Here is a 44,431-nt window from a genome sequence, read left to right as displayed (position 1 = left end):
ATTCACATGAGATGGTACTTTAAATGGTTTTTAATAAAAAGGGAGAACTACTTACTTATTTAAATGAGATTGAATTTCTTTTACTGAAATTCAATATATCCCTTTAAAGCTTGCTATAAAAGCATTCTTGCAAGGTGGTTCCCGCATTAGTTCCCACTTTTAGATAAAATAATAAAACACCTACATACTTTTCATGATTTCGTCTATCACGTTTACTGCTGTTTTTCGTTTTTCTTCTATTGAATGTACATATGTTTTTTGTACAGTGTCAATAGTATCTCCGAGCAAACTTGCGACAGTTGCAATATCTACACCTTCTGCAATAAGCAAACTCGCATAAGTGTGTCTAAACATATGTGGAGAGATTTTCTCAACTCCTAGACGTATACTCATTTTCCGGAAGTACAAATCAATCGAACTGTATGATAACGTGTCGCCTTTGAAATTCCGGAATACATAGCGTTTTTGAAATTTATCTTCTGCTATGCGAATGCCTTTTTTGAGCAATTCTTCTTTTTGCCTTGATTGATACTTTTTCAGTACTTCGCAGACATGAGAAGTCAACGGTATTACTCTATAACTTCTTTTCGTCTTAGGAGAACGCTCACCATAAGCGTCACGAGTACAATTGATTGTGACTGTGCCTTCTTCCAGATCCACTTCACTCCACTTCAACCCCAACGCTTCGCCACAACGTACACCTGTAGCTGAAAGGAATTCAATCATTTCCATCATGTAGTTTGCACGGCTTGCTGTGTAAGTGAACATTTGCTTCATCGCTGCTTGCTCGATTATTTTATGATTTAAAGTATATTCAATTTTAATTCTAGAAATTTTATTTTTTTCAATGAATTCATTTTCTACAGCAAAATTTAATACTGCGCAAATTTTATCGTGATACTTCGCTAAAGTAATATCTGCAACACTATGTTTTGCAACTTCGATAAAACGTGTTGTATAAATATATTTATCTAAATCACATATTCGTACATTCCCTATAAGCGGTTCCATTTTTTTTCTGGTGAAATGGAAAAGTCGTATTGTTGTCACTTTCAAACTATTTTTTTGATGTTTAATGTACATCTCAAATAATTCGTTCATTGTCATAGTGCCATGTTCTTGCTTATTATAATTGCCTTTTAGCAGGTCAGCTTTCACATTTATTAAAGCTAATGAGGCTTCCTTTAAGGTATCGAACCCTTGTTTATATAAATCAGTTTTCTTGCCATCTGTACGAGTATATCGATAGCGATATGCAAATCGTTTTTTATTTACATTCGTATCTAGATAACTATATACATTTTTTTCTCTAGTTTTCGTTAAATTTGGTTTACCCATTCTGTCCAATCCTCTCATTCACCGGCAAGTGACAAGGCGAAGCGGGTACTTACCACCTCCTTATATTGATTTCTATGTAATAGTAGCAAAGTTGTGGATAAATTTACACAATAATGTAATAAAAATGGTTCCAACATACTTAAAATAGTAGTATAATTAACTCGTATCGAACTTATGTTCGTTTTAAAAGTTAGTTAGTAAGCCTTTTGTAAGCACCTCTTTTGCTTTATATAATAGTTTTTGTAAACTTATAGATTTACAAAAGTCGGGAGTAGTAGTGTTACACTACTCGCTGCTTACTTCTACTACCTCATAAAGCTCCTCCATGTCGCAGTGTAGTATCTTTGAAATATTTAGAGCTGTTTCAAAAGACATTACGGCGCGATTATGTACGAGCGCATTTACACGTTGACGTGACACTCCCAGTTCGATTGCTAAATCATTTTGTGTCATTCTACGTTTATTTAATAAGTCGAGAAGTAAGCATTTCCCGACTTTATACATATATTGCACCTCTTTTAGCGCATTGAATTTTTAATTTTTATTCCTTTATCAAAAGAAGTATAAAAATGTTATATTTGTCCATTATTTTCTATAAAATGTATTTTGTGTTTTAAGATAGTATTTATTAACTATTAAAACGACATTTTTCTTCTGTATATTGCCATTTTTTGGCTTGCAATGCTGAAAAATAATACATAGAATAAAATTAATAACAATTTAATAGGACTATAGAAGTGTCCTGTTTAAACGAGAAGGGGCAACAGTATGAAAAGTAAAATGAAAACAAAAGAAAATAAATCTAAAAAAATCATTGAACTAAGAAAATTCTTAGATTTACGTGCTCCACAAAAGAAAGAAAAAACTAATTAGCAAATCTGCTGAAGCGAATTGCTTTAATAGCTTCTTGTATCTCCTGATCCGTTGCTGGAATGCCGTCGACAAGTAATTCATATTTGTCACGCAATTCATCAGCGGATATTTTGTTTGCATCCATCATGAACTCCAATTCCTCTTTCGAAAATCCTGCTGAAAAAACAAGCTCTTCTAAATTCACACTAAAAATTTCTGATAATTTTATTAACGTCTCGAAGTCTGGGCCATGTTCGCCAGCTTCGTAACGTGAGATATTCGCTTGCGTAATACCTAATTCATCCGCTAATTGTGCTTGCGTCATTTTATGCGCTTTGCGTAAATCTTTTAAACGTTGCGGGAAAGTTACTTTTTTCATTTTAAACACCTCATTCCATATGCATACACTCTTATAACTCTTATATAGGTATATACCTTAATTTTATTAGCCTTACTCATAAAATATACTACATTTTCTAACTTTTTTTAATAAAAGTGTTGACTTATGAGTGAAACGTATATATTATAAGGGTATGAAATATGAGAACAACGTATAAAATTGAAAGGCGGTGATGAACTTGACAACATTAACAATCAGCAAGAAACGTCACGCATTAATCGCAGCAAGAAAAAATACGCGATTAAGTCAAGTTGAAGTAGCAGAAATTGTAGGCGTTTCTCAAGCAAACATTTCTCGTTATGAGAGTGGGGAACAGAATCCTACTATGGCAGTAGCTTTCAAAATCTCTCAGCTGTATAAAAGTGATATCGGTACACTTTTTTCATAAATATTAATATGAGTTAAACGTATTTTATTTTTTTAAAATATAATATGAGTTAAACGTATAAAATAGGAGGAATTATTATGACAAATCAAGTAACGCATACAGGTAAAGTAATTAGTTCATTAGAAGTTGCAGAAATGGTAGGACGCGAGCACAAGAATGTAATGCGCGACATTGAAAAAATCCGAACAGATTTGAACGCGCTCAAAGTTGAGCCGGTTAAATATTTTGCGGAATCTACTTACAAAGGTGGTAACGGGCAAGAACGTTCAATGTTTTTACTCACTAAACAAGGTTGCGAATTATATGGCAATCGAATGACTGGCATCGAAGGTACGGCATTTGCGGTTAAATATGTTGAGCGCTTTGAGCAAATGGAAAGAGTAATTCAGCATAATTTACCGACAGATCCGTTAGAGCTTGCGCTCACGGCCGCACTTGAAACACGCAAAGAGGTTGCTGAAATCAAAGAAGATGTTGATTTCTTAAAAGACAACATGCGTATCAACACATATCAAGAGAAACAACTACAAGATATCGTTAAGCGAAAGGTAATGAGTTCGCTAGGGGGTTACAAAAGTACAGCTTACGAAATGCTTGCTAATAAAGCTTTTAAATCGGCATGGCGTGACTTTAAAAACCACTTTGGCATTTCAACTTATAAAGAGTTGCCAGCAACAAAATTCGATGAAGGTATTCAATTGCTAGGATTTTGGGAGCCAAGCGCTTCAATGAAATTCGAAATAGCGGCATACAATACACAGCCCGCAGGTGCAACAGATAGTGGTTGGGAGGTCCGAAATTAATGAACGTTCAAATACAACTAGATGAACATCATATAAACAGCTTAGTTGCTCAGCTTGTGCATGATAAGTTGCAAGAGCTTGCGGTGCCACGCGTGCTATCACTCGACATTAAAGATATCAAGCGTATCACAGGCATTAATTCAAATATCACGCTGCAGAAAATTCTTTCAGATCCACGAATTTTACAACACCAATTTCGGCTCGGCGAAGGTGGACCGCGACATTGGAATGCGCGCGGTTTCGAAGAAGCATACGAAGAAGTAATGAATGATTTTAAAGTAATGTACTAAAAAAATAAAAAACTCACCGGCAAAGTGACAGACAGGCGTAGCGCGCTTGTCATTAGCTGCCCGACTTATTCGGACCGCTATAACAAATTCGCTACAAAGTGTTCCTTGATAACTAAATAGATGGTTTAATCCATCGCTGAGAGTCTGTGGAGACTTTGAGCGATGCATTAAGAGCATCAAAAGGAGGTGAATGTATGTATTACGTTAAACAAGGGTGCCCAGAGTGCAGTGAAATATTGATGATAGAAAATTGTGTTGAAGGGGCAAGAGAAGAAGCTGAAATGGACGGTGGAGAGGGCTGGTACACAGATGAAGTAGTGTGCGAGGGATGTGGAGCTACCATTGAAATTACTATTAATTGCGAAGTCCTTTATAACTACACAGTCGATGATGTACACACTTTATCTGTAGCAGATATTGCTGCAAACCGAGATGACGGCCGTTACGAAATAAACAATGAGATTATTGTCATTGAAAATGGCGAAGTCATCGAACGTTATATGTCGCCAGACGAAAATCAAATGGCATTACCAATATAAAAAAAAGGTGGTTTTAAAAAATGGAAAACATCAAATGTCTACAAGTCGAACGCGAAGTATCATTCGCAAATTACACACCGCTTGTGCCAGAGCGCATCGTGAATCACGTTTCAAACGATACATCAGCACATGCGATGACTCAAATCAAAACGTACATGGACTTACGCTTAGCTGCTATCAAAGAGCGTGAAGGGTGGCAAACAGAGCAAGATATGCGGCTCAACTGGAGTGAGGAACAGATACTCGAACATTACAACATGTATTACAAGCATTTTACATCAGATGTTCCAGAGCACGTGTTAAAAGATGCAATTATGGAAGAACTCGGCGACAAAGAACTTCGCACCATGCTAGATCGCTGGCCTGCAACGGATATCATCGAAATCTTTCAACTAGAAGGGTTTTTAACGGTTAACAACGGCCACTTCATCGTTTCAGTCGACATGTTTCTCGGTTGTAACGAATAAAAAAAGACCGCTTTGAGAGAGCGGTCTAAGCAACTGGCGAATGATTCGCCAATATGTAAAAAACAACTACTAAATTATACCACAGAATGAATGGGGGCAAACATGATGGATGTTAACAATGTGGAGCAAGTTCAAACAGCTGGTCCGCTTAATCTTTTTCAAAAGCTTGTAGAGGTGCGCAAAAGTATCGGTTCATTACACAAGGATGCAAAAGGCTACAACAATAATTATCAATATGTAACAGGTTCACAAATCCTTAGCAAAATTCAAGACGCAATGAATTACTATAATGTGCTGCTTTTTCCAAAATTACTCACACAAGAAGTTAAAACACGTGAGTACAAAACGCGCAATGGCAAAATGGTTGTTGAGTATACAGTTTTCGGACAAATGGAATTTACATGGATTAATGCAGATAATCCAGTGGATAAGCTTGAGGTACCATTCGCATATGCAGGTTCGCAAGATGATATGGCTAGGGCGTTAGGTTCGGCGTTAACGTATGCGGAGCGGTATTTTTTAATCAAGTCATTTAACTTACCGACAGATGGTGATGATCCGGATGGCAATCAATACAATCAACGTAATAACTATAATAATCGAAATAATTATCAACAGTCACAACCGCAGCAACAACAGTATCGTAATCAGAAGCCACCTATGGAACAACAATCAGTGCAATCGCCACAACAAAAACAACAAGTGAACGCGGATGGCGAAAAAATGATTACGGAGGAGCAAAAACAAAAACTTAAAAATGCATTAAAAATCGTTGCTGGACCGAAAGTGGAGGACCAACAAGTTGCGTATGAGTCGGCTTGCTACGCATGTAACATCCCTGAGGACACGCCGACAAATTCACTTATTTTTACACAAGCAAGTGGTGTACTGATGTACTTTGGCGGACTTGTTAAGCAGCGTCAGCAACAAGGTGGTGCTTGATATGGGCCAAAACATAGCACAGGATTTAGAAACGTCACTTAAAAATGCACAAAAAACTAAAAAAATATCGATGAAGTTATCGCTCGTTTATCTGAGCTGAACATCGAAGTAGAAAGGGTGTTGAAACATGAAAGTTTTAAAAGCGATCCACAGCACGTTTGCGACAGGGAATGTCGTAGAGGACATTAGTTTTGTAGGTTATCTAGTGACAATGCTTTCTGTAGGATTTTATGTTTTATCGCTTACAGCAACAAAAGAATTTATGCTAATGTGCGTAGCGCTACTACTGTTATTAACTGTGGCAACAGTCGTTTTTGCACTGTTACAACAAGAGGAGGAATAACATCATGGACGAAATACAAGGTGTGCAGTACGAAGGGATTTTAGAGAACGGTTACGGTTTAATCCCTAAACTTGTGACACGCGACAAAGATTTAACAATTGAAGCCAAAGCTATTTATGCTTATTTAGCATCATTTGCTGGCAATGTGCAGCAAGCATTCCCTAGTGTGAGTCTAATATGCAGTGAATTAAGCATATCTGAGAAACGTTTTACGAAACACCGTAAAATGCTAATCGATAAAGGTTACATCGAAATAAAACGTAATCGCAAAGAAGATGGAAATGGATTTTCGAATAACATTTACATTCTTAAACAGCAAATTCCGTATACGGTCAATTCGTATGCATACGAATCGTTAGGATACCAAAACGTAGGCGAACAAAACGCAAGCAAACAAAACGTAGGTACTAATAGTAACAGTTCTAATAATAACAGTATTAATAATAACAGTATTAAAAAAGAACAGAGAGAAGAGAGAGAGGAAGAGACTACTCCTTCTCCTGTTATAGATAAAGATTTTCAAACGCTACAAACTTTCTTCGATGAAAACATTGGTAAACGTAACTTCACGACTGATAAGGAACTAAGCTCCTTGATGGATGATTTTAAGGACCCGCTCTTAATTGGCGAAGCTTTAAAAATCGCTGCAGTAAAAGGCAAACCACTGTTTACTTATGCAGCTGGTGTCTTACGTAAGATGGCTGAGGAAAAAGGCGTTACAACGTATGAACAATTTAAACAACGTGCTGAGCAAGCAAAACAAGCTCCTAGCTTAGCTGACCGGGCAACAAGTAAAGCAACAGAGTTCGGTGGTCATACATTACCGTTCTAAAAAGTAAAAAACGAAAGGATGAACTTATATGAACGATTACAACACACCGCAAATTCACTTTAATGCAGAGCGTACCGGGAAGATGCAAAGCATTCAGGATGTCTTACAAAGTGATGACGGTCCACTTCGTTGGGATCGCGACAATTATTGTGATAAGCATGACAGTAACTTTGTATTCATGCCGCCTGCTTTCGATAATTCACAATGTCCAATGTGTGGCACAGAGAAACTTCGTAATGAATTCCAGGATGAAATGCAAAAGGTTTGTACAGATGGCGAACGTTTGAGAAAGCACAATATACTCGCCAAACAATCTGTCATTCAAGATAACACAATTACAAATGCTACATTCGATAATTTTATTGTCCAAACAGATGAAGAACATACAAATAAGATTAAGGCTATAAAAGCTGCTGAACGTTTCTCGAACGGCGAAGCATTTAATCTTTGGATTCAGTCGCCACAAACGGGGTGCGGGAAAAGTCATTTAGCTATGAGCATCTTAAAATATGTAAATGATTCCGGAGCGAAGGATAAAAGTACACTGTTTCTTGATTTAGGTCGTACGATGGAGCTTATCAAAGACTCTTTTAATAATAAAGAAAGTGAATACACGCAAAATCATTTTATATCACTCGCAAACAGTGTTGATGTGCTTGTAATCGATGATTTAGGAGCGGAAACAGGTGATATTTACAGCGATAAGCGTGCCAGTGAGTATACAAGTAACGTATTACGCAGTATTTTAAATGGCCGCCAAGATAAAGCGACAATCATTACTACAAACTTAACTGGCGCTCGTATGATTACAGGTTATAAGGACGGACATAAATTCATTCCGCCAATGTATGACAAAAAGATGATGTCACGCGCTATGCGTAACGTGCTACACATTGTATTTAATGAAACGCCAGATAAACGTGTTGGCAACCTACAATTCTAAAAAAGAGAGGTCAAGAAGAATATGAAACTAAAATTCTATGGCGGTACAGATGCAGACAATGCAATTGCATTCAATGTCTCAGCGGACCGCACGTATACAGTCGAGTTATTTAAAGAAGCAGGTTTTAAAGCGAACATTATTCGTATCACATCGTATAAATTCAATATTTACTATATGAACAATAGCGGTGAAAAAGTCAACGTTGGACCAGCTCACGACATGGCGCTTTGTGTTAAAAACGCTATGCGCGACTTTATACGCTACCGCACATTACATCGTACTAAAACATGGAATGGCACTGTGGCGAGTATTACAGACGTTGCACGCGCAAAATTAAACGAGTTTTTAGCTAATGGTAGCACAACGGTTATCAGTGATAAGACAATCGCCCAGGAAGAAGCAGAAATAGATAATGTACTGGCATTTACAGCGGCACTCGAAGCGGCAGAAGACATCGCAAGACAACATGCGATTAATGCAGCGCTTGATGCGCGGGATGAAGAGTTATTCATGACTTTAACAGGAGGTGCTTAACATGGTCGATTTCATTGGCTTCAATGCAGACACGCCATGCGTAGAATTACAGTTTACTCGCTTTGATGGCTCACAGTTCCGCAAAGTTTGCTACGACACATCGGAGATTGATTTCTGGATGGATCAATACAATGCACAAGAAGGTATTTTTAAAGATACTTGCAGAAGTGTGGCGCGTGTACAGCAAGAACTGCAACAAATAAAATCTGAAATTTCAGAACAATTAGCCTTAATTGCACAAGATAAAAAAGATGAAAAGGAGAAAGAATATGCGAAACGATTCAAACAAGCATGGAATTGCAGTTACACAGCATAGCTGCAAACGCCGCTATAACCGCCGTAACATTTGCCGCACAACTACTAAACAGCGCAAGGATATGGATAAACAAGTACAACGTCCTGCAGCGCGTCCGAAAGTGCCGGTTGTATTTTACAAGGTGCGTAAAGGCCGTGAAATCATAGAAGTATCTGAGCGTGATGTAGACGTAATGAGCTTACAGTTGGACGGATATCGTGTGATGGATAAGTGGCGGGAGTGGCTGTAGATGGAGCAAAATGACGAAAATATAGTCAAAGCAGAACAGTTAAGTTTGTTTTGAGCGACATTCATGGACCGAAAATGAATTGTTGAATTAAAACGGGTGGGTGGGATGGAGTAAGGAGCGGCACTATGCGTAAAAACGAATTAGTACATCACGAGCATTACGTCGCAAAAGTGCAACAAGATTTAACGCACTTTTTATTAAATGATGAATCGTTAAAAAATGGTGCAATCAAATATTTGCGATGGGATAACGAAATGAAGCTATTTGATGTATATGAGGATGCTGAGTACAAGATTTTCATCACACATACATTTTATGAGCGCTTTCGTGATATACAGCTCGCTAAAGGGATTGTATGCCAGCGATGTGGCAGAAAGTTAAAAGATACGAAGTGGACGCCGATTGGTTATGGTCGCCGTTGCTACAAAAAGTTCCTTAAAGAAGAATGGGAACGTAATCAAATGACGATTTTCGATTTTATCGATGATCCAGGAGAGGTGAAGGAATTTGAAGCGAATACTTGATGCTTGCTGTGGTAGCCGCATGTTTTGGTTTGATAAGCAAAATGAAGATGTTACTTACATGGATATTCGCGAAGAAGATACCGAATTGTGTGATGGTCGTAAATTAATCGTAGCACCAGATGTGGTTGCAGATTTTCGTGATATACCATTTTCTGATGAAAGTTTTTATATGGTCGTGTTTGATCCGCCACATTTATTACGAGCAGGAGAGAATAGTTGGCTTGCTAAGAAATATGGTCGTTTAAACGAAGCGACATGGCGTATGGATTTAACACAAGGATTTTATGAGTGCATGCGAGTGCTGAAGCCTAACGGCACATTGATATTCAAGTGGAATGAAGAACAAATTTCGTTGAATGAAGTATTGGGGTGCTGTGGCCAACAGCCGTTATTTGGAGACAAGCGTAGTAAAACGCATTGGCTCGTATTTATGAAATAGGAGGTATAAAAATGGCTAACGAAAAAACGTGTTGGAACTGCGGTCATTTCGCTTTCGCTTGTTTTATCACTGGCGAATATCAAGAGGTTGATGATGTAAATGGTGTGTGTGATAAGTGGTGTCCAGAAGGTACGAAAGGCACTGTCACTGACTTTGAAAACGAAGATGACGGTACAACGTGGGCTGAAAATGAATGGCTCAAAGATGATATGTCCAATTTATAAGGAGGTGCAATGATGGATCAAGATGAAATGTACGACTCATACATGGAACAAGAAATGGAAGAAGCGGATGCAGGAAGCGGGCGTCTAATGTTTTTAAATGCAGATCATGAACAAAACTTTGCGGCTATCATAGAGCAATACAAGTTTGATATTGCAACAGACTCAGATTTAATCGTTGCATACATCACAGCGGTACCGGATGTGTACGAAAAAGTGTCCGGGGCACTTTCAGCATATGATAGTTGGTTACTGGACGAGCAGTTTGCTACAGGGCAAAGCGATACATTTAATGCATTGCTTGGAGTGGCGCTCTCATATCGACTGGGAGTGGAGCAAAGCAACTTACGAGCGTATGAACAAATGCTTGATGGACCGTATTGGGTAGTTGTTGCACTTGGAGCGGCGGAGATTTATACGAGCGGTACATTTAATGCACTACAGAAAATGGAGGTTTTAAGATGAATAAAGAACAGCTAGAAACGATTAAAAAGGGTTATCAGTGGTGGCTAGAAGCTGAAAACCAAGCGGACAAAAATGAATTTGCTGAATGTATCACAACGGAAGATGTACCAGCGCTTATCGCAGAGGTCGAGCGATTACGTGAAGCACTTAAATTTTATGCAGATGGACAGAAATATACGCTCGCTTACGACAGTAACTTAGTAGGAACAGTGGAAATCTTCAAAGACAACGGCAAAAAAGCTCGACAAGTATTAGGCGATGACAAATGTTCATAGTCAGATTAACAACAGCTTATATTTTGATTGCAGTGATTTGGCAAAACCTTGAAATGCTCGCGTACGGCGAAGTGAGAGATAACTTGATAGACACCATTATCACTTTTCTTGTGTCGGTAGTTATCGCGATTTTGTGGAAGGAGTGAACGACAATGACAACTAAAACAGCGATGCAACAAATTGAAGAACTAATTACAGAAATGCCGCTTCCAGTCTTAAAAGACGTACAGCGACGCTTAACAGATTGGGCATCAAGTGGCGGTAAAGAAGATGATCCGTATGTTGAGCAACAGCTTCGTTATATGAAACATGTGCGACATGCACAACATGCGGGCAAATAAATGAAAAAAGCGTCTGTAGCAGCAACTACAAACGCCTGGCTCCTCTTACGAGGTATATATGATTTTAGACGAATCAATTATACCACGAAAAAGGGGAGTTACATATATTGAATAACGAACAACACACAATTACTGAAACAGTCGAGGAAAACGCTGTATATGCTGTAATCGATGGTCGCCTTACAAGATTAGATTCCCCTTCAACGGGATTCGGTAAACAAGAAATTGTATGGCAGAACAGCAAAATAGTGCAAAATAACGTTTATTTTACACAAAAATTGTAGTAAGATGTGAAATAAGTAATTTAATTGAATAAGAAGCTTACCAGGAAAAACCAGGGAGCACTAAATGAATTTGTAGCACATGCTATGAGTTTGTTTGGTGCTTCCTTTTTTATTTGCCAGAAAAAGGAGTGAAACGAATGCGTACGCTACAAGACGAAATTAAACGCCACAACCTTTTACGACACAATAATGACACGAAACCTAATGAAAAGAAGGAAAAGCTTTCTACGGAGCGGCAAACACGCTCAGAGCGATTGTCAAAAGCAGACATTGAGGAACTTATGGGGATAAGACGCCCACGCTATGCACGGCGAAAAGGTGTAATCAAACAAAAATAAAGAGGTGCTGTGGTAATGATGACGATGATGGAAGAACGTGAATATACAAGTAAAGAATTAGAAAACTGGGCAGATAAGTTGTTGGAAGAGTATGATCATAGTCTAAGTGACTTACGTGCAGTTAAGAGAGCAACAGTTGCTGAAGAGTGCGAAGTAACAAATATCTCGCCGCTTCAAGATAAGAAGTCTATTCTAAACAGTATGGAGAATTCAATGGTATTTGCAATGGATTGGATGGAAAAAGGCCGTAATCCCGATTTACAGCGCGGAGCGGATAAACATGCTGTGTACCAACGACAATTTTTTGAGTCACTTGATGTGATTCCAGACATTGCAGAGCAAGTGTATGATATTAATACAAAAGAGCTGCACATGACGAGCGCTGAAAAGAAACAGCTAGCGAAAATTTATAGCATGTGGAGTCATCGTGAGAGACTTTGTTACATTGCTCATACGGTTGAACAAAAAAGTTTTCAACAAATCGCAGACGAATTAAAAGTAAGCAAAGGTACTGTTCAATCATATATTCAACGTGCTCGCTCAAAAGTCAAAGAGGGCCTACAAAAGAAAACTTCGTAAATCTTGCCTTACGTTGCCTTACGGATTCTATATAAGTGAGAGCAACATTTTCTCATGCGTGAGCAAGCACGCAATCATTTATGGCCGCTTCGACAAGGAGAGTTACCTGTGCACTACTCACAATTGCTGTTCAGGGCAAACATGTTAAGCGACTAATCATCAAGCCGCCACGTGCGGCACATACATATACTAGCGCCATTAAATAAACAGTATGCATAAGCAGGCGCTATACTGCGGTTACCCATGACTGCACCTCTCAAGCCGCTTCTTGTCCAGAAGCGGTATACATATGGCATCTACATTGTAGGTGCTTTTTATTTTGCATGGGATAAATAAACGCTACGGAGGTGATTGGAATGGAAACGTATTTAAAAATAATTGATGAATTCGATGATTACGTAGTAAGGGAACACCATTTCTTTAACGGTACGAATGTGGTGATTAAGTTCGATAATGGGTATGGCGTAAGTGTTATGGTTACAGCGAAGTCGCCTAATTCTGAAATTATAGAGGCTATGGTAATTGATGAAGATGGTTTTTGTGATTTCACAGAAGAAAATGTATGTTTTTCTAGCCTAGTTCAATTGGATTTGCAAAGAACTATTGAAGAGTTAAAGCTGATTCAACAACGAGAACAAGCACCTTTATTTTAAGAGGCGCTTTTTATTTTGCAGAAAGGAGCGGACGATATGAACGAAATCAAATTTACAATTGACGGACCAGTACAAGCACAACAACGTCCACGCTTTTCACGTCAAAACGGTCATGTACGCACATATGACGATAAAAAGTCTCGCAATTATAAAGCGCACGTACAAAAATGCGCTGCACGTTATGTACCTGAGCAAATGATTGACTCAGCGATTGAGTTGCATATCGATGTGTTTCACAAGTTGCAGCAGAGCGGCAGTAAACAATTAAAAGCGGATAAGTTAGCGCATCGTGTACGTCCAACAGTTAAGCCGGATTTGGACAACCTTGCAAAAGGCATTAAGGACGCGCTCACAGGCATGATGTGGGTAGATGACGCGCAAGTGGTTGACTTAATTATGCATAAATACTATGCAGTCGAGCCATACGCAGTAGTAACAATCAAATATTTGAACTAGTTAGTCTATATATGATAAAAAAGAGCGCTAGTAAAGATAGCTGACTACTGGCGCTAGGAAGGAAAGAGGTGGTGAAACGTGAGTGGCTGAAAAATATGAACTTGCTAAAGTCGATTATGACAATGGCATGAAGTATAAAGATATTGCCGAAAAGTATGGCGTAACCCTCAATACAGTCAAGTCATGGAAAACGCGTAAGTGGAACAAAATTGATAGTGAAGATGATGAAAGTGTGCATACAAAAGAAAAAGGTGTGCACACAAAAAAGAAGCAGACACATACAGAAGAATCGACTAGGGAGCGGCTGTCTATCGCACAAGAATCACTGAGCAATGAAAACAGTGATTTGACCGATAAACAGTGGCTTTTTTGTCGTTACTACACAAAGTATTGGAATGCCACGAAAGCTTATCAAAAGGTTTATGACTGCGACTATATGCAGGCTATGTCCAACGGCAGTCGCTTGCTGAGAAATGATAAGATACGCGCGGAAATCAGCGCAATCAAACAGGACATTGCAGATGGCATCATGATTGAGTCTCGTGCAGTGCTGCAGAAGTGGATTGATATTGCATTTGCAGATATCTCCGACTACGTGGCATGGGGCACCGAGAAACGTTTGATTCCAGACGTATTTGTTGGGCGAGATGCAAACGATAAAAAAGTATTCGAGGACAAGGAAATTGATGTGAACTACGTTCATTTGAAATCCGCTTCGAATATAGACACATCGATTGTGACAGAAATCAAAGAAGGCAAAGATGGCGTGACGGTGAAGCTTGCCGACAAAATGAAAGCACTCGATTTCTTGACGAAGTATATGGACTTGCTTAATGATAATGAGCTGAAGCAATTAAAAATTGAAAAAGAGTTGATTGCAATTCGTAAAGCAAATGGTGACGATCATGAAGAATACGAAGATGATGGATTCATTGAAGCGCTAAAAGGTGTGGAGGTGGATTGGGATGCTGACTAATGTAAAGAAGCTATTAACAGAACAACGTAAGAAGCGGGAGCGTAGGCGAAAAAAGAAGCCTGCGCTTTTTAAATTTACTCCTTTTAGTGCTAAACAGAAGAAGGTGCTCACTTGGTGGTGTCATGCCGCTTCGCCATATAAAGATTATGATGGCATTATTTGTGATGGCTCGGTGCGAGCAGGTAAAACAGTTGTGATGTCACTTTCTTTCGTCATGTGGGGCATGGAAACATTTAACGATGAAAACCTCGGTATGGCTGGTAAAACGATTGGTTCATTTAGACGTAACGTATTCAAACCGCTTCAAAAAATGCTACGTGCACGAGGGTATACCGTAAAAGAACAACGTACCGAAAATATGTTCACTGTTACAAAAGGTGAACAAGTTAATTATTTCTATTACTTTGGTGGTAAGGATGAAGGCTCTCAAGACCTTATCCAAGGGATTACATTGGCTGGGATGTTTTTCGATGAAGTGGCGCTTATGCCCCGCTCCTTCGTAGACCAGGCAACGGCACGTTGTTCTGTAGAAGGTGCTAAATTTTGGTTTAACTGTAACCCAGCAGGTCCATACCATTGGTTCAAAGTAGAGTTTCTAGATAAATTAAAAGAAAAGAATCTATTTCAAATTCATTTCTTGATGGATGATAACCCTTCGCTTTCAGAAAAAGTAAAGGAACGCTATAAACGCCTGTATTCCGGTGTTTTCTATAAGCGCTATATCTTAGGATTATGGGTGCTTGCAGAAGGTGTTATTTATGACATGTTTGAGAAGGATAGGCATGTTGTAAAAACAGAGGAGCGGCCATATGAGAAGTTTTATGTCAGTTGTGACTATGGTACAAAGAATCCAACAACATTTGGTTTGTGGGGTTTCTGTGAAGAGATTTGGTACAAGGTAAAAGAGTATCACTACGATGGTCGTAAGAAAGGTAGACAAAAAACAGATGGGCAGTACTGTGATGATATGGCAACATTTATCGAGGGGCTTACAAATTTCAAAGGGATTATCGTAGATCCATCGGCCGCTTCGTTTATTACAGCGCTAAAGAAACGTGGGCATCATGTGATTAAAGCGAAAAATGATGTAGTAGACGGGATTCGTAATGTAGCTACTGCATTGGAGCGGATGCTTATTAAGTACAACGATTGCTGTAAAGAAACATTTCGAGAGTTTTCTTCGTATGTTTGGGATGAAAAGGCAGCAAATCGAGGTGAAGATAAGCCAATTAAAGAGAATGATCACCAGATGGATGGCGATAGATATTTCATAAATAAAGTTGTTATGACAGGACCAGGATTCACATTCTTAAAATAATGAAAGAGGTGAGAATATGCATAATATTTATGATTTTGGAGCGAGCACATATGCAGATGAACTAATTGCACAGATTAAGAATGATGCGCCTAAAGAAATCGAAACGGTGAAAAGTCTATATGAAGCGTTTGATAGCTCTAAAATGCTACAGGGGCAGAAATATTATTGGAACGAATCAGATATTATGGAACGTGAAATTTACACGTACAGCAATGGCGGTAAGAGTGTAGATAAGGAAGCGACGAATGAGAAAGTTCCTAGCGGTATGCACAAAGTATTGGTGGACCAAAAAGTCGCCTATTTAGCAGGAGAACCTATGTCTTTCGGTAGCCGCTCCGATAACCAAAAGCAACTGGACTTGCTTGAAACGATTATTGGGGAGGAATGGGAAGATACACTACCAGAGCTAATTAAAAATGCCTCAAATAAAGGCGTAGAATGGCTCCATCCGTTTGTGAATGAAGATGGCGAATTTGATTATATGATTGCCGAAGCGGAACAAGTTATTCCTATTTACGACAGTAAAAGACGGTATAAGCTAACAGCGGCTATCCGTTTTTATCAATATGCAGAGGAGCACATCAAATTAGAAGTATGGACAGATGTAGATGTCACTTACTATGAAATGATTGAAGGCGAAATGTACTTGGATGCTGAACGAGAACTGAATCCAGCACCACATTTCACGAATGCTGAGGGTACAGAAGGGAAATCATGGGGCAAGGTGCCATTTATCCGCTTCGCAAATAACAGCGAGCATTTAAGTGATTTACACTTCAATAAAGCGGCTATTGATGCGTACGAAAAATTAGTAAGTGACGCACAAAATACATTAGTAGATATGCAAGAACTGATTTATGCATTGATTGGTTATGAAGGAGAAAGTCTGGCGGAGTTTCAGAAGAATTTGAAGCGGTATAAGGCTGTTAAGTTATCGCCAGATGAAGGCTCTGATTTGCGAACTATTACAGCAGAAGTGCCGACAGCTGCATATCAATTACAAGGTGAAACACTGCGGAAAAACATTATTACATCCGGTCAAGGTGTAGATCCGTCACCTGATGTAATTGGAGATGCGCCTTCTGGCGTAGCACTCGAAAATTTATATTCTTTGTTAGACATGAAAGCATCAATGTTAGAGCGGAAATTTACGCTAGCATTGCGTGAGTTCATGTTTTTTATTGGCGTTTATTGTGAACTGGCACGCGTTGGTGAATTTGATTATCGTGATGTCACCTTTACTTTTAATAAAATGCTCCTTACAAATGAAGCGGAAATTATCACAATGGCTAGAGATTCCCAAGGGATTATTTCAGATGAAACTATACTTGAAAATCACCCTTGGGTACGTGATGTGGCACAGGAGAAAGAACGTTTAGAGAATCAGAAAGCTTCTGAACTAGACGCATATAGTACCCGCTTCGGTTCGTTAGAAGGTGAAGCGGATGCCGAAACAAATTCATAATCAACTAGACATTATTAAGCGCTTAGATGAGCTGATTGCACAGAGTGAGCGTGAAGTAGATGAACTACTTGGAAAGCGTTTAAAAGAGATTCTGGCAATGCTTAGTAATATGTATAGTAAGTTCGTTGAGAGTGATGAGAGTAGTTATACAGATTTAAATAAATACAATCGACTAGCAAAGGAACTCGAACGCATTGCGCAACAGTTGAATGAAGATTATAAGCAAATCGTAAAGCAAATTGAAATATCTCAACAACGTATTTATGTTGAACAGTACCTGATGGCAGCTTATTTGTTTCAAGTTTATCAAGGAACTGAAGATGGATTTACCTTACCAAGTGAAGATGTTATTGCAGCAGCACTAGCCAATCCAATTGAGTTGCTACGTTTGCCCAAAGTATTAGAGGTGCATCGCAATGAGACTATTCGCAAAATACAAATCGAAATATCACAATCTCTATTAGCTGGTGAAGGGTATTTCAAGATGGCGAAGCGGTTAGAAAATGCAATTGGTATTAGTCAAAACAAAGCACGCACCGTGGCACGTACAGAAGGTGCTAGAGCAATGTCGATAGCAGACGAAGCGGTCACAGAGGAGATGCGCAAATACGCTGATATTGAATGTGTATGGCTATCAACACTTGATACACGGACGCGGCATGAGCACCGTAAACTGGACGGACAAAAAGCGGATTCGGATGGTTATTTTCATTTCAAAGGCATGAAGGCAAAGGGTCCAACCATGTGGGGAGTAGCAAAAATGGACATCAATTGCCGCTGCGTGAAGATTAAACTCATTGACGGGCAGTTGCCAGCCGTGCGTAGAGGTCGAGATTACAAAGACGAGGGCTACCAAAAGCGTTTGAAAGCTCAAATCCTAGCATATATGGATAAAGGTATGACTTATGCAGCTGCTTATATGGAAGCAGATAAACGAATAACACCGCCGAATAAAGTAATGCCATTTATGAAATATGAAGAATGGTTCAACAAAATTTGATAAATTACAAAATATGGTTAAAAAAAGATGGATAAAGCCGAAAAAAGCAGAGTAATAATTTTTTGGAGGCGGTACTTTGGATAAGAAATCACAGGTTATAGAGTTTTTAAAAAGTAAGGGTTATAACGTGAAAAATGAAAAATGTTCTTATGATCCGGAAGGTAATACGTTACAGATTGAAAAGTTAGATGGAGAATATTACATTTTACTTGCTAATTTTTATTTAGACGCAGATTTTAAACAAATAGAGCGTAAAGTGAAAAAGCTATTTAATAGAACTTTCTTCAACGATTTTTTGGATAAAGGCAAGGTTTTATATGCAGAGAATAATAAAGAAGTAGTTCATTCAAAGGGTGTTGAAATAAAAAATGAAACTAGTTTGATGGAGAAAATAAGAAAAAATCTTTCTTCTTATACGAGTGTTCATTTAGGGGATTTAGAATTTGTTGAAAATAAATCTTTAGAAGATAACACTAAAAAAATATTCTTAATCAAGAACAAAAATCAAGTATGTGGGTATATTTTTAACATTCAATAAATTCATTTAAGTTTTGTCCTGAGCATGACGATATAAAAGGCTTTTTTATTATGCACAAAATTGGAAAGGAGCTTCACTATGACAAAAGAAGAATTACTTGCATTGGGTATTAACGAAGAGACAGCACAAACTATTGTAGATAATTACGCCGCTTCGTATGTAGAAAAATCTGTACTAGAAGCGGAGCAATCCAAAGTAACAGATTTAACGCAGCAACTTACTGATCGTGACACACAGCTTACGGAATTACAAAATCAAGCAGCTGGTAACACAGATTTACAAGCACAAATTACAGCTCTACAAGAACAGAATGCAAATGAAAAAGCATCGTATGAGCAAACGCTGAAGCAAAAAGATTATGATTATGCACTTTCAAACGCTTTACGTGATGCAAAAGTAAAGAATCCTAAAGCGGTACAAGCGTTATTAAATACTGAAGCCATTACGTTAGATGGAGATAAGTTGATTGGGCTGTCAGAGCAATTAGAAACACTGAAGAAGTCAGATGATTATTTATTCGTACCAGATGGCTTAAAGGGTGGCACGCCTCCACTTGGTTCAGGTGGTCAATCACAGACTTTAACAAAAGCAGAATTTGCTAAAAAATCTTATGAAACACGAATGGATTTAATTAGCAAAAATCCGAATTTGCTACAAGAACTAAAATAAATTGAAAAAAGAGAGGTTTTATAAATGAATACATCACAATTATTGGCCAAGTTGAATTTGCAATTCTTTGCTCAAACACAAGCATCTGATTTAGTAGATCCAGAAGTCATGGCACCAGCTATTGCAGGGAAAATGGAAAATGCCATTAAATTTACAAAATATGCAGATTTAGATACGACACTTGTAGGTCAACCAGGTAGTACAATTACTCGCCCTAAGTATGGTTATATCGGTGCCGCAGAAGATTTAACAGAGGGCGTACCAATGGACACAAGTAAAATGTCTATGACAACAACAGAAGTTGCTGTAAAAGAAACGGGTAAAGCGGTGGAAATTACAGAGAAGGCTATCATCACAAATGTTGGTGGAACAGTAGGTGAAGCGGAACGTCAACTTGCGATTGCGATGGCTGACAAAGTGGAAATTGATTATATTGCTGCACTTGATACAGCTTTACAAACGGTTGGTGGTTCTCCTACAACCCCAGCGAAAATCCTCGAAGCGGTTACAGTATTCGATTCTGAAGGGGATTTGGATTTAGTACTATTTATGAATCCAGCAGATTACACAACACTTGTGCAAAATCTTTTAACTGTTGGTGGAACAGTACAGGAACGAGCGTTAACATCGGGCCAAGTATCAGAACTATTAGGATTAAAAGCAATTGAACGTTCTCGCCGTGTAGCGGCTGGGAAAGGGTATTTGCAAATCTATTCGACAACCGCTCCAGAAGAATCGGAAGATCCTGCGAGTGCTGTGGAAATTGTTCTAAAACAAGATGTTGGCGTTAATAAGGACGCTGACATCCTAAAACGCACAGTAGTGATCGCGGCAAATCGACACTATGTTGTAAACCTTAAAGATGATAAGGGCGTTGTGAAATTCACAGGGGCATAGTAAATCATTAGAAAAATAGTGGGGAGGGATTGTATGTTGTTGCGAAGGTATCATGAAAAGCCGCTTCCTGTGAATTTAAAAGAAGTTAAAAAGGAAGTGAAGCCCAAGCCACGTAAACCACGCACACCACCTAAAAAGGCTGGCGAAGGATGATGGCATGGGAAATTACAGAGGTTGAAGTTCAACAGCTTATTGCTTTGAATAGTGATATTTTGACTCCGGAGCGGCTAGAACATTACAAAATGCTTGCTCCTATTTATTATGAGGTAGCTTGTGATTATTGTAATGCTACGTTAGAGGTTACAAATAGTGGTGTACAGGTATTTGTTGCAAAGGCGATTCAATACTATGCCAATAAAGCGGGATTAGTATCACGCTCAATGGGAACTGTTAGCTACTCATATACAACATCGTTACCTTCTAGCGTATTACAGTTGCTAAATCCTTTTAGAAAGTTGAGGTGGTAGTGTGTACGATGAATTTCCACACAAAGTAGTTGTATTGCAATTTGTAGAAGGAATAGAAGATGAACTGGGCAATGTGCAAGATGGTGAATGGCACACGTTATATGATGCATTTGCATGCTTTATTGATACACCAAGTGCAACCGAAAAATACAATGCGATGCAGATTAAACATCAACTAGACCGCTATATGTATTATGCGTATGGTGCTGACATTAAACCAAATATACGTATCCGCTTCGAAGGTGTTGAGTATGAAGTTGAAACAGATGCAGAGGACCAGGGCGGCATGCATGAAATTATGCGTGTGGCATTAAAGAGGGTGAGCCAATGAGCATTACGCAATTTGGTTCAAGTAAACTACAGCGCGCAATTGAGCGTTGGGGGAATAGCGTACTCGATGATGCAAAACGTGCGGTAATTGATACAGCCATTCTGATTCAAGGTCAAGCTAGGGCGTTAGCACCTGTTGATACCGGTTACTTGCGCCAGTCAATCGAGGTTGAAGTGCTGGATGGTGGTTTAAAGGCTGTCGTCACAGTCGGTGCAGAGTGGGCAATTTACATCGAATACGGTACAGGCATTTACGCTACAAAAGGCGGCGGCAATGAAGATGGTTGGGTGTATTACAGTGATAAGTACGGCAAGTTTGTATTCACTCGCGGTCAAGAAGCACAACCATTTTGGTTCCCATCGCTTAAAGAGGGCCAAAAATATTGGTCTAAAGCAGTTGCGGCAATAGGAGGTTGATGTGATGGTTTCGTTTTTAGCTTTGCATACGGCTGTTTATCAACGCTTAGTTAATGATGCAGCTGTAAAACCATTAGTTTACAAAGATACAAAATTTAAAGGTGTGTATGATGCGGTGCCTAATGATGCGCCATTTCCTTATATCGTGATTGGTGAGCCGAGCGAAACAGATTTTGATGTGAAGCTGAAAGAAACAGTCGAAACGTCACTTACGATTCACACTTGGAGCAATAAAACAGGCAAGATGGAATCATACAAACTATTACAAGCTGTTAGCGATGCGCTAGCGGCTTTTTTAATTGTCACGAACTATGAAGTGGATTACGTCAAAAAGGTGCGCACAAGCGTATTTGATGATATTGACGGGGTACTACGGCATGGCGTTCTAACACTTGAATACACATTAACGAAAATTTAGGAGGAATCATACATGAACAAAGGTAAAGATACGATTTTATTAGTACAACGAGCAAAAGATGCGTTAGGAACAGCAGCATATTTAATCGCAAATCAAACAGAAAGCTCATACTCAATCGAAACAGAAATCATTGACGAGCAAACAAAATTCGGGCGTTTAGTTGAATATGGCAATACGTCTGAATCATTCGAAGTAACTGCATACGGCCAAACGGGTGATGCTGGTCAAAAGGCTATCTTAGATGCAATTAAAAATAAAGAGCAGTTAAAAGTTTGGGAAGTAAATACAAACAAAAACGATGCAGGTAAATACGATGCGAACTTTGCTTATACAATCGTTGAATCGGTTGAAAAGTCAGGCTCAACAGATGGCTTCGAAGAATTATCAACAACACTTCAAGTAATTGGCCAAACACAAGCAGGTGAACTTGATACAGCAGATGTACCAGATGCAGTTATCGAATTTGCGTTATATGGCTTCGAAAAACCAGGTGAGTTCACAGGTGAATATGGTAAAGATCATAAAGGCACAGTGACACCCTAGTGCTGCCGCAATCGGAAATGCGGCTATCGGTTCAACATTTGTAATTCAGTAGGAGGTCCACATGGCTAAAACAAAAGCAGAATTAAAAACAATTTTTGTCACAGGCGCAAAGCCTACGCAAGCTGACTTTCACGATTTAATCGAGGGAGTGCAAGGCGAACAAGGGCCACAGGGTTTGCAGGGTCCAAAAGGCGACACAGGAGCAAAGGGTGAAACTGGTGCACAAGGTGTTAAAGGTGATACCGGTCCAATTGGTCCAGCAGGCGCTAAAGGTGACAAGGGAGATACAGGCGCAACAGGTGCTAAAGGTGCTGACGGTGCAAAGGGTGCGAATGGCTTATCTATTACAGCTATCGCACTTACAACAGACGTTGACGGTAAAGTAACGGGCGGTACAGCGACTCTTTCAGATGCATCAACGGTAGCAATTACAGTAACAACAGCTTAATGACATATCAATATGGAGGGCTTCGGCTCTCCTTTTTATACTTAAAAAAACACTAGGAGGTCATTTAATTATGGCATTAACTTTAACTATTCAAGATAAGAAATACACTGGTAAACCTTCATTCGCGATGGCGCGATATGCGAATGAAAACTATGGTAACTACATCGAAAAGGCGAACAAATACGCGCAAGGTATCGAAAATATTCTATCGGGCGTTATCGAGGGTTCAATCGAATCAATCGTACAGTACTGGGATGCAGCACTTGCACACTTAAAAGAACGCCCGTCAATCGCTGAAATTGAAACAGCATTAGAGGAACGCATTGAACAAGACGGCGATACAGAGCCGCTTCTAAAAGAAATTTATCGCGAGTTATCGACAAGCGGTTTTTTCAAGAAAACGATCAAAGAGTTTTGGAAGAACATCGAAATGATGCAGGACTTTGGGGCGACGGACGAGGAGAAAGAGCAGAACAAGAAAGCCTACGACATGATGCAAAAACTCAAAGCGGAAATCGAGGAATAGATTTCGAACAGTTAGAAATTGATGCAATGCAGTATTTGAATATTGCGGATAACGACTTGTTATATGCGATGACACCCAACGAATATAATCGAAAGATTAAAGGTGTCATGCTACGAGATGTACAGACATATGAAAATATGACGATTCAAGCTATTTTTAATGCTCAGGCAACGAACGGAAAACGTATTACAGCCAAGAAGTTATTTGATGCAGAAAGAGCGCGTCAAAACATCTTGCATCCGAAAGAGCAAAAAGAAAAAGAGCGAGCAAGTCGTGATTACACGTATTTACAACGAGCACTTGCAGCAATGAACCAATCTAAAGAAGGGAGTGAGTAGATGGCAAACGTTGAACAATTTACTGCGATAGTTGGTGCAGAGGTCAAAGAGTTTAAGCGCAAAATGAAGGAAGTCGACAAGGCGATTCGTGATGCTGCAACTGGGGCAGATGTTGATATAACCGCAGATGTAAAAGACTTCATGCGCAATATCAAAGAAGTACGCACTGAAATGCGTAATCTTGCAAATAATGACGTAACGGTAGATGTACAAGCAAGTGTTGCAGAGGTATTAGCGGAGTTGAATGCCGTTGAGGACCGTTTAAAAGAATTAGAACGCGAAGATGCGACAGTTGATGTACAAGCGAATGTACGTGACTTTTTGCGTGATATGCAAACAATTGAAGCGAGGGTGCGAGATTTAAACCGCGAACAAGCGAAAATTAATGTTACTGCAGATGTTGACCAGGCAATCGTTGAAATGGCCCGCATTGAACGTAAAGCAGATAAGCTGCTAGAAAGTGATGTACACGTTGATGTCGAAGCAGATGTAGACGATGCATTGACAGACTTTGAAACAATCCAAAATCGCATTCGTACATTATCACAGCAAGAGCCGACTGTAGAAGTACAAGCAGATATTCGTAATTGTATGCGCGATTTGCAAAGAGCCGAATTGCGCTTGGACCAATTAACAGAACGAAATCGACAAATTGATATTGATGCAGACGTTACAGAAGCGTTAGGTCAATTACGATTGGTTGAAAATGTTGCGGAGCGTTTAGAAGGTGAAGCGCATGATGTTGAAATCCACGCAGATACTTCAGATGCCTTACGTCGCATGGCTGAACTTCGAGCAGAAATCATGAACATGGACCGTTCAAGACCTACTATAGATGTACAAGCGGATATTTCACAATTCATGATTCGCATGGCACAGCTACGAGCAACAATTGAAACATTACGTCGTACAAATGAAATTCGTATTGATGCAGAAACATCGAGTTTTAAATACAAATTGGCATTGCTACGTGCGCAAATCCAAGCGTTAACTCGTGCAGCAGTTATTAAAATTACCGCACGTATTGATGCGTTTCAAGCATCAATCGCTACACTCGCAAGTAATATTCGAGCATTTGGTGAGGTAGCTGGCTATGCGTTAAGAGGAGTCTTTGTTAGCTTATTGCCAATGATTGCACCAATCCTTGCAAATTTAGGTGCTTTAATCGGTAATTTAGGTGTCATGATTGGGGTTATTGCAGGGCAAACAATGGGCTTTGCGTTTGCTTTAGGTACAGCGTTTGCAGGCTTTGGTAGTGTAATGGCGATGGCAATTGGCAATATCAAAGTGCTATATGAGAAGAACGCTAAGTTAAATGCACAACAGCAAGCAACAAAAGCATCTATCGACAAAATTAAAACGACATACGAGGGCTTAGTTAAAGCTACTCAGAAGCCAATTTTGGAAGGTGTACAAAAGGGCGCACAAGTAGCAACAACACTTTTGAATCGACTGAAACCAATGTTTATGAGCTCAGCACAGGTATTTAACAGCTTAATGACATCTCTTAAACAATCAATTGGCACACCACCGGTACAACAGTTTATCGAGTACTTAAATGCAGAAGCACCATTAATGTTATTAAATTTTGGTGCAGCAATTGGCAACCTTTTCAAAGGATTAGCTTCGATGTTTGTGGCCTTTACACCATTAACTGAATCTGTGTCAGCAGGCTTTTCACGAATGTCGGAATCATTTGCTACATGGGCGCAAGGATTGCAAAAGAGCGAGAAGTTCAAATCTTTCATTAGTTATGTGCAAGAAAATATGCCAAAGATCAGTAGTATTTTTGGTAATGCAATTGTTGGAGTAGTAAACTTCTTTGCAGCCTTCGGTGGTTCCGCTTCTGGAATGATGACGAGCTTACAAGGGTTGATGGAAAGATGGCGCGCATGGACTGCGGCGCTTGGTGAAAACCAATCGTTCCAAAATTTCCTTTCATATGTGAGCGCCACAGCACCAGAGGTAATGTCGCTAATTGGCAACTTAACAACCTTCCTAGTGAATCTAGGGATTGGCATGGCTCCGCTAGGCGCAATACTTTTGGAAATGGTAAACAAGTTTTTAGCATGGTCTAACAGTATGATGCAAGCACATCCAGCTATCGGACAAATAATTGCAATTGTTATTTCTTTATCGGGTGCGTTTATGGCGATTATGCCGGTTATTTTAATGTTCAAGGCATTGTTTGCAGGTCTAGGTACAGCAATGATGGCTGGCATTGGTAAAGCAATTACGTTTATCACAGGATTGTTTACTAGTTTTAGTAGCACATTAACAACAGTTGGTACATGGGTAGCGAATTTGGCAACGAAGTTTCCTGTGCTTGGCACAGTAATTAGTTTACTAACAGGTCCAGTTGGTCTTGTGATTGCTGCTATTGCGGCATTTGTTGCGGTGTTAATTGGTGTGTATCAAACGTCTGAAACATTCCGAAATCAAGTATCTACAGCCTTTACAGCGGTATGGAACGTTATTCAAACGGCGTTCGGCGCTGTTGCTTCTTTCCTTTCAGCTACATGGGCACAAATTATGGTCATCTGGACAACGAATAGCGCAAACATCATGACAATTGGTACAGTCGTTTGGGGTCTGATTAAAGACACGATTACAATGACAATGAGTCAAATTATGATGGTGTTCCAAACGGTATGGCCATTGATTTCAACAATTGTGCAAGTTGCTTGGGAAGTAATTAAAGCGGTCATTACAACTTCTGTGGCGATTATTTCGGGTGTTTTAACAGCATTGACAAATCTTTTAACAGGCAATTGGTCTGCGGCATGGAATGCGATTAAAACAATGCTTACAACGATTTGGAATGCAATTGTTTCAGCAGCTAAGAATATTTTTAACATTTTAAAATCATTCTTGCTTAGTATTTGGAATGCGATTAAAGGGCCTACAACAAGTGTATGGAATAGTATTAAATCAACGCTGACGAGTATTTGGAATAGTATTAAATCAACTGCTACAACCGTATTTAACGCTGTTAAAACAGCGATTACGAATGCTTGGAATACAATCAAGAGTACGACAACGAGCGTATGGAATGGCATTAAATCAGCTATCACGACAGCATGGAATGCGATTAAGAGCGCAACAACAACAGCGATAAACGGGATTAAATCCGCGGTAACAAATGGTTTTAATGCCATAAAATCAGCAATTACGAATGCAATGAATGCGATTAAATCGGGTATTAGTTCAGCTTGGAGTGCAATTAAGAGTGTAGTTTCAAGTGCCATTAGCGCGATTAAATCAGTTGTAACGAGTGGTTTTAGTGCAGTTCGTTCGGCTGTATCAAGTGTGATGTCTGCTGTTAAATCTGTTATTACAAGTGCTTGGAGTGCGATTACATCTGCCGTATCAAGTGCTGTTAGTACAATTAAAAACACAGTCGTAACAATGTTCAATTCATTAAAAAGTGCTGTATCAAGTGCAATGAATGGTGTTGTAAGTGCGATAAAAAGTGGTTGGCAGTCAGCGCAGTCCTTTTTATCAAGTATTGATTTAACAGCGATTGGGCGACACATCATTCAAGGGCTTGTGAATGGTATTAAATCAATGGCCGGCGCAGTAATCGGCGCAGCTAAATCTATTGCGGATAAAGTGAAATCAACAATCAAATCAGCAATGGACATTCACTCGCCATCGCGCGTTACTTATGCACTTGGTGAACATACTGGGCAGGGTTTTGCGAATGGTATTACATCGAAAACGAAAGTTGTTACAGCAAGTGCTAAAAAGACAGCAAATGCGGCTAAAAAGGCGTTCAACGATTCACTTAAAAACTTAGATTTACGTTTATCTGCTGGATCTATCAGCACGAAAACTTATGTAAAAGAAGCTAAAGCGCTTGGTCAAAAATATAAAAGTGTGACGAATGCGATTGCAACGGTCAATGCAAAGATTGCGAAAACAACAACTGCAGCCGCTAAAAAAGCGCAACAAGAGGCGCACAATGCGTACTTAAAACAACAAAAAGCATTCAACAGCAAGATGACGAATTTGTCGAATAAGTATTCTGCAAATAAAATCACTGGCACTAAATATATTGATGAAATGAATAAGCTTGCTAAAACGTACAGTAATGTTGAAAATGCCGCTTCTAAAGTAGCCGCCAAAACTGCATCAATCAATAAAGAACTATTCAACAGCAAGATGACGCAAATCGGCAACAATTATCAAAATGGCGACTACACCATTGAGAAGTATTTGAAAAAGCTAGAACAGACGAAAGAGAAGTATAAAAGTGTCAAAGGTGCTGAGATGAAAGTCGACAAAGAAATCGCAACGGTGCGCTATGAGTTAAATAAGCAAACAGTTGATTCTATTTTAGCTGACGAAACAATCGGAGCGAATAAACAAATCGCATTGATTAAAGAAATCGGCAAAGAGTATGCAAAAGGTTCTCAAAAGCGCAAATACTTTGATGAACAACTGCAGAAGTCGAAACAAGAGTTATACAACAACTTAACTACTTTATCTGATACCTATACAACGAAAATCCAAGATGCCAATAACGCATTGATTGAATCCGAAAAGAAACTCAATGAAGAATATGAAAAAGCTGTATCAGATCGCGCGAATACTATCTACAAATCAATGGGCTTGTTTGATGAAATGGCTGAAAAATCAGCAACAACCGGTGCTGAATTAATTAGCAATTTAAAATCACAGGTTGCGGGTATGTCGGAATGGGCGGCCAATATGGAAACACTTGCTGGTCGTGGTGTAGACGCAGCGCTAATTGATGAATTACGCGAGCTTGGTATTAAGTCAGCAGGAGAAATCGAAACACTTACAAAGATGTCTGATACTGAGTTAGCAGAATTTGTAGGTGCATGGAAAGAAAAGTCTGAACTTGCAAATAAAATTGCTGTCAGCGAAATGAAAGACTTACGTGTATCAACAGATGCAGAAATTACGAAGATGCGTGAAGAAACAGCACTTCAACTTGATACGTACAATAAAGAATGGCAACAGTCGATTAAAGATTTAACTGGAGGTACGAAGAAAACATTCAATGCGATGACAGCGAGTATGCCTGCGATTGGTAAGAATGTCATTAAAGGCATGCAAAGTGGGTTAACAGATATGACGCCTAGTTTATTAGCGCAAGCAAAAAGCATTGCTGATGAAGTGAAATCTACAATTCAACAGGCTTTTGACATTCATTCTCCGTCAAAATGGGCGAATAAATTCATTGGCGTCAATATCGTCAAAGGGTTAATCAATGGTATGGCGAACATGCAAGCGCAAGCTGTTAAAACTGCGCATAAACTCGCTGAAAGCGTAAAAGATGAAGTGACGAGCAATTTAGTAAGTGCGGATGTATTAGGCTATACAGCATCATCTACAAGCGCTATCAGCAAAGAATTATCTATTTCAGTGAAAGTTGAAGTTGAGGGTGGCGGAAATGGTACAGGTGGAAACGTTACAATCAATAATCAATACGACAATGCACCGTCAAGCCCTGCAGAACTCGCACGACAACAGAAAAAACAAATGCAAAATTTAGGATTTGGTATGTAGGAGGTCACGATGGAGAAACTAATTTATACAAACGCTTTAGGAGTGTCTATCGAAATCGGTGGGCCTCCTTTTTATTTGCAAAACGTGGAGGGATTAGGAGATGTCACAGCTGACATACAAACACAAAAGAGCGCCTACGAGGACGGCTCTACTTTACTGGATGTTATTTTAAATAATCGAGAAATACCAGTTGATTTCGTGATTGCTGCTAATTATGACGAAACATATGGCGATGTATCAGAACGGCGTGCGTTAATGGCGAAAGTGCTTAATCCAAAATTAGGAGTGGGAACGTTGCGCTATGAGAATGAACGTATTGTGCGCATCATCAAATGCATTGCCGATGGCGTACCTTTGTTTCCGGACAAAGAGGGCCGTTCCCAACGATTGCAAAAAGGTTCAATTACGTTTATTGCACCGAGTGTTTACTGGGAATCATTAAACATTATCGAGGAACCGCCGTATATCCCGTTGTTTAAATTTCCTTTTAGTGGAACACGCCCATTCAAAACAGGGCTACAACAAGATGAACGTATCATTACGAATGACGGTGATGCTGAAACGCCGCTCTACGTTGAATTACAAGGGCCAGCAACAAATCCACGTATCATCAATAAGACGACAGGCAAATATATTAAGGTGGACCAAGATTTACTGATTGGTGAAACGATGATTATCGATACGAATCCTGATACAGCAAAAGTTATTTTTATTGATGTAGAAGGGAATGCACGAAATGTCGTACACTGGCTTGATCTCGGTTCATCACTTGCGTCTTTTAAATTACAAATTGGTGAGAATCGTATCGCATATGTCGCGGATAGCGACATTAGAAACAACACATTCAACTTAACATGGCGTAAGCAATATAACGCCGTATAGAAAGGGGAGAGAAGATGGCAGAACTATATAAAATGTTTGATTCAACAGAAGAAGATGAACGCTGGTATATGGCGAGTGACTTCGCTGAATACTTTGGTAACGTTTTATCAAGTGGGCTATTACACACAAATAATGTGCCAGCGCTTCGAGTTTCAGTTGGTGATGGGTTAACAACACGCTTGAGTACAGGTAAAGCGTTAATCAAAGGGTTTAGCTATCAAAACACAACAGTTTTAACATTTGAGCACGCTATCCCAAACGTAAGTAAATCCCGCATTGACCGCGTTGTCCTTCGATTAGATTTGCGCAGTGAAAATCGTTATATTAAAGCGTTTGTGAAACAAGGGGAGGAAGCGACTAATCCAGTCGCACCAACATTACAACGTGACAACTACATTTACGAAATCTCGCTTGCGCAAGTCAGAGTAACATCTGGCGATAAAGCAATCAATCCACTTTATTTCGTTGATGAGCGCTTTAACGAGGATTTATGTGGGCTTGTAAGTTCATTAATTACTGTACCGACAAGTGAATTTCAAGCACAATGGGATTACTGGTTTAGCGCACAAAAAGGCGTATACGTTACTGATTTACTCAATTGGTTAGCTGAACAAAAACAAGTATTTATGGATTGGAAAGATAACGAAACGCAAAGTTTCGAGAATTGGAAAGATAACGAGGTTCAATTATTTACCGATTGGCGAAAAGTTCGAGAAACAGAATTTGAAGCGTGGCAAAATGGCGCTGAAACCCATTTTACTCAGTGGTTTAACGAATTAAGAATTGTACTAGATGGTGATGTAGCAGGTAATCTATTTAATATGATTACTGCTGAATTACCCCTGCGCTTCGTAAAAAATAACAAAACTTATAAATATGGCTTTAGCGTCACAGATGACTTTAATGGGCTTATTTTTAAGTATGAGGAGGCTTAATCATGCCGGAAATTGCATTGCCAACACTAAAAAATCAAGAAAAAATCATGAAGATGCTTCAAGCACAAGACGGGGCATCTTTTTCGCCTGTTATGGGAAAAAAATTAGTATTACAGAATCAGACAAATTGGAATACTGAAGTTTTTAAAAAAGACGAAAATTATATTTACACACTATATTTTGGAACTATCACCAAGCTGAATGTTTCTGACTTATCACCAACTAATGTAACTTTCACAGCTGATAGTACGGTGTCGCTAAAAAATATTTTCATAAAAGAAGATTTTTTAATAACAGGAGGACTTATTAAAGTTGGAGATTATTATCAAATAATCATTTATAAACTCAATAAAGATGATTTAAGTATTATCCAGCAAAAGCAATATGCAGTTTCTACTACAATGAGCCGGAATGATAGCTGTTTGTTATTTGTAAATGATAATTATATCTGTCTAACATGTATAACTAATTACTTCCAATTACCAATCTTTGATATAGACACTCTAAACTTTGTTAAAAATCCTTTTAGTAATCGAACTATGATTTATGCCCCAGCTATAGCATATGGAGATAATAGCTTACTTGTATTAGGTAACAATAATGGCTCGACTGCAAATTACACCACTTATTCTTTCTCAACAGATACTGTATATCAAAGTTTATCCGATGCAGATATGGGCGTTATTAAAGGTATTTGGTTCGATGATAATTTTATATACTTTATGAGTAATACATCTATTTGTAAATATTCAATTACAAGCCGACAAAAAGTAGCTGTTATCAAATTAAATAGTTTACTTCAATTCGCTATAGATAGCGCTTTTTATCTTTTAGACAGCAATTACAAATTTATTAAATGTAATCTCAACTTGTTTAGAGATGGTGGATATGAATTTACAAGTGATTTCTTTGAGCAAGTTAAAACTATAAATTCTATTTTGATAGAATCTCTAGAATCCGATATTTACTTCTTAACCGACACAAATAAACTTTCTAAAGCAAAAGTGCTTCATAATATCCTCGGCTATGAAAGGATTGATGAATAATGTATTATTTAGTGCCAACAAGCGACACATTTGTTGTTTACTATGATAAATTATTTGTGCCAGCATCTTTAGTTAATCAAGTAATAGAGGTAGAAACATTACCAGAAGGCGAAGGCGTGCTAAAACGCAATGCAAGTGGTAATTTTTATCGCGAGTCAGTTGAACTTGAAGAAGCACCACCAACACCAACAATCGAAGAAAAAATCTTATATGAAACACAATATCAAACAATGCTCATCGAAACATCGATGAGTTTTTAATTTGCAAAAAAACAAACCAATTGGAGGAAATTTAAATGACAGCATATACATTATCTAAAAAATTCGTAATGGCAAAAACGTACACAAAGGCAGACATCACAAAGCGTGTAAATACGTTCTACATGTTCAATCAATTCGAGCAAGCTGAATACGAAGAATTAATGAACTTAATCGAAACAACTTATGCATAAACATCAACCCTCTAGTTTGCGCTAGAGGGATTTTTTATATAAAGGAGGGCTAGCATGATACCCTTACGCGTAATTGACACAGACTTCAAGTTTTACGGGGAAGTAGCAAAATATGAATCCTTGCAAATCACAAATAAATTATATGGCATTGGTGAAATCGAATTACACATTAATCGACATATGCACAACGCAGATTTACTACAACAAGACCGCATCGTTTTTATCGAAAATGATTACGATACGCCATTCCAAATCTTGCATCGTGAAATCGCACTCGATGAAAATGGTAAAGCAACAGAGAACTGGCTGATTAAAGCGATTCCTTTAAAAGCGTGGCTTGCAGACCGTATTTGTATACCGCCAGACGGGAAAACGAATGATGACATTACTGCAGACGTTGAAACGGTCATGAAAACATTTGTTGAACATAATGCATTGAAACCAACTAATCCTAAACGTGTAATTCAACGATTAGTAATCGCACCGAATAGAAAAAGAGGGCCTACTATTACACGTGGGCCACGTTTTAATACGCTATCAGAGGAACTTGAAACAATTGGTACACTAACGGGTATCGGTTGGAACATCAGTATAGATATTACAAATAAACGTTTTGTATTCGATATAATCGAAGGTGCAGATCGTACAGCTGGACAACGGCAACGTCCTCCAGTTGTATTTAGTCCTGAATTTAAAACACTTCAAACACTCGAATATACTGAAAGTAAATTGGACCAAAAAACGACTGCTATTGTTGCTGGCCAAGGTGAGGGAATAGAACGTAAGGTTATTACATTGAATGATGATTTAACCGGTTTAGCGCGTAAAGAATTGTATGTTGATGCGCGTGATATTGCAGACACTACCCAACAAGAAACAACGTTGACCGAAACTGACGAAGAAGGCAATGTTACAGAATCTACTACAACTATCGAAGTTCCTCGCCCAGAACAGGAAATTATTGCAGATCTAACGAATCGCGGTAATGAAAAACTAGCGGAATACGAGCAGACGCTATTCTTCAGTGGACAAATCAATACAGGACGCTTCAAATATGGTGAAGATTGGTTTTTAGGTGATATAACGACATTGCAGCATAAAGACTGGGGCGTGACGTTAGATGCACGAATTACCGAAGTAAAAGAAATTCATGAGGTTGGCCATTCAAAACAAATTGAGGTTGTATTTGGTAAAGACATCCCAACGTTTATCGATAAATTAAAACGCACAATCAAAGATGCAACAGACACAGGTGGCGTAACGAGTGGTGTATCAAGAGCATATGTAGATGAAAAAGTAAGTTCGATTACATCAGTCGATTACAACTGGAATGGTACGCAATTAGGGGTTAAAGCGAATAATGAAACGCAATATAAATATGTGAATCTACAAGGCCCCCAAGGGTTAAAAGGTGAGCGCGGTGAAAGCGGCCCAATTGGTCCACAAGGTATGCAAGGACCCCAAGGATTAAAGGGTGACATTGGACCACAAGGTATACAAGGAATACGTGGAGAAAAAGGCGATAAAGGAGATATTGGCTTAACTGGTCCTGCAGGTGCAAAGGGTGATAAAGGTGATCCATTTGTTTATTCAGATTTTACCGTGGAACAGTTAGCTTCGTTAAAAGGCCCGAAAGGCGATGCTGGTGAACAGGGTCCGCCTGGTCCAAAGGGTGACAAAGGAGATGTGGGTCCAGCAGGTACTACAAGTTGGACTGGTATCACAGATAAACCAAATATCGTTACCAGCGTGACAAGCGAATCTACTACAGACATTGCAAGTGCTGCGTCTGTTAAAAGTGCATATGATTTAGCGAAACAGGCCAAGGAAGCTGCCGAAAACAGTAGTGGTGGAGATAATACAATGATTGTCGATGGCGCAGCAGTAGCATGGTCCTTAAAATTAAATGCCAATAAAGATGGTTTGGTATTTGTATATTGAAAATAGCAGAAATATATTATATGAATTACTCGTTTTTATGTGGATAATAAGTAAAAGGGGTGTTTATATGGAATTTAATGTTAAGTATTCATACGCAAGGAACGGTGAAGTATTAGAAAGTGTAGAATCCGTAGAGATTGATGTTCCAAAAGACATACAAAAAGAAGAATTGGTACGATTAATTTGCGATGAAATTCGTGAGAAAACAGGTCACGTAGGTGTGAAATATTTATATGAAGTAGATTAATGAAGGATGTTATTAAAAATAGCAGAAACCTACGATTCCAAACCCTTGCCGCAGTTGAGATAATTGTGACGAAGGGAGATGGGAAAATGTTTGACCAAAAGACAATCGAAAGAATGGTTGAAAGCACCATCAAAAAAGGCGTTCAAAAAGAGACTTGGTATTTGAAAGAAAAAATCGAGGAATTAGAGCGACGTATCCAAAAATTAGAAGAAGAAAAAAATAAGTAATTTATTCAAATTCTAATAAGGAGGTCACTCATGAAAGAAACGCTTAAATACGGTTATAACGCGAATAAAGATGGTGGAATAGTCGACTGGAAAGAAGATTTTATAACAGTTGATATTAACTACCCAGAAAACGTAGATAGGAAAACAAAATACGAATTACAAGTTAAGGCGGTAGAAGAAGCTACAGGTCTTGCGAAACCTAAAATAATGTAAGAATCTCAAGCACATCCAACCGGGTGTGCTTTTTATATACAGAAAAATAGATAAATGAATGGAGATTAGAACATGGAAACATTAAATCATATCATTGCACACCCCTTTATTGCTTACTTCCCGAAAGCAATACAAGGGCTTTTACTCGTGTACATCATTTTCAAGGCAATGGACTTTGCTACAGGGTTATTAAAGACGTGGAAGGGTGTTGTGGGCTATAAATCACGTTTAATGCGCGAGGGGCTTATTCGCTGGATTGGTGAGATGGTGGCGATTATGTTCGTGATTGTGATTGATATTGCGCTAGGGCTGAACTTCTACTTATCGGGCGCTACATTGGCGCTATTCGTGTATAAAGAGGGCGGTTCAATCGCTGAAAACTTGAAGCTATTAGGTGTGAACATGCCGGGAATTTTAGAAGAAATTGACCAAGACAAAGTGAAGAAAGCAATCGAAGATAAAATGAAAGGCGGAAAATAATATGGCGCTTAAAAACGAACACATTACGGTAAACAAATACACTCGCCCAGGTGCTAAGCGCGGTAGCACAAAAGGCATCATCCTTCACTACACAGCCAATCCCGGAGCAAGTGCAGACAATCATCGTCGATACTTCGGTAATGGCGGTGGAGGACGTTACGCAGGCGCTCACATCTTCATCGACAGCAAGGAATCACTTTGCATCGTGCCGTTGAACGAAGTCTGCTATCATGCTAACGACAATCAGCGCTATGTGGGCGGTAAGTCCTATCGTGGTGCATCGAGTGCGCTCGGGGCTAATGCGAACCTAAGCACAATTGGCATTGAAATGTGCATTGAAAAGGACGGTACAATTGCGGCAGCTACTTTTAATCAAGCTGTCGAAGTTACTGCGGATCTATGCAAAACATACAAGCTAGATACAGATGATTTATACCGTCATTACGATGTGACAGGTAAAAACTGTCCTGCACCTTGGGTAAGTAAATCAAGTGAGTGGACACGCTTCAAAAACGCTGTAAAAGCAAAATTAGGCGGCAAAACCGTAACAACAGCATCAAAGGAAAAAGAAACTGCTGCAGATAAAGTAAAAGGCACGATTAAAACATTAGATAAGCTAAATTACTACGACGGCCCACGTTGGAACAAAGCAACCGGCACAGTCGCAAAAGGCACTGTATTAACCGTTACAGACCGCATTTATGTAGGTGGAGCTTATCAATACAAGACAGTGAGTGGCACGTATATCACTGCATCAAGCGAGTTTGTTAAATTCACAGCAAAATAATTCGCAACTTATTGCAAGAAACGCAGACAAAAAGCGTTATACCAAGTAGAAGCGATTAAACTGTGAGGTGATAAAATGCAAAAGAAAAAGCCGCACCGCGAAGGTACGACTCGTATGGAGCGCCGCAAATCTGAAAAGAAAAGTTGGACGACTTGGATTTCAGTTGCGGTAGATCTAGCTAAGACTGCTTATTACGCAATCGGAGCATATGATTTTTTCTTGTGATTCTGTTATAATTCATAAGAAATTTTTATGCAATTGAGCAAATAATAAGTTTAACTTATTTAACGAAAGCCCCTTTCTTCTTATATAAGAGGATTGGGGCTTTTTTTATTTCAGCAGCGCTAGGCATCGAAATAAACGAATACATTGAACTGTACATACAGCATTTGCGCAATAATTGTGTACCGATGGCATAATAAAACCCCTCATAAGAGAGGTTATTTTTATTTCTACAGATTCATAAGTCCTTTTTGATATATTAATAATAGTCTTTTTTTATTATAATATAATTAGTAAAAAAGGCTTTAAGAGTCAAAAAAATAAGGAGGATAATACATGAGCAAAAGATTCGATTCTATTACAAAAATTATTATCAGTACAACATTAGTAAGTAGCGCTGCGTTAGGTGTTGCAAATATTACTTTTACAGAACAAGTATCAGCTAAAAAAACAAATGATTATAAGTATATTTCTACTAAAATCAATGGCAAGAAAGTAGCTTTGAAAGCTAAATCGGTTAAAAAGGATGGCATTTATTTTGTTCATTCGACTGAACTATTAAATAAACTTGGTGTGAAATCAAGCTTTAATTCAACTACCAAAACTTTAAAAGTTACAAATGGCAACAAAACAATTACCATAAAAAAAGGGAGCAAGTATGCATATGAAGGAAAGAAAAAGTATACTTTGCCTGCAACACTACAGAACATTAACGGACGATTATATGTACCACATGACATTATCTCTAAAGTAACTAATTATAAAACAAAAGTGACATCAGGTACATTAACGATTACGAAAAAGGTTAGCTTAGGTGGGGTAACAAATAATGATAATGCTTTCAATTCAGTTGTAGAGCATAAAAACAACCCATCAGTGAGTAAAAAGATTTACAATGTGAATGCATCTAATAAAACATTAGGTAATTCATATGGCGAGAAAGATGTAGCAAGCTATAAAAAGTTAGTAAAACATTTGGAACCTTTTGCTGAACAAGCGCTCGCTCATTCAAAAAAAAATTACGGTGATGATAGTAAAGAAATGAAAGCCTTTGATGATTACTACAACAAAGGGGTAGATTATAACAAGGGAGAGTTAAGTAGAGAAGAAAGAATTGACCCTTATATTGAGTCAATATTAAATGTAAAATCTGTGGTAGGGGTATTAAAGAAACAGAATGTATCTAGTAAACTTGCAGAGAAGATTTACAAAGACCACCTAACTGTTGGGTATTTCTCATATGCTGTTCAACGTTATGCATCGGACAACTACTATGATATAGGTAAAATTAATAATTCTAACGATTCGCTTTATGGGTTTTTACATGGTAAAGGGGGTAACTGTAGAACGGATACCCAATTATTGATGTATATGCATAATAAATTAGGTAATGAGACTGCAGGATTAGCAAATGATAGCTTCACTCATGTATCTTTACTTTATAAAGTAGAAGTTAAGTGGATTAAACTTGGATTAGGTAATGAACTTTCTGTTCATACACTCAAGGGTAATGAAATTTACAACCTGGATGCACATTATTAATATAATAATGAATAAAAAAGGCTACCATTTGGCAGCCTTTTTACATTGATATAAAACACTGTTTTATCTACTCTTGATATTTCTATGCTGCAGATGGTACTGTTTGTTTCTTTTTGATAAAGAATGATAAGATACCCGCAATAAATAAGAAAATAAATGCGATAGTAAAGAATAATCCATTTGCGATAAATCCGTAGATTGCACAAATCAATAGTACGATACCAGAGAATTTCGGGAATTTCCAAGCTAAGAACCCGAAGAATATTGATAAGAACGATACCCAAAATACTGCCGCGCCGCTATCGGCCATTGCATCCTCACTAAAACCTACACCAAACGCTGTCACCATAAATCCACTAGTAAGCCCTGCAAGACCGCCTAAAATTGATAATACCGCTACCCAAATCTTCATATTATATTTTCGCTCCTATTAGTTAACTTTAATTTTCCATTTAACTTCTTTGTCGTCCCACGAAAATGCAGGTTGATATATTAACTCATACGCACTTTCTTTTGTTACGTCATAGTACAGTTTTCCGCTTTTATTTTTACCAGCGTTTAGATCTGCACTGATTTCCATTTCGTCATAACTAAAATAACTATCGAATTGTTCACCGTTTTTGTCGTATAGTTTAAAATCTGTCGAATCAATGAACGCAGATTCTTTATTTGTGTTTACAACTTTTAACGCTAACGTAAGAACTTCATCTTTTTCTGGTGCGCCATATTCAGCAGGCGGGGTGAATTCTGCATTTTCTATAGTGATTTTAACACCATCAATTTTCACTGTATCGCCTACTCCGTAAACCTTATTAGAATCATCTTTTTCTTTTTTATCTGATGCAGATGACTTTTCATCTTTCGTTACGTCCTCAACAGATGTTTCCGCGCAACCAGCTAAAAGCAGAGCACTTGTGGCTACTGTTGCAAATAACCATTTTTTCATGTCATAACCTCCAATATTTGTATATTTTAATTTTATCGTTGATGTTAAAAAATGTATGTAATAAATTTATGAGCTTTTAAAATAAAAAAATGCTCTTTCTATAAAATCATAGAAAGAGCATTATTATATAAAAAGCCACTCGCCGGCATATTTTAAAAACATATATACTTATTTAACGTAGTTCCCGTTTCAGTTCCCACTTAGTTCCCATATTCGTTATATAACGAATGACTAGGGAGTTTATTATTTATCTTGCAAAAACAGCTATAAATAGCGGTATTACGCCATTTGCATGCATGAATGACTACTTGTTTAATTGAGATTGAATTTCTTTTACTAAGATTTGTGCGCCTTCTGGGCTTAAGATTAAGTTGCCACCAGCAAGGCGGAAGTTATCATCTGATACTTCACCTGTAACAGCACAAGTCATATTTGGTAAATATTTTTTTAAGATGATTTTATCATCATCAACGTAGATTTCTAATGCATCTTTTTCTGCAATTTTTAATGTGCGGCGTAATTCGATTGGAATAACGACACGGCCTAGCTCGTCAACTTTACGTACAATACCTGTAGATTTCATAGGGGAAATCCTCCTAATAATATATAATTAATTCGTCATTTTTCGACAAAATCTTTATCCGGAAACTATCATACCAATTCTTTTTTTCTGCGTCAATCAATTAAAGTCGTATAAAACGATTAAAAATACGTATTTCAGGACTTTAATACAGCCTTTTTTATAAAAAATTACTTTTTTTAGCTAAATCTAGCTTTTTTAAATAGAAATAATGCAAAACTTTTTTCGACAAAAATAGACAAAAGCTGTCGAAAAATAAAAACATCGCAATTACTGCGATGTTTCTTTTTGTTTGACCAATTTTCCTTGTTGCATTTCATAAATGATATCACAGTAAGGTAAAACACTCTCATCATGTGTTACGATAACGGCAGCTTTATTACGTGTATGCACCTCATGCGCAATCAATGCGACAATTTCTTCACTACGACTTGCGTCAAGCGATGCAGTTGGTTCATCCGCTAAAATTAATTCTGGATCATTCATAAATGCACGAGCGATAGCAACACGTTGCTTTTCACCACCAGATAAATGTTGGATATGTTGTTTTTTCCGGTGACTCATACCAACCGCTTCTAATAATTCATCCGCTCGTTTTTCATCCCAAGTATTATTTAAATCAGCAACTACTTTTAGCTGATCTTTTACCGTCAAGAATGGTACTAAGTTTGATGCTTGGAAAATATAGCCGATATTTTTTAGACGCACATCTGCTAATTTATTTTTAGGGTAGTTTGAAATATTTTCGCCATTTATGAAAACATCTCCGCTTGTTGGAGTTTGAAGTGCTCCCGCAATTGATAAAACCGTACTTTTACCACATCCAGACGGACCAATAATTGCGACAAGCTCTCCTTTATTTACCTCAAAATCTAAATTTTCTACAACTGTTAATATATCATCACCATCTTGGAATTGCTGTGTGATATGTTGAAGTTTTAATGTCATTATTCTACTCTCCCCATCGCTTGAATTGGATCGGCCTTTACAATACTAATTGTTGAAATGAGTGCACCAATTAATGAAACTGCAAATAACGCGGCACCATAACTTAAAATAACTGTTGGCTCAAAAACAAATGGCATTCCTTCTGGCATAAATAGAGGTAAGATATAAGCGAATAGCGCAGCAAGTGTAATGCTAGTAATCGATAAAATGAATACTTGTAGCATCGTTGCGCGAATAAGTGATTTGCTTTTCGCGCCAATTGCTTTTAAGATACCAAATTGTTGTACTTTTTGAATCGTCATAATATAGAAGAAAGCTCCTAATACGAATACAGCAATAATAATTAAGAAGCTAAGCATCATATTTAGAGAACTTTGCTCTGCACTATAGCCTGGAATTTGTGCCACAACATCTTCTTTGGTTGACCAGTCACCATCAATTGATTGTGCAGGTGTCCCTGAAGTTGAAACAAGCGCATTATAAGTAAATCCTACTTTTTCCCATAGTGCAGGCTGGATAACGATTACCGGTGTATGGCTATACGTAAAATGTTCTGTGAATGCTGAAACCTTTACCTTTTTTTCAACAGACGGTAGATAAAGTACACTACCAAGTTTTACGCCATGTTCTTGCATTGTTTTATCAACAATCACTTCATTAGCGTTTTGAGGCATCTTACCTTCTATAATAGTTGGTAATAATTTTTTGTTTTCAAATGTCATAAACGTGCTGTCAATTTTTTTCCCATCTTTACCTTTTTCAGTTGTTTGCATTTGAACACCAAATGCAGAAGCATCTTTCGCCTTTCCTGCTTGTTCGATTGTAAACTGTGATCGATCTAATCGATTTTCACTATCCTCCGCTAAATAAAAATTTGTTACCTCTAATTCTTTCATAGAAGAGGCATTATCGTTTGCTAGCCCATTTGCTAATCCACTAATAATAAATACGAGCGCTGCAACAAAAAATAAAATAAACCCAATCAATAAATACTTTAATTTAAAAAAAGTCATTTCTTTAATTGATAATGAAAACATTGTATACTTCCTTTCCTTAAGTCGTTATCACGAGTATAATCTCTCTTTATGAATGGATTATGAACACGTAAAAAAACAGGCACTGCTTTTATGCAGTGCCTGTTTTTAAAGGTAGAAAATTATAGTGAGCCGTATCCTGTGAAATATTTACTCCAATAACCAGTATGAATTGAATCTACTTTAATGCCAGAGCTTGCCGCAGAAATCATCTGTCCATTACCGATATAAAAACCAACATGTGAAATACCGCTTTTATACGTGCCACTAAAGAATACTAGATCGCCGACGCGAGGTGTAGATGTTTTCTTTGCCATATTATAGTAACCAGCCGCGTTTGTACGCCCCATATTTTTACCTGATTGATTATAAACATAATAAATAAAGCCAGAACAATCAAAGCCTCTTGGACTTGAACCACCGAATACATAAGGTACACCTAAATGCTTATATGCATTTGCGATGACGCTAGCAGAATTAGAAACAGGTGTTGTTGAAGGCGTTTTGTCTGTCGTATTTGTAGATGTTGTTGGTGCCTTACCTGAAACGGTTAATTTTTGACCGACAAATATCGTTGTCGAAGAAAGATTATTTAATGTCATTAGCTTTTGATGGGTTGTTCCGTGCGCTGCCGCAATTTTACTTAGGGAATCACCACTTTTTACAATATAACTTTTTGATGACGTATTTGATGAACTACTTGTCGTCGATGAATCTGAAGAAGGAGCAGTCGTCGTTGTCTTACCTGAAACGGTTAATTTTTGACCGACAAATATCGTTGTCGAAGAAAGATTATTTAACGTCATTAGTTTTTGATAGCTTGTACCATAGCGACTTGCAATTTTACTTAATGAATCGCCCGCTTTCACAGTATATGTACTCTTAGATGATGTCGTTGAGGGTTGTTTTGTAGTGGACGGAGATTTTGAAGTTGATTTATTAACTTTTAAAATTTGTCCAACATGGATAACGGTAGAAGAAAGCCCGTTTTGTTGCATAAGTGTTTGGTAAGATACGCCATATTTAGAGCCGATTTTACTTAATGAATCACCTGCTTTTACAGTGTATGTTGCAGCAGAGGCATCCATTGTTGAAGTAAGGGCCATTGCAGTACCAAAAAAAATCGTGGTTGCTGTCTTAGTGGAAGTTTTCATAGGCATCTCCATTCTAATTGTTTTTATTTAATTGTAGAAAAGAAATGTGTCATTTGAATAACGAATAGATGATAAAATTCGATCAAATAATGCGATTATATCTTATTTATGTCATAAACATATTATTAAATATTTTTTTGAAATATAAAGTACCTACTTTTTGTAATATTTTAATGTTTATTTGCTTATTTTGTTATTTTTTTATTGTATTCTTAATGTTTAACCAATAAAAAAATGGGTATGCCGAAGCATACCCATTTAAGATAATCTAAATAAATATTTTTAGTCTTTGTATTTACTCATAATAGGCGTCGCAATACATGATGCCAAAAGTGCAACATACGTAGCATCTAATTTTCTGTCTATATCATGCTGTAAAACGCTAAGCGCTTCTATAGGAGGCATCGCTTGTTTGTAGCATCTTTTCGCTGTTAAGGCATCGAAAACATCACTCACTGCCACAATCTTTGCCCATGGATGGATGTATTTCGCTGTTAAACGATATGGATAACCACTTCCATCTAAGCGCTCATGATGCTGCACAACAACTTCTTGAATACCATTTGGGAATGGTGCATAGGACTGCAAATAGTCCAGCCCCCAAATGGTATGTGTTTTTATTTCCTCGTATTCTTTTTGAGTAAGCCTTCCTGGTTTATTTAACAAAGTAGACCGAATTGAGATTTTGCCAATATCATGTAAGAGAGCTGCTAGTGCTAAATGTTGTAGTTCTTCTCTTTTCATATTAATTTTTGAGCCAATTGCAAGCGAATAGACTGTTACATGAAAAGAATGTCGAAGTACTGTTTTTTCATGTTCTAATAATTGTGTTAATAATGTCAGGTATGTTTTATTTTGTTTAACGATTAAGAGTGCCTCTTGTAAAATTGGTTGGATTTGTTTCGTTGTTACATCATCAGGTACGCCTACTTTTTGTTTTAATGATGCGAGTAGTGAACAAATGTTGATGTGATCAATCCAATTTGCCGATTCCATTTAATGCCTCCTTCACAAAGGTAAATTCTATAAAAGGAATATCTATCATTTTTTTGAGGGATTTTTAAATAATTATACACTATGTTGTGAAAAAATTCGAAAAAATAATGTTATTATAGGA

62 protein-coding genes are annotated in these 44,431 nt (G+C 38.1%); 52 read left to right on the top strand and 10 right to left on the bottom strand.

The features are described 5' to 3' along the window. Positions 1–180: 180 nt before the first annotated feature. The 3 genes from KTHG_RS08760 to KTHG_RS08750 all read right to left on the bottom strand — a co-directional run bounded on the left by KTHG_RS08760 (position 181) and on the right by KTHG_RS08750 (position 2,569). On the bottom strand, positions 181–1,338 hold the full coding sequence (locus KTHG_RS08760) for a tyrosine-type recombinase/integrase (protein WP_186439538.1): 1,158 nt from the start codon (positions 1,336–1,338) through the stop codon (positions 181–183). Between the two features lie 285 nt (positions 1,339–1,623). Then, the gene (locus KTHG_RS08755; RefSeq protein WP_139992888.1) at positions 1,624–1,842 is read right to left on the bottom strand and encodes a helix-turn-helix transcriptional regulator; all 219 of its coding nucleotides are present in this window, start codon (positions 1,840–1,842) and stop codon (positions 1,624–1,626) included. A 361-nt stretch (positions 1,843–2,203) separates the two neighbouring features. Continuing rightward, entirely contained in the window at positions 2,204–2,569 is a 366-nt protein-coding gene (locus tag KTHG_RS08750) for a helix-turn-helix domain-containing protein (protein WP_139992886.1), read from the bottom strand. Positions 2,570–2,768: 199 nt separating this feature from the next. Between KTHG_RS08750 and KTHG_RS08745 the strand changes: the two genes are divergently transcribed. The 52 genes from KTHG_RS08745 (at position 2,769) to KTHG_RS08500 (ending at position 38,652) form a co-directional block, all read left to right on the top strand. Then, on the top strand, positions 2,769–2,978 hold the full coding sequence (locus KTHG_RS08745; protein WP_186439537.1) for a helix-turn-helix transcriptional regulator: 210 nt from the start codon (positions 2,769–2,771) through the stop codon (positions 2,976–2,978). Positions 2,979–3,055: 77 nt separating this feature from the next. Beyond that, positions 3,056–3,781, top strand: a complete 726-nt coding sequence (locus KTHG_RS08740) for a Rha family transcriptional regulator (RefSeq protein ID WP_139992882.1) — start codon at positions 3,056–3,058, stop codon at positions 3,779–3,781. After that, positions 3,781–4,071: a hypothetical protein gene (locus KTHG_RS08735; RefSeq protein ID WP_139992880.1), complete on the top strand. Its 291-nt coding sequence runs from the start codon at positions 3,781–3,783 to the stop codon at positions 4,069–4,071. The genes KTHG_RS08740 and KTHG_RS08735 overlap by 1 nt, the downstream gene beginning before the upstream one ends. 239 nt (positions 4,072–4,310) lie before the next feature. Beyond that, a complete protein-coding gene (locus KTHG_RS08730) occupies positions 4,311–4,610 on the top strand; it encodes a hypothetical protein (RefSeq protein ID WP_139992878.1) in 300 nt (99 codons plus the stop codon). A 20-nt stretch (positions 4,611–4,630) separates the two neighbouring features. After that, on the top strand, positions 4,631–5,077 hold the full coding sequence (locus KTHG_RS08725) for a hypothetical protein (RefSeq protein ID WP_139992876.1): 447 nt from the start codon (positions 4,631–4,633) through the stop codon (positions 5,075–5,077). 102 nt (positions 5,078–5,179) lie between these two features. Continuing rightward, positions 5,180–6,019 (top strand): ERF family protein, encoded by an 840-nt coding sequence (locus tag KTHG_RS08720; RefSeq protein WP_186439536.1) that lies wholly within the window; start codon positions 5,180–5,182, stop codon positions 6,017–6,019. A 127-nt stretch (positions 6,020–6,146) separates the two neighbouring features. Beyond that, positions 6,147–6,362, top strand: coding sequence for a hypothetical protein (locus KTHG_RS08715; protein WP_139992872.1), 216 nt, complete (start codon positions 6,147–6,149; stop codon positions 6,360–6,362). Between the two features lie 4 nt (positions 6,363–6,366). Beyond that, positions 6,367–7,194 carry a helix-turn-helix domain-containing protein gene (locus tag KTHG_RS08710; protein ID WP_139992870.1) on the top strand — a complete coding sequence of 276 codons (828 nt, stop codon included), beginning with the start codon at positions 6,367–6,369 and terminating at the stop codon, positions 7,192–7,194. Positions 7,195–7,222: 28 nt separating this feature from the next. Beyond that, on the top strand, positions 7,223–8,137 hold the full coding sequence (locus KTHG_RS08705) for a DnaA ATPase domain-containing protein (protein ID WP_139992868.1): 915 nt from the start codon (positions 7,223–7,225) through the stop codon (positions 8,135–8,137). A gap of 21 nt (positions 8,138–8,158) precedes the next feature. Beyond that, entirely contained in the window at positions 8,159–8,671 is a 513-nt protein-coding gene (locus KTHG_RS08700) for a hypothetical protein (RefSeq protein ID WP_139992866.1), read from the top strand. Between the two features lies 1 nt (position 8,672). Further along, positions 8,673–8,987: a hypothetical protein gene (locus tag KTHG_RS08695; protein ID WP_139992864.1), complete on the top strand. Its 315-nt coding sequence runs from the start codon at positions 8,673–8,675 to the stop codon at positions 8,985–8,987. Continuing rightward, positions 8,941–9,216, top strand: a complete 276-nt coding sequence (locus tag KTHG_RS08690; RefSeq protein WP_139992862.1) for a hypothetical protein — start codon at positions 8,941–8,943, stop codon at positions 9,214–9,216. Before KTHG_RS08695 ends, KTHG_RS08690 begins: the two co-directional genes overlap by 47 nt. 125 nt (positions 9,217–9,341) lie before the next feature. After that, the gene (locus KTHG_RS08685; protein WP_139992860.1) at positions 9,342–9,740 is read left to right on the top strand and encodes a hypothetical protein; all 399 of its coding nucleotides are present in this window, start codon (positions 9,342–9,344) and stop codon (positions 9,738–9,740) included. Further along, positions 9,724–10,179, top strand: coding sequence for a class I SAM-dependent methyltransferase (locus KTHG_RS08680; protein WP_255512416.1), 456 nt, complete (start codon positions 9,724–9,726; stop codon positions 10,177–10,179). The genes KTHG_RS08685 and KTHG_RS08680 overlap by 17 nt, the downstream gene beginning before the upstream one ends. Before the next feature lie 11 nt (positions 10,180–10,190). Further along, complete coding sequence (locus tag KTHG_RS08675) at positions 10,191–10,403, top strand: hypothetical protein (protein WP_139992858.1); 213 nt, start codon at positions 10,191–10,193, stop codon at positions 10,401–10,403. A 12-nt stretch (positions 10,404–10,415) separates the two neighbouring features. Beyond that, entirely contained in the window at positions 10,416–10,865 is a 450-nt protein-coding gene (locus KTHG_RS08670; protein WP_139992856.1) for a hypothetical protein, read from the top strand. Continuing rightward, positions 10,862–11,140 carry a hypothetical protein gene (locus KTHG_RS08665; RefSeq protein ID WP_139992854.1) on the top strand — a complete coding sequence of 93 codons (279 nt, stop codon included), beginning with the start codon at positions 10,862–10,864 and terminating at the stop codon, positions 11,138–11,140. Before KTHG_RS08670 ends, KTHG_RS08665 begins: the two co-directional genes overlap by 4 nt. A gap of 152 nt (positions 11,141–11,292) precedes the next feature. After that, positions 11,293–11,481, top strand: coding sequence for a DUF6877 family protein (locus KTHG_RS08660; protein WP_139992852.1), 189 nt, complete (start codon positions 11,293–11,295; stop codon positions 11,479–11,481). A gap of 107 nt (positions 11,482–11,588) precedes the next feature. Next, a complete protein-coding gene (locus KTHG_RS08655) occupies positions 11,589–11,765 on the top strand; it encodes a DUF3954 domain-containing protein (RefSeq protein ID WP_186439534.1) in 177 nt (58 codons plus the stop codon). Positions 11,766–11,902: 137 nt separating this feature from the next. Beyond that, positions 11,903–12,103, top strand: a complete 201-nt coding sequence (locus tag KTHG_RS08650) for a hypothetical protein (RefSeq protein ID WP_255512415.1) — start codon at positions 11,903–11,905, stop codon at positions 12,101–12,103. Positions 12,104–12,118: 15 nt separating this feature from the next. Continuing rightward, entirely contained in the window at positions 12,119–12,682 is a 564-nt protein-coding gene (locus KTHG_RS08645; RefSeq protein ID WP_139992848.1) for a sigma factor-like helix-turn-helix DNA-binding protein, read from the top strand. A gap of 356 nt (positions 12,683–13,038) precedes the next feature. Then, on the top strand, positions 13,039–13,335 hold the full coding sequence (locus KTHG_RS08640) for a hypothetical protein (protein ID WP_139992846.1): 297 nt from the start codon (positions 13,039–13,041) through the stop codon (positions 13,333–13,335). A gap of 36 nt (positions 13,336–13,371) precedes the next feature. Then, complete coding sequence (locus KTHG_RS08635) at positions 13,372–13,791, top strand: RusA family crossover junction endodeoxyribonuclease (protein WP_139992844.1); 420 nt, start codon at positions 13,372–13,374, stop codon at positions 13,789–13,791. 82 nt (positions 13,792–13,873) lie between these two features. Then, on the top strand, positions 13,874–14,767 hold the full coding sequence (locus KTHG_RS08630; RefSeq protein WP_222424339.1) for a terminase small subunit: 894 nt from the start codon (positions 13,874–13,876) through the stop codon (positions 14,765–14,767). Further along, entirely contained in the window at positions 14,757–16,085 is a 1,329-nt protein-coding gene (locus KTHG_RS08625) for a PBSX family phage terminase large subunit (protein ID WP_139992842.1), read from the top strand. Before KTHG_RS08630 ends, KTHG_RS08625 begins: the two co-directional genes overlap by 11 nt. A gap of 16 nt (positions 16,086–16,101) precedes the next feature. Beyond that, positions 16,102–17,550, top strand: a complete 1,449-nt coding sequence (locus tag KTHG_RS08620; RefSeq protein WP_139992840.1) for a phage portal protein — start codon at positions 16,102–16,104, stop codon at positions 17,548–17,550. Continuing rightward, the gene (locus KTHG_RS08615; RefSeq protein ID WP_139992838.1) at positions 17,531–18,550 is read left to right on the top strand and encodes a phage head morphogenesis protein; all 1,020 of its coding nucleotides are present in this window, start codon (positions 17,531–17,533) and stop codon (positions 18,548–18,550) included. Before KTHG_RS08620 ends, KTHG_RS08615 begins: the two co-directional genes overlap by 20 nt. A 76-nt stretch (positions 18,551–18,626) precedes the next feature. Continuing rightward, positions 18,627–19,088: a hypothetical protein gene (locus KTHG_RS08610; protein WP_139992836.1), complete on the top strand. Its 462-nt coding sequence runs from the start codon at positions 18,627–18,629 to the stop codon at positions 19,086–19,088. Positions 19,089–19,166: 78 nt separating this feature from the next. Further along, complete coding sequence (locus tag KTHG_RS08605) at positions 19,167–19,757, top strand: phage scaffolding protein (protein ID WP_139992834.1); 591 nt, start codon at positions 19,167–19,169, stop codon at positions 19,755–19,757. A 24-nt stretch (positions 19,758–19,781) separates the two neighbouring features. After that, positions 19,782–20,654 (top strand): N4-gp56 family major capsid protein, encoded by an 873-nt coding sequence (locus tag KTHG_RS08600; RefSeq protein WP_139992832.1) that lies wholly within the window; start codon positions 19,782–19,784, stop codon positions 20,652–20,654. A 149-nt stretch (positions 20,655–20,803) separates the two neighbouring features. Beyond that, positions 20,804–21,121, top strand: a complete 318-nt coding sequence (locus tag KTHG_RS08595) for a head-tail connector protein (RefSeq protein WP_139992830.1) — start codon at positions 20,804–20,806, stop codon at positions 21,119–21,121. Between the two features lies 1 nt (position 21,122). Beyond that, positions 21,123–21,452, top strand: a complete 330-nt coding sequence (locus KTHG_RS08590; protein WP_139992828.1) for a phage head closure protein — start codon at positions 21,123–21,125, stop codon at positions 21,450–21,452. Next, positions 21,449–21,868, top strand: coding sequence for an HK97-gp10 family putative phage morphogenesis protein (locus KTHG_RS08585; RefSeq protein ID WP_139992826.1), 420 nt, complete (start codon positions 21,449–21,451; stop codon positions 21,866–21,868). The genes KTHG_RS08590 and KTHG_RS08585 overlap by 4 nt, the downstream gene beginning before the upstream one ends. A gap of 4 nt (positions 21,869–21,872) precedes the next feature. Continuing rightward, positions 21,873–22,286 (top strand): DUF3168 domain-containing protein, encoded by a 414-nt coding sequence (locus KTHG_RS08580; protein WP_139992824.1) that lies wholly within the window; start codon positions 21,873–21,875, stop codon positions 22,284–22,286. Between the two features lie 12 nt (positions 22,287–22,298). Next, entirely contained in the window at positions 22,299–22,829 is a 531-nt protein-coding gene (locus tag KTHG_RS08575) for a phage major tail protein, TP901-1 family (protein ID WP_139992822.1), read from the top strand. 61 nt (positions 22,830–22,890) lie between these two features. After that, positions 22,891–23,277 carry a collagen-like protein gene (locus KTHG_RS22045; RefSeq protein WP_029498767.1) on the top strand — a complete coding sequence of 129 codons (387 nt, stop codon included), beginning with the start codon at positions 22,891–22,893 and terminating at the stop codon, positions 23,275–23,277. Positions 23,278–23,347: 70 nt separating this feature from the next. Continuing rightward, the gene (locus KTHG_RS08565) at positions 23,348–23,803 is read left to right on the top strand and encodes a tail assembly chaperone (RefSeq protein ID WP_029498769.1); all 456 of its coding nucleotides are present in this window, start codon (positions 23,348–23,350) and stop codon (positions 23,801–23,803) included. A gap of 26 nt (positions 23,804–23,829) precedes the next feature. Continuing rightward, complete coding sequence (locus KTHG_RS08560; RefSeq protein WP_139992820.1) at positions 23,830–24,141, top strand: hypothetical protein; 312 nt, start codon at positions 23,830–23,832, stop codon at positions 24,139–24,141. Then, a complete protein-coding gene (locus tag KTHG_RS08555; protein ID WP_139992818.1) occupies positions 24,142–29,679 on the top strand; it encodes a hypothetical protein in 5,538 nt (1,845 codons plus the stop codon). A gap of 9 nt (positions 29,680–29,688) precedes the next feature. Further along, positions 29,689–30,561: a phage tail domain-containing protein gene (locus KTHG_RS08550; protein WP_139992816.1), complete on the top strand. Its 873-nt coding sequence runs from the start codon at positions 29,689–29,691 to the stop codon at positions 30,559–30,561. A gap of 14 nt (positions 30,562–30,575) precedes the next feature. After that, a complete protein-coding gene (locus tag KTHG_RS08545; RefSeq protein WP_139992814.1) occupies positions 30,576–31,496 on the top strand; it encodes a hypothetical protein in 921 nt (306 codons plus the stop codon). Between the two features lie 2 nt (positions 31,497–31,498). After that, complete coding sequence (locus KTHG_RS08540) at positions 31,499–32,542, top strand: hypothetical protein (protein ID WP_139992812.1); 1,044 nt, start codon at positions 31,499–31,501, stop codon at positions 32,540–32,542. Continuing rightward, positions 32,542–32,802, top strand: a complete 261-nt coding sequence (locus tag KTHG_RS08535) for a hypothetical protein (RefSeq protein ID WP_139992810.1) — start codon at positions 32,542–32,544, stop codon at positions 32,800–32,802. Before KTHG_RS08540 ends, KTHG_RS08535 begins: the two co-directional genes overlap by 1 nt. Before the next feature lie 35 nt (positions 32,803–32,837). Further along, on the top strand, positions 32,838–32,993 hold the full coding sequence (locus KTHG_RS21170; protein WP_186439533.1) for a hypothetical protein: 156 nt from the start codon (positions 32,838–32,840) through the stop codon (positions 32,991–32,993). 54 nt (positions 32,994–33,047) lie between these two features. Further along, on the top strand, positions 33,048–34,934 hold the full coding sequence (locus KTHG_RS21620; RefSeq protein WP_139992808.1) for a siphovirus ReqiPepy6 Gp37-like family protein: 1,887 nt from the start codon (positions 33,048–33,050) through the stop codon (positions 34,932–34,934). Positions 34,935–35,001: 67 nt separating this feature from the next. Then, positions 35,002–35,181, top strand: a complete 180-nt coding sequence (locus KTHG_RS08525) for a hypothetical protein (RefSeq protein WP_139992806.1) — start codon at positions 35,002–35,004, stop codon at positions 35,179–35,181. Then, a complete protein-coding gene (locus tag KTHG_RS08520) occupies positions 35,181–35,408 on the top strand; it encodes a hypothetical protein (RefSeq protein ID WP_139992805.1) in 228 nt (75 codons plus the stop codon). Before KTHG_RS08525 ends, KTHG_RS08520 begins: the two co-directional genes overlap by 1 nt. A 30-nt stretch (positions 35,409–35,438) precedes the next feature. Beyond that, positions 35,439–35,621 carry a hypothetical protein gene (locus tag KTHG_RS08515; protein ID WP_139992803.1) on the top strand — a complete coding sequence of 61 codons (183 nt, stop codon included), beginning with the start codon at positions 35,439–35,441 and terminating at the stop codon, positions 35,619–35,621. 72 nt (positions 35,622–35,693) lie between these two features. Beyond that, positions 35,694–36,101, top strand: coding sequence for a phage holin family protein (locus tag KTHG_RS08510; protein ID WP_139992801.1), 408 nt, complete (start codon positions 35,694–35,696; stop codon positions 36,099–36,101). A 1-nt stretch (position 36,102) separates the two neighbouring features. Continuing rightward, the gene (locus tag KTHG_RS08505) at positions 36,103–36,888 is read left to right on the top strand and encodes an N-acetylmuramoyl-L-alanine amidase (RefSeq protein ID WP_139992798.1); all 786 of its coding nucleotides are present in this window, start codon (positions 36,103–36,105) and stop codon (positions 36,886–36,888) included. A gap of 75 nt (positions 36,889–36,963) precedes the next feature. Then, positions 36,964–37,113, top strand: a complete 150-nt coding sequence (locus KTHG_RS21155; RefSeq protein ID WP_186439532.1) for a hypothetical protein — start codon at positions 36,964–36,966, stop codon at positions 37,111–37,113. Positions 37,114–37,446: 333 nt separating this feature from the next. Then, on the top strand, positions 37,447–38,652 hold the full coding sequence (locus KTHG_RS08500) for a copper amine oxidase N-terminal domain-containing protein (protein WP_139992796.1): 1,206 nt from the start codon (positions 37,447–37,449) through the stop codon (positions 38,650–38,652). Between the two features lie 82 nt (positions 38,653–38,734). Here KTHG_RS08500 and KTHG_RS08495 read toward each other — a convergent pair whose 3' ends face one another. The 7 genes from KTHG_RS08495 to KTHG_RS08465 all read right to left on the bottom strand — a co-directional run bounded on the left by KTHG_RS08495 (position 38,735) and on the right by KTHG_RS08465 (position 44,310). Continuing rightward, complete coding sequence (locus KTHG_RS08495; protein ID WP_139992794.1) at positions 38,735–39,064, bottom strand: hypothetical protein; 330 nt, start codon at positions 39,062–39,064, stop codon at positions 38,735–38,737. Between the two features lie 18 nt (positions 39,065–39,082). Further along, a complete protein-coding gene (locus tag KTHG_RS08490) occupies positions 39,083–39,598 on the bottom strand; it encodes a DUF4352 domain-containing protein (RefSeq protein ID WP_139992792.1) in 516 nt (171 codons plus the stop codon). A gap of 304 nt (positions 39,599–39,902) precedes the next feature. After that, the gene (locus tag KTHG_RS08485) at positions 39,903–40,181 is read right to left on the bottom strand and encodes a transition state genes transcriptional regulator AbrB (protein WP_126991817.1); all 279 of its coding nucleotides are present in this window, start codon (positions 40,179–40,181) and stop codon (positions 39,903–39,905) included. Positions 40,182–40,448: 267 nt separating this feature from the next. Continuing rightward, on the bottom strand, positions 40,449–41,126 hold the full coding sequence (locus KTHG_RS08480; RefSeq protein ID WP_139992790.1) for an ABC transporter ATP-binding protein: 678 nt from the start codon (positions 41,124–41,126) through the stop codon (positions 40,449–40,451). Then, positions 41,126–42,163, bottom strand: a complete 1,038-nt coding sequence (locus KTHG_RS08475) for an ABC transporter permease (protein ID WP_139992789.1) — start codon at positions 42,161–42,163, stop codon at positions 41,126–41,128. The genes KTHG_RS08480 and KTHG_RS08475 overlap by 1 nt, the downstream gene beginning before the upstream one ends. A 119-nt stretch (positions 42,164–42,282) precedes the next feature. Continuing rightward, the gene (locus KTHG_RS08470) at positions 42,283–43,314 is read right to left on the bottom strand and encodes a C40 family peptidase (RefSeq protein WP_255512414.1); all 1,032 of its coding nucleotides are present in this window, start codon (positions 43,312–43,314) and stop codon (positions 42,283–42,285) included. Positions 43,315–43,596: 282 nt separating this feature from the next. After that, on the bottom strand, positions 43,597–44,310 hold the full coding sequence (locus KTHG_RS08465) for an HD-GYP domain-containing protein (protein ID WP_126991821.1): 714 nt from the start codon (positions 44,308–44,310) through the stop codon (positions 43,597–43,599). Positions 44,311–44,431: the final 121 nt, after the last annotated feature.

Source organism: Kurthia sp. Dielmo (assembly GCF_000307285.2).
Taxonomy (GTDB): domain Bacteria; phylum Bacillota; class Bacilli; order Bacillales_A; family Planococcaceae; genus Kurthia; species Kurthia populi.
Note: the sequence above shows the minus strand (reverse complement) of the source record. Positions and strands in the feature narration are given on the sequence as shown.

What these genes read in the sequence shown, in the direction of transcription:
- KTHG_RS08640 (WP_139992846.1), top strand. Translation starts at nt 13,039, where the DNA reads ATGGAAACGTATTTAAAAATAATTGATGAATTCGATGATTACGTAGTA.
- KTHG_RS08670 (WP_139992856.1), top strand. Translation starts at nt 10,416, where the DNA reads ATGGATCAAGATGAAATGTACGACTCATACATGGAACAAGAAATGGAA.
- KTHG_RS08675 (WP_139992858.1), top strand. Translation starts at nt 10,191, where the DNA reads ATGGCTAACGAAAAAACGTGTTGGAACTGCGGTCATTTCGCTTTCGCT.
- KTHG_RS08615 (WP_139992838.1), top strand. Translation starts at nt 17,531, where the DNA reads ATGCCGAAACAAATTCATAATCAACTAGACATTATTAAGCGCTTAGAT.
- KTHG_RS08690 (WP_139992862.1), top strand. Translation starts at nt 8,941, where the DNA reads ATGCGAAACGATTCAAACAAGCATGGAATTGCAGTTACACAGCATAGC.
- KTHG_RS08605 (WP_139992834.1), top strand. Translation starts at nt 19,167, where the DNA reads ATGACAAAAGAAGAATTACTTGCATTGGGTATTAACGAAGAGACAGCA.
- KTHG_RS08510 (WP_139992801.1), top strand. Translation starts at nt 35,694, where the DNA reads ATGGAAACATTAAATCATATCATTGCACACCCCTTTATTGCTTACTTC.
- KTHG_RS08470 (WP_255512414.1), bottom strand. Translation starts at nt 43,314, where the DNA reads ATGAAAACTTCCACTAAGACAGCAACCACGATTTTTTTTGGTACTGCA.
- KTHG_RS22045 (WP_029498767.1), top strand. Translation starts at nt 22,891, where the DNA reads ATGGCTAAAACAAAAGCAGAATTAAAAACAATTTTTGTCACAGGCGCA.
- KTHG_RS08535 (WP_139992810.1), top strand. Translation starts at nt 32,542, where the DNA reads ATGTATTATTTAGTGCCAACAAGCGACACATTTGTTGTTTACTATGAT.
- KTHG_RS08480 (WP_139992790.1), bottom strand. Translation starts at nt 41,126, where the DNA reads ATGACATTAAAACTTCAACATATCACACAGCAATTCCAAGATGGTGAT.
- KTHG_RS08740 (WP_139992882.1), top strand. Translation starts at nt 3,056, where the DNA reads ATGACAAATCAAGTAACGCATACAGGTAAAGTAATTAGTTCATTAGAA.
- KTHG_RS08635 (WP_139992844.1), top strand. Translation starts at nt 13,372, where the DNA reads ATGAACGAAATCAAATTTACAATTGACGGACCAGTACAAGCACAACAA.
- KTHG_RS08695 (WP_139992864.1), top strand. Translation starts at nt 8,673, where the DNA reads ATGGTCGATTTCATTGGCTTCAATGCAGACACGCCATGCGTAGAATTA.
- KTHG_RS08600 (WP_139992832.1), top strand. Translation starts at nt 19,782, where the DNA reads ATGAATACATCACAATTATTGGCCAAGTTGAATTTGCAATTCTTTGCT.
- KTHG_RS08725 (WP_139992876.1), top strand. Translation starts at nt 4,631, where the DNA reads ATGGAAAACATCAAATGTCTACAAGTCGAACGCGAAGTATCATTCGCA.
- KTHG_RS21620 (WP_139992808.1), top strand. Translation starts at nt 33,048, where the DNA reads ATGATACCCTTACGCGTAATTGACACAGACTTCAAGTTTTACGGGGAA.
- KTHG_RS08620 (WP_139992840.1), top strand. Translation starts at nt 16,102, where the DNA reads ATGCATAATATTTATGATTTTGGAGCGAGCACATATGCAGATGAACTA.
- KTHG_RS08730 (WP_139992878.1), top strand. Translation starts at nt 4,311, where the DNA reads ATGATAGAAAATTGTGTTGAAGGGGCAAGAGAAGAAGCTGAAATGGAC.
- KTHG_RS08540 (WP_139992812.1), top strand. Translation starts at nt 31,499, where the DNA reads ATGCCGGAAATTGCATTGCCAACACTAAAAAATCAAGAAAAAATCATG.
- KTHG_RS08585 (WP_139992826.1), top strand. Translation starts at nt 21,449, where the DNA reads ATGAGCATTACGCAATTTGGTTCAAGTAAACTACAGCGCGCAATTGAG.
- KTHG_RS21155 (WP_186439532.1), top strand. Translation starts at nt 36,964, where the DNA reads ATGCAAAAGAAAAAGCCGCACCGCGAAGGTACGACTCGTATGGAGCGC.
- KTHG_RS08705 (WP_139992868.1), top strand. Translation starts at nt 7,223, where the DNA reads ATGAACGATTACAACACACCGCAAATTCACTTTAATGCAGAGCGTACC.
- KTHG_RS08560 (WP_139992820.1), top strand. Translation starts at nt 23,830, where the DNA reads ATGCAGTATTTGAATATTGCGGATAACGACTTGTTATATGCGATGACA.
- KTHG_RS08715 (WP_139992872.1), top strand. Translation starts at nt 6,147, where the DNA reads ATGAAAGTTTTAAAAGCGATCCACAGCACGTTTGCGACAGGGAATGTC.
- KTHG_RS08520 (WP_139992805.1), top strand. Translation starts at nt 35,181, where the DNA reads ATGAAGGATGTTATTAAAAATAGCAGAAACCTACGATTCCAAACCCTT.
- KTHG_RS08525 (WP_139992806.1), top strand. Translation starts at nt 35,002, where the DNA reads ATGGAATTTAATGTTAAGTATTCATACGCAAGGAACGGTGAAGTATTA.
- KTHG_RS08495 (WP_139992794.1), bottom strand. Translation starts at nt 39,064, where the DNA reads ATGAAGATTTGGGTAGCGGTATTATCAATTTTAGGCGGTCTTGCAGGG.
- KTHG_RS08710 (WP_139992870.1), top strand. Translation starts at nt 6,367, where the DNA reads ATGGACGAAATACAAGGTGTGCAGTACGAAGGGATTTTAGAGAACGGT.
- KTHG_RS08490 (WP_139992792.1), bottom strand. Translation starts at nt 39,598, where the DNA reads ATGAAAAAATGGTTATTTGCAACAGTAGCCACAAGTGCTCTGCTTTTA.
- KTHG_RS08595 (WP_139992830.1), top strand. Translation starts at nt 20,804, where the DNA reads ATGATGGCATGGGAAATTACAGAGGTTGAAGTTCAACAGCTTATTGCT.
- KTHG_RS08750 (WP_139992886.1), bottom strand. Translation starts at nt 2,569, where the DNA reads ATGAAAAAAGTAACTTTCCCGCAACGTTTAAAAGATTTACGCAAAGCG.
- KTHG_RS08505 (WP_139992798.1), top strand. Translation starts at nt 36,103, where the DNA reads ATGGCGCTTAAAAACGAACACATTACGGTAAACAAATACACTCGCCCA.
- KTHG_RS08700 (WP_139992866.1), top strand. Translation starts at nt 8,159, where the DNA reads ATGAAACTAAAATTCTATGGCGGTACAGATGCAGACAATGCAATTGCA.
- KTHG_RS08760 (WP_186439538.1), bottom strand. Translation starts at nt 1,338, where the DNA reads ATGGGTAAACCAAATTTAACGAAAACTAGAGAAAAAAATGTATATAGT.
- KTHG_RS08755 (WP_139992888.1), bottom strand. Translation starts at nt 1,842, where the DNA reads ATGTATAAAGTCGGGAAATGCTTACTTCTCGACTTATTAAATAAACGT.
- KTHG_RS08575 (WP_139992822.1), top strand. Translation starts at nt 22,299, where the DNA reads ATGAACAAAGGTAAAGATACGATTTTATTAGTACAACGAGCAAAAGAT.
- KTHG_RS08660 (WP_139992852.1), top strand. Translation starts at nt 11,293, where the DNA reads ATGACAACTAAAACAGCGATGCAACAAATTGAAGAACTAATTACAGAA.
- KTHG_RS08665 (WP_139992854.1), top strand. Translation starts at nt 10,862, where the DNA reads ATGAATAAAGAACAGCTAGAAACGATTAAAAAGGGTTATCAGTGGTGG.
- KTHG_RS08580 (WP_139992824.1), top strand. Translation starts at nt 21,873, where the DNA reads ATGGTTTCGTTTTTAGCTTTGCATACGGCTGTTTATCAACGCTTAGTT.
- KTHG_RS08550 (WP_139992816.1), top strand. Translation starts at nt 29,689, where the DNA reads ATGGAGAAACTAATTTATACAAACGCTTTAGGAGTGTCTATCGAAATC.
- KTHG_RS08555 (WP_139992818.1), top strand. Translation starts at nt 24,142, where the DNA reads ATGGCAAACGTTGAACAATTTACTGCGATAGTTGGTGCAGAGGTCAAA.
- KTHG_RS08650 (WP_255512415.1), top strand. Translation starts at nt 11,903, where the DNA reads ATGCGTACGCTACAAGACGAAATTAAACGCCACAACCTTTTACGACAC.
- KTHG_RS08545 (WP_139992814.1), top strand. Translation starts at nt 30,576, where the DNA reads ATGGCAGAACTATATAAAATGTTTGATTCAACAGAAGAAGATGAACGC.
- KTHG_RS08475 (WP_139992789.1), bottom strand. Translation starts at nt 42,163, where the DNA reads ATGTTTTCATTATCAATTAAAGAAATGACTTTTTTTAAATTAAAGTAT.
- KTHG_RS08500 (WP_139992796.1), top strand. Translation starts at nt 37,447, where the DNA reads ATGAGCAAAAGATTCGATTCTATTACAAAAATTATTATCAGTACAACA.
- KTHG_RS08735 (WP_139992880.1), top strand. Translation starts at nt 3,781, where the DNA reads ATGAACGTTCAAATACAACTAGATGAACATCATATAAACAGCTTAGTT.
- KTHG_RS08720 (WP_186439536.1), top strand. Translation starts at nt 5,180, where the DNA reads ATGATGGATGTTAACAATGTGGAGCAAGTTCAAACAGCTGGTCCGCTT.
- KTHG_RS08565 (WP_029498769.1), top strand. Translation starts at nt 23,348, where the DNA reads ATGGCATTAACTTTAACTATTCAAGATAAGAAATACACTGGTAAACCT.
- KTHG_RS08485 (WP_126991817.1), bottom strand. Translation starts at nt 40,181, where the DNA reads ATGAAATCTACAGGTATTGTACGTAAAGTTGACGAGCTAGGCCGTGTC.
- KTHG_RS21170 (WP_186439533.1), top strand. Translation starts at nt 32,838, where the DNA reads ATGACAGCATATACATTATCTAAAAAATTCGTAATGGCAAAAACGTAC.
- KTHG_RS08625 (WP_139992842.1), top strand. Translation starts at nt 14,757, where the DNA reads ATGCTGACTAATGTAAAGAAGCTATTAACAGAACAACGTAAGAAGCGG.
- KTHG_RS08685 (WP_139992860.1), top strand. Translation starts at nt 9,342, where the DNA reads ATGCGTAAAAACGAATTAGTACATCACGAGCATTACGTCGCAAAAGTG.
- KTHG_RS08465 (WP_126991821.1), bottom strand. Translation starts at nt 44,310, where the DNA reads ATGGAATCGGCAAATTGGATTGATCACATCAACATTTGTTCACTACTC.
- KTHG_RS08645 (WP_139992848.1), top strand. Translation starts at nt 12,119, where the DNA reads ATGATGACGATGATGGAAGAACGTGAATATACAAGTAAAGAATTAGAA.
- KTHG_RS08515 (WP_139992803.1), top strand. Translation starts at nt 35,439, where the DNA reads ATGAAAGAAACGCTTAAATACGGTTATAACGCGAATAAAGATGGTGGA.